This window comes from Huintestinicola sp. (assembly GCF_050874005.1).
GTDB lineage: Bacteria > Bacillota > Clostridia > Oscillospirales > Ruminococcaceae > Huintestinicola.
In genome coordinates, this window is the sequence record NZ_JBNMJV010000022.1 from 1 (window position 1) to 47,258 (window position 47,258).

Genomic DNA, 47,258 nt, shown 5'->3' on the forward strand with positions numbered 1-47,258 from the left:
AGTTTCTCCAGCGGATCGCCTAATTCTGTTAATTTCTTGTATCGGTTCTCCTCATCAAAGAACCCTATCTGTCTTATTTTCATATCTCTATTTTACCACTTTTTTTCTTTTTTGTACAGGGGTTTTTAGATGTTACCTTTTCTTTATTCTTTAAAATCAAATCGGACATACTCCGACATATTGCCGCAAAACCTTGTAGCAGACGGGTCTCCCGTCCACTACAAGGTTTTTTGAAACAATTACACATATTACTATCGTTACCGAGCCGTCTGCCTGCGACCAAACAAACTATAGAACGAGCGCACGCAGGCTCAGCCTGCCTCATCAGCCTGCAAAAAATCCTTCCCCCGACCAAATGGGAGAAGGATTTTGTATTGGTAATATTAGTTAATAGTCAGTCCCCTGCAAAGCTTCGGTAAAACAGCTATATATCCCTGCCGTTACCGAGCCGTCTGCCTGACGTCCAAAACAAACTACAGAACGAGCGCACGCAGGCTCAGCCTGCCTCAGCCTGCCTCAGCCTGCTTCCTTGCCGCATTCCTCGAAGAGTCTGTCCACATATTCCGTATCCTTCACCTTGGTAAAGGAGCTTACAAGAGGAACAACGATAAGACCCACTATCATAGCAATAGCGCCTGCATTGATAGGCGAAGCCATATTGAGCTTTAAGGAAGCCGCAGCCTTTGTAGCCTCGGGGAAAAATCCCAGGCTGAAAATAAACATATGGATAACGGTAATGCCAACGCCCGTAATAAAGCTTGTCCATACAGCCGCCTTTGTTATCTTCTTTGAGAAAAGACCGTACATAAAGGGAGCCAGGAATGCGCCTGCAAGTGCGCCCCAGGAAATAGACATCAGGGTGGTTATGTAAGTGTTGGGGTTAAGAGCAATTACAACGGAGAGAACAAGGAAAGCAGCGATAAGTATACGCATTGTAAGCACCTGTTTCTTTTCGTCCATACCGCCCTTTACCGCAGGCTTGATAAGGTCAATAGTGAGAGTAGAGCTTGATGTGAGCACCAGCGAGGAAAGGGTGGACATAGAAGCGGAAAGCACCAGCACCACAACGATTCCGATAAGCACCTCCGGGAGAGCGTCGTGGAGCATTGCGGGAACGATGGAGTCATAAATAAGCTTGCCGTTTGCGCCCCTTTCAATGAACGTCCTGCCCGTCTGGGCAGCCACAGCCTCATCGGCAGAGCCGTACAGCCTGCCGAAGCCGCCCATCAGATAAGAGCCGCCTGCAACCACCACAGCAAAAATGGTGGAGATTATGGTTCCTCTCTTGATAGCCTGATCGTCCTTGATAGCGTAGAATTTCTGCACCATCTGAGGCAGACCCCAGGTTCCGAGAGATGTGAGGATAACAACGCCGATAAGGTTTATTGGGTCGGGACCGAAAAGGGAATTAAGGGTATTTTCGGGAACTCCCGTATCGGAAATAGCACCCAGCTGTCCGAGAGCCGAGGACAATCCGCCCTTTTTGGAAATAACACAGAATACAACCGCCGAAATGCCCGCCAGCATAATGATACCCTGAATAAAGTCATTGATTGCCGTAGCCTTGTAGCCGCCGAGAATTACATAAACCGCCGTAAGCACCGCCATACCGATAATGCAGGCGGAATAGGGAATGTTGAATGCCATTCCGAAAAGCCTCGAAAGACCGTTGTACACCGAAGCGGTGTAGGGAATAAGGAAGAGGAAAACTATTACAGCAGAGACAACCTTCAGACCCTTTGAATTATATCTCTTCTCGAAATATTCGGGCATAGTCGAAGCACCCATCTGCTTTGTCATAATACGTGTCCGCCTGCCCAGTATCATCCAGGCGAGCATTGAGCCGATAACAGCGTTTCCGATACCTATCCACGCCGCCGAAACGCCGTAGCTCCAGCCGAACTGACCTGCATAGCCGATGAAGACCACCGCAGAAAAATAAGATGTGCCGTATGCGAAAGCGGTTATCCAGCCGCCCACGCTTCTGCCTCCAAGCACGAAATCCGATACCGAGGAGGTTTTTTTGTGGCAGTAAACGCCTATGCCTATCATAACCGCAAGGTATACCGCCAGAATAACGTATAACACTAAAAAATACCCCTTTCACATTTTGTTTATTTATCACTTTATCAATCAAAAGCGCATAAGCGTTAAAGCAATAAATTCCATATAATTATATCAGAAAGAGGCAGTTTTGTCAATTAGACAATATAATCAATTTAGTGCCTGTCCTTTGGCAATATCCGATAAAAGCTTTTAAAAGGCGGCAAAGATTATGTGAGATATGCTTAAAATTTTACAAAATTATTGTATATTATGCAAAAAGCTGTAAAAAAGGCTTGTAATTGACGGCGAAAAATATTACAATATAAGGAGTATCATTTTAATTACATTGCAGGGGTTTAAAGCATAAAACCCCCGAAGTTTTCTCTTAAAACGTGAAAATTTCCGAAAGGTGGAAAAAACATAATGCCCATTACAGAATTACTCGAAGAAAACGCACGCAAATACGGCAATGACGTATGCCTCGTGGAAATAAATCCTCAGATACAGGAGACCAGACGTATGCTGTGGAAGGACTTTGACCTTATCCAGCCCACCTCCGACCTCTCCTACCGCCGTGAGATAACCTGGCACGTGTTCAACGAAAAGGCAAACCGCTTTGCCCAGCTGCTTCTGAGCCGTGGAGTGAAAAAGGGCGACAAGGTGGCGATACTCCTTATGAACTGCCTTGAGTGGCTGCCAATTTACTTCGGCATACTGAAAATAGGCGCACTTGCCGTTCCTATGAATTTCCGCTACAGCTCCGAGGAGATAAAATACTGTCTCGACCTTGCGGAAGCAGACGTTCTTGTGTTCGGTCCCGAGTTTATCGGCAGGGTGGAGACCATTGCCGAGGACATCAGCAAAAACCGCATACTTTTCTATGTAGGCGGCGACTGCCCCTCCTTTGCCGAGGATTATGACAAGCTCACCTCAAACTGTGCCAGCGTTTCCCCGGGAATTACCCTCTCCGACGACGATGACGCAGCGATATACTTCTCCTCGGGAACTACAGGCTTTCCCAAGGCAATACTCCACACCCACCGCAGCCTTATGCACTCCTGCATAGTGGAGCAGCAGCACCATCATCAGACAAAGGACGATGTATTTCTCTGCATACCCCCTCTCTATCATACGGGTGCGAAAATGCACTGGTTCGGCAGCCTTATTTCGGGCAGCAAGGCAGTTTTACTAAAGGGAGTAAGCCCCGAGACAATTCTCGATACCGTTTCAAAGGAGAAATGCACCATTGTGTGGCTCCTTGTGCCCTGGGCTTTGGATATTCTTGAGGCAATTGATACGGGCAAGGTAAACCCCGCAGACTACGAGCTTTCACAATGGAGACTTATGCACATAGGCGCACAGCCCGTTCCTCAGAGCCTTATCAACCGCTGGAAGCACTATTTCCCCAATCATCAGTATGACACGAATTACGGTCTCAGCGAGTCAATAGGACCCGGCTGTGTTCATCTGGGAATTGAGAATATACATAAGGTGGGAGCCATCGGCATTCCCGGCTACGGCTGGCAGGTAAAGATAATCGACGAGCAGGGCAATGAGGTCAAGCAGGGCGAGGTTGGCGAGCTTGCAGTCAAAGGCCCCGGCGTTATGAAATGCTACTACAATAACCCCCAGGCGACCGCAGAAGTGCTTCACGACGGCTGGCTGTGGACAGGCGATATGGCAAGGCAGGACGAGGACGGCTTCTACTTCCTTGTTGACCGCAAAAAGGACGTGGTAATAAGCGGCGGCGAAAACCTCTACCCCGTTGAGATAGAGAATTTTATGAGCAGGTTCGACAAGATAAAGGACGTTGCTGTCATAGGACTTCCCGACAAGCGCCTGGGCGAGATAGCGGCGGCGATCGTGGAGCTTAAAGACGGCGCAGAATGTACCGAGGAGGAGATAAATGAGTTCTGTCTCGGTATGCCAAGATACAAGCGTCCCAAGAAGATAATCTTCGCCCCCGTTCCCCGAAACGCCACAGGCAAGATAGAAAAGCCCAAGCTCAGAAAAATGTACTGCGGCGACAATATGATCGAAAAGGAAAATCAGAGCTGATAAAATTATCAGGGTCTGCCCCGTTTTTGGGACAGACCCTGTTTTTTCTGTGACAAAATATTGACTTATTTCCCGATAACCGCAATGTCCCCGGACATCGTTCCCTCAATAGTAAAGCTTTCGGGATATTCACCCTCATCCTTTTCCTTGTCATAATTCGCCGCAGGAATAACAGCCACGGGCTTTACTGCAAAGGTGTATTTTTTCCCGCTTTTGAGAGTTGTAAACTTGCAGGCAGTCGCTTTCGTAGTTTTCAGCAGCTTGTATTCGCCGCTGTTTAGCTTCTGATATATTTCATAATAAGTCGCATTCGCTACCTTATCCCATGAAACAGTATTTCCCTTAGATTTGGGCGAAACGGTCACACTGCTTTTGAGCAAGGGATTGGTCAATTCGGTCTCACGAACGCTGAATGCCCCTCTGTCGATTTTTACATTGAAATCGTAAAAGTTTACAAGTGTAAGATTAGAATCAAAAAGAAAAGCTGATTTCCTTATCTCTGTCACCGAATCGGGTATTGTTACGGTACACAGATATGGACAACTCCACATTGCGTTGCGGTCTATGATCTCCGTTCCCTCCGGGACAGTGTATTCACGGCGTCTGTCGTCTTGTGCATAAGCTATCAGTCGTTTACCGTCCTTGCTGAAAACAACATTGTCAATACATTTCAGATACTTATTTTCGCTGTTTACATCGAACTCCTTAAAATCACAGCTGCCGTCTATATCCACAACATCAACGCCGTTAATACTGTCGGGTATCTTAATAGTCGCATAGAGATATTCTTGACCATCGCCTACCCATTCTATGGTATAGCCGCTTTTTTTGCTGCCCGACCACCACCAGCTTCGGATATTGGGTATACTAAACTCTTCAATGTCCTCATAATAAAGGTCATAGCCCGTGTATTTGCCGTCCCCCACCTCCGATTCAGAGCCTTGTTCATAGAAATATATGGGCGTATGATCTATGAGTATGTCGCCTGATTCCAAGTCATAGATCACACTGTAATGACAGCCTCTCTCCGGATCATACTCAAAATCACGAATTACTTCCGCCGAAGCACTGACTGTGCTTAGTGACATACCGAGCAATATTGATATTATCACTGCTTTTTTTAATTTTTTCATTTTTATCATACTCCTTTCTATTTTTCTATGCAATAGTTATTTCCGTAATATCGGTAAAAATATTTGTTCCCATTTGCATCCTTGCACAATTCAATCACATGATTTAATTATTCAGAAAAAAGCTCTGTCAGTCAAACGCCCTCTCCGCTCTGTCCTTCGGCACACCAAGACCGATAAGAAGCGTTGTTCCGAAATCCACAAGAAGCTTATGAGCCTCGTCTCTTTCGCATTTAACGGCTCCCGAGGAAATGAGGGTAACAAGTCCCTGAGTATAAATTGCCGCCGACTGCATAAAGCTTCGTGCAGTCAGAACATCTATGCCGAATTTCTCCGCCAGCCTTTCGGCAAGCAGTACATTTTTCTTATCCTCAAAAACAAATCCAATTCCTTCCGATGAACGTCTCCCTGCCTCGTCAAGCTGTAAAAAACGTACAAGCTTAGGCTCATCAAACGCCATATCAACATACACTCTGCCGATATTAAGGAAATCTGCCAGCGGGTCGCCCGAGTCCAGCACCATTTTTCCGTTAACGTAGTCAAGTGCATACTCCGCAAGCTCGCTGCGGAAACTTTCCATATTTCCGAAATGCCACGCCACAGGCTGAGTGGAGCAGCCTGCCTCCCTTGCAAGAGTAGTTATGTTAATGGAAGAATAACCGTCCTTTATAAGCATTTTAAGACCGGTCTGCAAAAGCTTTTCCTTTGGTATACGCACGTTTCTCCCCATCAGGGCATCTCATTTCATAAATATTTTCACATCTATTATACTATTATACCATATTGGGATAATTTGTCAAGCAGGAGCGAAAGGGATATCAAACCGCAGCCCGTTATTATTTTAATCTGATTTTAACCTAAATATAATCATAAATATAATGAACATACCGCCCATTGCTATTGACAATTTCCTCCTTTTGGAGTATAATTCAAAATAAGCGCATATCGGCACTATTCCCGAAATGCGAAAAGTCAGAATAAGAAAGGACGCTTTGTATGCAAGTTAAAGAAAAGCCTTTGAGCACCGTCCCCAAGGGACTGACTCAGAGCGAAGCAGAGGAAAGCCGTAAGAAAAACGGCGCCAACACCCTGACCCAGATACCCCCCGACCCCCTCTGGAAAAAAATTCTTGAGGGATTTAAAGACCCGATGATAATGATACTGCTTGTGGCCCTTGTGGTGCAGGTAGTTCTCTTCTTCCTCGGACAAGCAGAATGGTTCGAGCCTGCGGGAATACTCGTTGCCATTATGATAGCAAACGGCGTTTCCGCAGTCAGCGAAAGCAAGCAGGAGGGCAAGGCGTCAGCCCTCAAGGCAGAGGAAGAAGCCAAAGAGACCGCCAAGGTCATTCGTGACGGAAAGCTTACCGAGATACACGTAAGCGACGTTGTTGTAGGCGATATCGTATATCTCCAGGCAGGCGACAAGCTTCCTGCCGACGGCGAGCTTGTAATGGGCGCTATAAAGGTCGATCAGGCTGCCCTTAACGGTGAGACCGAAGAAGCCGAAAAGCTCCCCGATGAAAGCGGCGAGGGCTATGATACCAAGGATCTTCTGAATAAGCACTACGCATACCGAGGCACAGTTGTCTGCGGCGGCGAGGGCTATATGGAGATCAAGGTGGTAGGCGACAAGACCCTCTTCGGTGAGCTTGCTCTTGAGGTCCAGGAGGACACAAGAGAAACTCCTCTCCAGGTAAAGCTCAGCCACCTTGCAAAGCAGATATCCACCTTCGGCTATGTGGGCGCTATATGCATCGTTGTGGGCATTATGGCAAAGACACTTATCACAGGCGAGATACCTCAGGACTTCTTCGGCTGGGTACGCCTTATTATGGACGCAGTTACCGTAGCCGTAACAATTATCGTATGTGCAGTTCCCGAGGGACTTCCTATGCTCACCTCCATTCTCCTCTCCTTCCAGAGCCTCAGAATGGCAAAGGATAACGTCCTTGTAAGAAAGATAAACGGTCTTGAGACCGCAGGAAGCCTCAGCATTCTTTTCAGCGACAAGACAGGCACCATCACCGAAGGCAAGCTTTCCGTAGTTGAGCTTTCCTCGGGAGACGGCAGCCTTTATGACAGCTTTGACAAGATACCCGCTCCCCTTGCAAATGACATCATCATCGGCGCAGGCGTGAACAACAGCGCATCTGCCGCTGACGGCAAGGTAATAGGCGGAAACAGCACCGACCGTGCCCTTATGACCTATCTTATGGAGGCAGGAAAGGCTGAGAGCATTACCAAGGACAATGTTTTAAGTTTCAGCGCATTCGACTCCAACAAGAAATGTTCCAGCGTAACAGTTTCCGAAAACGGAAATGCAGTTACATACATCAAGGGCGCACCCGAGAGACTTCTTGAAAGATGTGACTCCTACGTTGACGAAAAGGGCGAGGTAAAGCCCCTTTCGGACAAGAAAGCCCTTATGGACTATATCGACACACAGGCATCAAGGTCAATGAGACTTTTGGGCGTTGCAAAGAAAAACGGCGAGTCCGACGAGGGAACCGTAACACTCGTATGTCTCCTCAGCATTCGTGACAACGTGCGTAAGGAAGCCGTTGACGCTATCAAGGAAGTACAGAACGCAGGCATTCAGGTGGTTATGGTAACAGGCGACAGAAAGGAAACCGCCGTAGCCATTGCCAAGGAAGCGGGACTTCTTACCTCCGACACCGACATTGCTCTCACCAGCGCAGAGCTTGCCGAAAAGACCGATGACGAGCTGAAGGCACTTCTTCCTAACCTGAGAGTAGTTTCCAGAGCGCTCCCCACCGACAAGAGCCGCCTTGTAAGAGCCGCACAGGAGCTTAACCTTGTTGTAGGTATGACAGGCGACGGCGTAAACGACTCCCCTGCCCTAAAGAAAGCAGACGTTGGCTTTGCAATGGGCAGCGGTACAGAAGTGGCAAAGGAAGCGGGAGACATCACTATCCTCGACGACAACTTCTCCTCCATTGAAAAGGCTATCCTTTACGGCAGAACAATGTTCAAGAGCATACGCAAGTTCCTTATCTTCCAGCTCACCGTAAACGTGGCAGCCGTTCTCACCTGCTTCATAGGTCCTCTTATGGGTGAAAACGTGATGATGACCGTAATCCAGCTGCTTCTCGTAAACCTTGCAATGGACACCCTTGCGGCTATTGCATTCGGCAGCGAGCCTGCGCTCAAGGAATATATGAAGGAGCAGCCCGTTCCCCGTTCCGCAAGCATCGTAAGCAAAAATATGATGATAGAGATCATCATTTCCGCACTTTACATCACAGCAGTATGTCTCAGCATAAGATTTGTTCCCGCATTCCGTACCCTCTTCGGCGGCGTGGACGACACCTACCTCAAGTCCGCAGTATTCGCAACCTTTATGATGGCAATAACCTTCAACGGCTTCAATGCACGTACCTCTCATATGAACCCCTTTGAGGGACTTGGCAGAAACAAGAATTTCATCTATGTAATGCTGTCTATCTTCCTCCTCCAGTTCATCTTTGTCACCTTCGGCGGCGAAGTGCTGAGCGTTGAGGCTCTTAACCCCCTCACATGGCTCGTATGCATCGCACTTGCATTTATGGTAATTCCCATCAATATGATACGCAAGGCTGTAACAAAGGGCGAATGAGTTTGACAGAACATTAAATTATCCCCTGCTTTTCCTGTTTGGAGAAGCAGGGGATTTTTTATGTTATATTTTCGTTCAGAACTGCAAATGACAAACCTTTTCTCTTTCCCATATACCTCTTATCGTGACAATAAATGTAAAACACAGCCTCAAGCGGCTCGGAAAAGACCTTGTCACGTATCTCAAAGCCTGCCCGCTTGCCGTATTTCCTGTTTTTGTAAAGCCAGCCCTCGTGGTGGAGCACGATATTTTCCTCGCTGCGGTAAAACCGCCACTCCCCCGCACCCGTTGTAATGCTCACAACCTTTTTGCCTGCCCTGCAGCCGAAACCCAGCCTTTCGCACAGGCTTTCAATGGCGCTTGTGTCCCAGCCGCAGTCACCTCGCTGCTTTTCCCTCTGAGGAGCGCAGCAGTTGCAGGGCGTCATACCCATCATTCGCCCCTCATCGTAATCAAACAGCCCCACCAGTTCGTTTGCAGATTTGTCGGAAATAAATCTGCACCCGGGGCGGTGAAAAACCGCTCTGTTTTTTACCGCATAGAATGAATACTTTTCGGAGACTTCCCTTTGTAAATTTTTTTGTTCGTCCATAGCATTTTTCTCCTCTCCAAAATCATACCCCGCACTTTTTCCTCATAAATTTCTTGTCGTGACAATAAATGTAATATATCGCTTCCTTTGGGTCGGTAAATCTCTTCTCCTGCACGTGAAAACCGTCCTCCCATTTGGCGTAATTTTTCTTGCGAAGCCAGTTTTCGTGGTGGAGAACTATCTTGTCCGAGTTTCGCTTGAAATACCACTCCGCCGCACCCGTAAATATGTAAATTATCTTATCATATACCTGACATTTAAGTTCAAGGCTCTCGCAGTACTGCCTGATATTGTCCGTATCCCATTTATCGGGCTTTAACTGAGCCTGAGGGGACTTGGGCTTAGACTGAGAATACTTTGGCTTTTCCTTTTCGGGACGGCAGCATTTGCAGGGAGTAAGCCCCGACATTTTTGCGTGGAGATGATCGTAATAGCCCGTAAGCTCATCGGCAGCTCGTCCCGCAACAAATCTGCATTCGGGGCGGTGAAAAACAGTCCTGCCCTTTACCGCAAGAAATGCGCTGTCCTCTACAGACGCTTTGATTTTCTCACGTTTGACATATTTGAGACGGGGCGCCTCATTCTGCACCTTGTCCGCTGTCTTTTTCGTCTGATGCAGCCGTCCGATCATTTTCCTTATGTATTCACAGTCGTTCATTGAGTGATGAAGGGGCTTGCCGAGCTGTATGCCAAGCTTTTCGCAGGTCTTTTTGAATGAGGAATTTCCCACATCTTCCCTGCCCTGAAGAACGATGATGCTCACCTCATATCCGGGACAGAAGCGGTCTTTCAGTCTGTAAAGAAGCTCCTTTGACTCCTCTCCCCACACATACACCTGCCTGCATTTACCTATGAATTTGAAAAATTCCTTTACCGCCGCCGCAATAGGTACCGCACCCCGAAGCTCATCTTCCGATATCCCCATAAATTCTATGTCTCTCCACTCCGTCCCCGAGGGCGGACGTATGACACGATAAAGCCTTGAAAGCTCCCTGCCTTCGTCGTCGAGAAGAATTGCCCCAAGCTGAACAGGCTTTTTGCTTTAGCCCGCCCATTCCACATCTGCTGCCGCATAGTACATAAAACCGCTCCTTCCTAAAAAAATATTCCTTTTATAATATCATTATAAACTATGACCTGTATAAATATCGTTACAGCAAAGCTGCTTACAAAAAAATTTAAAAATCCCTTGACAAATGTTAATTATCGTGATATACTTAAATAAATCAAATACCCCAAACCGCAGAAGCGGAGATAACGGCAGGTATGACCTTACAGAGAGCTCGGGAGGCTGGGAACCGGGCAGGATACAGCTTGTCAAATGGACCGCCGAGGGCTTCGAGGAAATGGCAGGAAAATGTCAGAGTATTCGCAGACGTGTGGGCATACGTTAGTTGCCGGGGATATGTCAGTATCCTGCTAAGAGCGCAGCAAGGCTGCGAATCAAGGTGGCACCACGGATAAACCGGATTTATTCGTCCTTGACAGAAAGTAATTTTCTGTCAGGGGCGTTTTTGTTTTCTGACGGAAAATCAGGCTCACAACAAAAAACATCAAACGGAGGAAAAAGCTATGAACTTCAACGGAACAGAATTCGACACCTACTTCAAGAACTACCCCGACAGCAAGGGCTATTTCGGCAAATACGGCGGAGCATATATCCCCGACGAGCTGAAAAAAGCTATGGACGAGATCACCGAAGCCTATTTCACCATCTGCAAATCCAGCAAATTCATCGGCGAGCTTCGCAGGATAAGAAAGGAATTTCAGGGCAGACCTACCCCCGTTTCCTACCTTGAGCGCCTTTCAAACAGTCTGGGAAATGTTCAGCTTTATGTAAAGCGTGAGGACCTTAACCACACAGGCGCTCACAAGCTGAACCATTGTATGGGCGAAGCTCTCCTTGCAAAATATATGGGCAAGAAAAAGGTCATTGCCGAAACAGGCGCAGGTCAGCACGGCGTTGCACTTGCCACCGCCGCCGCATATTTCGGACTTGAGTGCGACATCTATATGGGCGCTGTGGACATCAAGAAGCAGGCTCCAAATGTTGCAAGAATGAAAATTCTCGGCGCTAACGTTATTGAAGTCACAGACGGTCTTGCCACCCTCAAGGAAGCCGTTGACGCAGCATTTGCCGCATATTCAAAGGAATACAAGGACTGCATTTACTGCATAGGCTCAGTTGTAGGTCCTCACCCCTTCCCTATGATGGTAAGGGATTTCCAGAGCGTGGTTGGAATTGAAGCGAGAGAGCAGTTTATTGAAATGACGGGAGAACTGCCCGACGCTGTCGTTGCCTGCGTAGGCGGCGGCTCAAATGCAATGGGAATGTTCTCGGGCTTTTTAAATGACCCTGTTGAAATTTACGGCGTTGAACCTCTGGGCAGAGGCACCGCTCTTGGCGACCACGCCGCAAGCCTTACCTACGGCGAAGAGGGCGTAATGCACGGCTTTAACAGCATTATGCTCAAGGACGAGAACGGCGAGCCTGCTCCCGTTTACTCCGTTGCCAGCGGACTTGACTATCCTTCTTCGGGTCCCGAGCACGCATTCCTCCACGATCTCGGCAGAGTAAAGTATGATGTGGTAAACGACGAGGAGACCATTGACGCATTCTTCACCCTTTCGAGAATGGAGGGAATTATCCCTGCCATTGAAAGCTCCCACGCCGTTGCATATGCAATGAAGCTTGCAAAGAAGATGGAAAAGGGTTCTATCCTCATCAACCTCTCGGGCAGAGGCGACAAGGATATGGATTATATCATTGAAAAATACGGCATAAGATAAGAACAGTTCCCCACTCAGAAAGCCGCTCCGGTATAATGCCGGAAGCGGCTTTGCTTTTTTCGGTGCAGGATTTGAGTAAGGACAGCGCCCTATTCACTTCGAAAATATTATAAGGCAAATTGATCTGCCGCACGATACTCGCTGTCCGCAGAATATACGGCTATAGATCAGATTGTATCCCAGCCTATGAAAATATCGTTTTCAGGATTACAATATGATGATTTTTATGTTATCATTTATTGTAGAAAATTGATATGAAGATACGCTGCTTTGAGAACTGTCTTGCCTGCAAAATTCATCTTGATACGGGTTTTGTGTCTATGACATAAACAGCCGTGACGGTTGGAGGATATTGCTCTTGCGTAGCTTGATCGTGCCGATGTTGAGGAAAGATTAGTTAATGAAAATTGTGACCAATAATATAAAGGGAAATAACAACTATGAAAATATTCATCTGTGATGACGAGCCTAAAATATTGTCGGACATATCATCAAAAGTCAACTTATTTTTTCCCGAAGCGGCTGTTTCGGAATATACAAACGGAAAAGCTTTGCTTGAAGCAATTGCGGAAAATAACTGCGACATTCTCCTGCTGGATATTGATATGCCTGAGATCAGCGGACCGGATATTGCGGCACGGCTCACCGCACTTGCCAATAGACCCCTGCTTGTATTTGTAACGAGCCACGATGAGCTTGTTTACGACAGCCTCCGCCGAAAATATACAAAAGCAGGACGATGAGATACGCACTCTCCACGAAAATGTCCGCCGAATAAAGCACGATATGAAAAATCATCTTACAAATATTTATGATATATGTAATGCCATTTGCTTTTGTGAATTATTTTCCTGCCCGGTATCTCCTCAGAAAGGACGATATGACGGGATACCCCCAGATATTTATGTATCTGACTCCTGCTGTGGGAATTGTGATGTACCTGACTGCGTATCTGTTCTGGCGGTACAGCATAAGGTTTTATAAGAGTTCGGGAAATTGATCTCTGATATGTCAGCATTAAGCAATGTATAATTTTTTACTTTTTTATCCTAATCAAAATCAAAATGGTTCTGAAACATTTTCTGTAAGCCTATCCGCCTGCTCCTTAGTGATATAATCCGCTCTGACCATATTTTCAAGCACTTTTTCGGTACGCTCCCTTGCAAGCTCGGGAGGAGCGTCGGGAGAATATGCGCTTGGAGCATTTGGCAGCCCTGCCAGCATTGCACATTCATACTCAGAAAGCTCCGGGATATCCTTTCCGAAATATCCCTGTGCTGCCGAGTCAAGACCGTAATATCCGCTTCCGAAATAAATGCTGTTTATGTACAGCTCAAAAATTTCTTCCTTGGAAAGCTCATCTTCCATCTTAAACGCCATAAACATTTCCGCAAATTTCCGCTCAAGTCTTTTTTCCTGAGTAAAGTATTCGTTTTTGGCAAGCTGCTGGGTAATGGTGCTGCCGCCCTGCTCGGGAGCCTTGACCTTTATATCGTGCAGAACTGCCCTGCATATGGCAAAAACATCAATACCCTTATGCTCGAAAAAATTTTTATCCTCCGAAGCAATGACCGCATTTACATAGAATGTGGGCAGCTCTTTGTATTCTGCGAAACGGCAGCGGCTTTTTATGTCCGCCGCCATTTCGGAAATGCTCTTTTCTTCCAAGGCGCTGCTGTACATCTCATATCCGAGATAAGCATAATATCCCGATGCCGCAAGTGCAGCAAACAGCACAGCCGATACAGTTACAAACAGCAGCCGTTTTATTCCTTTGAACATTTTCTTCATTTATTCCTCCGATATATTTTTTCGGAAATACTGTCCGAAATGTCAAATATAAATCTGATAGCCGAAATAAGCATTGCCGCAGGTATCATCAAAGCTGCGATCAGTCCCAGACCGACAAAGCGAATAATATCGCATAAAAATCTTTCCATAGCCTTATTCCCTGCCGCTTACTATCTTGTAATAGCTGCCCGATGTGATAAGATAAACTGCTGTGTACAAAATTCCGAACAGCATAAAGCAGCATAAGGTCACGACTGCAAAAAGTCCTGCGTCTGTCAGTCCGAACAGCGTGAGCAGCCTTGAGATTATACCGAAGGCAAACGCCATATGAACGCCTGCTGCGGCAAGGGGAGCAAAGAATATTGTCAGCACCTGAGAATTTATGCTCTTTCGTATCTCGGTCTTTGTCATTCCCACCTTCTGGAGTATCTCAAATTTTGCCTTGTCCTCAAAGCCCTCGGATATCTGCTTGTAATACATTATCAGCACAGCTGCGGCAATAAATACCGAGCCAAGCAGGATACCAAGGAAGAACAGTCCGCCGTACATAGCGTAAAACTCTGCTTTATCATTTGCGGCACAGTCAAGGGAAACGCCGTTCCAGTCATCTGGGTGTTCATCTGTAAGCTGCAGGATATTCTGAAGCATTTCCGAATTTATCTCGATCTGCTTATCCTCGTCACAGTCAAGGTCAAAGGCGTAATAATCGTGCATACCCGAATGAGCAGCGCCGTAGATACCAAGCTGAAGCTCATACAGCTCCTCTATCACCGCTTCGTCCTTTACAAAAAGGAATACCGAGGGAACTACATTAACTGCGGCTGCTCCGTTTGTTACAAAATCCTCTGCCTTTGCTTTTATCTCAAATGTACCGAACTCGTCAAGAGTGATAGAGTTATAGTTATAATCGCCGTTTACCGTATAAATTATAGTCTCGCCGTCAGACAGGGTCTCATTCTTACCCATAATGCTGTTGTAATCCGAAAGGCTCACGAAATATATCTGACGGATATCGGCATTAAGCGAATTTGAAAGCTCGTTTGCCCTGTCGGGGTCACAGATAACTCTGTCGCCCTCAAAGCCTCCCGTAATATTAAGAAAACTAAAGTGAAGAACGTTTTCGGGTGTTTCGCCGAATTCCTCAAGGACGTCCTCCGCCGCCTTATGAGTGAGAGAGGTCATTTCTTCCTCCACAGAATATGTGTCGAGAATGAAATTTCTCGGGTAACGAAGTCTCAGCACGTCCTCCTCGCCAATATAAAGGCATATGGTGGAGGACAGCGTTACAAGCACCATTGTGGACAAAATGCAGATAGAAGCAAGACCTGCGCCGTTTCGCTTCATTCTGTACGCCATCTGTGAAACGGAAATGAAATGGTTTGTCTTATAGTAATACTTCTTGTTTTTCTGAAGAGTCCTGCAAACCGCCACCGAACCCGATATAAAAAGCAGATATGTCGCAGCAATGACCATAAGAACAGCAATGAAAAATACAAAAACAGCGCTGAGCGGTTCTTTGATATATACAGCCAAAAAGTATGCCACACCAAGCAGAAGCGCACCCAGAACCGCTAAAACATAATTTGCCTTCGGGGGCTTTTCACCGGAATTTTCGCTTTTCATAAGCTCTATCGGATTTGCAAGGCGGATCTGCCACAAGTCGCTTATCAGTATCAGCAGAAAGATCCCGGCATAGCAAATGAGAACTTGTACTATGGATCTCGGCTCAACATTAAAGGCATATGAAGCCGCTCCCTCCAGCATTTTTGTAAGTGCAAGCTCAGCAAGCTTTGAAAAAAGTATTCCGCAGGAAATTCCCACAACAGTAGATATCACGTATATAATTAAGGTCTCCCACAAAAGTATCCTCGAGATATTCCGCTTATCCATTCCGAGAATGTTGTAAAGTCCGAACTCGGTCTTTCTGCGGCGGATAATAAAGGAGTTGGTATAAAAAAGAAATATTGCGGAAAATTGCACCATTACGCCGCAGCCTAAAAAGAGAAGCATCTGCATTATATCTCCGCCCTTGATATCGGCTACAAAGCTGCTCATAGAAAGAAACGAGGTGATGTAATACATCATTATCATTCCCGAGCAGGTAAGGATATAGGGCAGATATATGCGGCGGTTCTTCTTTATGCCGTTTACCGCAAGCTTTGGATATAACAGCATTTTGTTCATTATACCGCACCTCCCGAAGCGATAAGAGTGAGGGTGTCGGATATTTTTTTGTAAAGCTCCTCGTTTCCGCAGTTACCTCTGTATATCTGGTGGAACACTTCGCCGTCCTTGATGAAAAGCACCCTGTTTGCGTGGCTTGCCGCCTTGACGGAATGTGTTACCATAAGGATAGTCTGTCCCTCGGCGTTCAGCTTTGAAAATACCGCCAGAAGCTCGTCGGAGGCTTTGGAATCAAGTGCGCCGGTAGGCTCGTCCGCAAGGAGAAGCTTAGGCTCGGTTATCATTGCTCTTGCGGCTGCTGTGCGCTGCTTCTGTCCGCCGGATATCTCATAGGGGTATTTGTCAAGAAGCTCCGAAATACCCAGCTTTGCTGCGGCAGGCAGCAGCTTTTTCTCCATTTCGGGGTAACTCATTCCCATAAGCACCAGCGGCAGAAGGATATTATCTCTGACGGTAAATGTATCAAGGAGATTGAATTCCTGAAAAACAAATCCAAGATTATCACGTCTGAACTTTGCCGCTTCTCGTTCCTTTACCTTTGAAAGCTCTGCGCCGTCAAGCACCACCTTTCCGCCGGTGGGTTTGTCAAGAGCAGCAAGAATGTTGAGAAGAGTGGTCTTTCCCGAGCCGCTTTCTCCCATTATTGCAATATATTCTCCCTTTTCAGCGGTGAAGGTCACATTTTTCAGAGCCTCCACCTTTGCTGCTCCGATTCGTGCGGTGTATGTCTTTTTTACGTTTGTTACCTCAAGAATAGGCATTGTCATCATTCCTTTCTGATTATCATTATATCAGAAAGGGAAAATGTCCGCCATTGATATGGCTTACATTTTCCCGGAAAATCTTACATTTTTGTAAGGTTATTCAATTTCAATCTTCTGTGTTTCAAGAGATATCTTTATTATGGTTCCCGTTGTGCTGCTTTCTGCACTTATCTTATGTCCAAGCCTGCCGCAGATGCGCCTGCAAAGGTAAAGACCAATTCCGCTTGCTTTTTTATCAAGTCTGCCATTACAGCCCGTGTAGCCTTTTTCAAAGACTCGGGGCAGATCTTCGGGAGCTATGCCAATGCCCGTATCTCTTATGCACAGGGTCAGCGGCTCTTGGCAGTATATCTCAATTTCCCCGGAGGGAGTATATTTCACAGCATTGGAAATTATCTGCTCGATAACGAAAAGAAGCCATTTTTCATCGGTGAGAACTGTTTTCTCAATGGGTTCATAAATAAGCTTTAGCCGTCTGCGTATAAACTGAGAGGAAAATTTCCGAACAGCCTGTCTCACGATTCCGTCCAGGTCAAATTCTCTTATCACAAGGTCGCTGCTGTCGCTGTCAAGCCTTAGATAGCACAGCACCATATCCGCATACTGCTCTATCCTCTGTAAATTTTCCGACAGCTCGCTGTATTCGGGGCTGTCGCCGCCCTGCAGAATAAGTCCCATAGCAGCAATGGGCGTTTTTATCTGATGCACCCACATTGTGTAATAATCCGTCATATCCGAAAGCCTTTCGGCGGCTTCATTTTCCGAAGCTTTGAGCGCATCGTAAAGGTTCTGAACAAGCCTTGTATAATCCTCCTCAATGCCGTTTCGGGGCAGCGGGATATTATCGGCTGAAAGGGTAATTTCCTCCGCAAGCCTTTGCAGGATAATGCGTATGCGGCGGTAGGAAAAAAAGTCAATAATAAGAAAAACGATCCCGAAAAATCCGCTTAGCAATGCGCCGTAAAGCACAGGTGAAAGGGGCAGTCCGTACAGCGAAAATACCAGCGCAAACAAAGCGCAGATGATAAGCCATACTATAATATTTTTCTTATGAGCTTTTATGTATTCACCAAACATTTTCCATTACTCCACAATATAACCCATACCCGATCTTGTTTCAATAAGATCCGAAAGTCCCGATCTTTCCAGCTTCTTTCTGAGCCTCGATACATTAACTGTAAGAGTGTTTTCGTCAACATAGCTGTCGGTCTCCCAGAGCTTGTTCATAAGGAAATCCCTGCTCACTACCTTGCCCTTGTTTTCAAGCAGGGTGAGCAGAATGCGGTACTCGTTTTTGGTAAGGTCGATCTTTTCGCCGTTAAAGGTGAGTGTCGCATCGGAAATATTGAGCATTGCACCCTTATGGGTAATGACATTAGTCTCGGAGCCAAAGTCGTATGTTCGCCGCAGAATTGCCTGAATTTTTGCCATAAGCACAGTCAGGTCAAAGGGCTTGGCAATAAAGTCGTCGCCCCCCATATTCATCGCCATTACGATATTCATATTGTCCGAAGCAGAGGAAAGAAAAACAACGGGCACCTTTGATATCCTGCGTATTTCCGAGCAATGGTAAAAGCCGTTGTAAAAGGGCAGACCGATATCCATAAGCACAAGATGCGGCGAATACTCGGTAAACTCGCTCATTATATCCTTAAAATTTTCGGCACATTTAGCTTCAAAGCCCCATTTTTCAAGATGATTTTTTACAGCGTTCGCAATGGTGCGGTCGTCCTCTATTATAAGAATTCTGTACATTGTCGGTCTCCTTTTGAAGCATAGTTTTTCTCAGTTGAACAAGGCGGCGAGAGGACGGTACATATTTATTAGAGCGTTTTTGTAAACTTGAACATTACCGTACCACAGCTGTTATCCCTGTCCCCCGAACTTATTCAGCGCCGAAGGAATGTAAAGCGAACCTCCTATAAGGAGCATTCCCCCGTTCTCCGCATAGGAATAAGCACGCCTGTACACCTCGGAAATGGGCGCAGTTTCGCCGTCCTTGAAGCACTCAGCCAGCTTCGGAGCGAAAACCGTTTTCGGACAGAAGCCGTCAATGCAGTAAGCCTTGTCGATGTAGGGAGAAATGTAGGAAAGAGCGGTTTTCCAGTCCTTGTCCGCACTCATTCCGCATATCATCACCTTGGGGTACTGGGGCAGAGACGCAACAAATTCCGTCAGCGCCCTCATTCCCTCGGGATTATGCGCTCCGTCAATGATTATCATCGGGTCCTTCTTCCTTACTATCTGACACCTTGAGGGCATAACTGCCGTACTGATACCGTCAAATATCTTGCTGTCCGTAAGCTTTTTGAATTTCTTTCTTATGACCCCTGCCGCCTCGATAGCAGTCAGAGCATTATATATCTGATGATTTCCGGGCATTGCGGTGGCGTAATCTCTCATCTTATAGGTAAATGCCGCACCATCGGGCTTGCTTCGCAAAATATTCAGCTTAGACAGGTCGGGGCGAATTACCTTTGAACCGTGAATGGCGGCGTATTTGTCGATGACCATATTCGCCTCAAAAGGATTTTGAGGATATACCACCACAGTACACTCGTCCTTGATAATACCCGCCTTCTGAAATGCAATGTCCGTTATCTTGTCCCCGAGAATAGCCGTGTGGTCAAAAGATATGGACATTATCACCGAGCATATATTGTCCCTTATGATATTTGTGCTGTCGTAAAGTCCGCCTACGCCTGTCTCAAGCACCACGATATCGCAGTCCTGCTCCGCAAAATACAAAAACGCAATGGCATTGGTTATCTCAAACTGAGAATACCCTGCCCCGTCGCTTTCCACAACAGGTCTTACGATTGAAATGATACGGGACAGTTCCTCATCGGGTATCTCTATGCCGTTTATCTTAATGCGGTCGTTGTATCTGTAGATAAAGGGAGAGGTAAATTCACCCGTTCTGTAGCCTGCCAGAGTGAGAGAATTTGCAAGCATCCTCACCACCGAGCCTTTGCCGTTGGTGCCTGCCACGTGAACAAATTTAAGCCTGTCCTGAGGATTTCCCAGCCTGTCCATAAGGGAGGCAAACCTTGACAGGTCGTGAACGGGGGCGCCGGATTTGGTATATCCCCCGAGAAAATTTATTATCTCACCGTTCAAAATTATGACCGTCCTTTCCCGAAAGCTTTATGCTCTCTGAGCCATAGCCTCACGTATTTTTGCCGAAAGCTTGTTTGCCCTTTCCGTCTCCGCAGGGCTTGCAGACAGCATAGGTCCGCCGATATCAAGATATTTCGCCGCATTTGAGGTATCTCCGCAGAGATAGAAAAGTTCCGCAGTCTCCATAAATACCGAACCCCTTAAAAATCTGCTCAGAGGAGTTCCCTGCTGTGAAGCGCCCTCAGACGAATTGAAAAGATTTTCATACTCATTTTTGATAAGCCGCAGGTCAAGAGCCTTGCGGTAATTCCCCCGTGCCTTTTCCACGTTTATCATTATCCCAAAAGCGGTCACGCAGCAGTTGTAATTTCTCTCCGCCGCCATTTCAATAAACCGCTCCCCGTCCGCATATGCTCTGAGGACGCTGTCATAATCGCCCACATTGCTGTATGTCTCGATTATTTCGCCGTAAAAGGTCATTCCCACATCGGGATACTTGTCAAAGCCGCTCCTGTCAACGGAATACAAAAGCTGCAAAGCCTCGTTTATATTGCCCCTTACAGCCTGAGTATTGGCAAGGAGCAGGGTGAGCCTTACCTTTTCGGGATATTTAACCGCCTGCCCGACAGAGCTGTAAAGCATACTTACCGTGCTTTCCGAAGTAAAATCCTGCTGAAGCACTCTGAAAACCTTTCGGACAAGCCTGCCGTTTCCCGCAGGGATAAGCTTTTTCGTGATATACCCAACGTAGATAAATGGCAGGATATCAATAATCAGAATAATGAGATTTATTGTTCCCCTGTCAGAATAATATTCATACAGCTGCCTTCGTGCCGCCTCGCTTATGCAGAGCACCGTCAAAGTGATTATCCACGAAGATGAAAGCATAGCCTTCTGCTTTTTGTAAAGCCTGTCAAGATTTTCTTTTGTAAGGTTTATCATTAAATGTCACCCCATATCACTTGCGGCTCCCCCCGAAAAAAGCCCCGGGAGAGAGCCGCCGAACCGATATAATTACTTACTAACGTTACCGATCCACATTTGAGGAGATCCCCTCAAAACTTACTTACGAGGTGGCTGCGGCGACACGCCGCCACGCCGCCTTATTTGGAGAAAGCAGCAATGGACTGTTCTATCTTTTCCATCTTCTCGAGAGCCTTTGCAAGCTTTGCCTTTTCAGCCTCTATCTGCTTTTCGGGAGCCTTTGACATAAAGCCGGGGTTATTAAGCTTGCCCTGAGAGAAATCAATGTCCTTCTGAACTGTCGCCTTTTCCTTGTTAAGACGTGCAAGCTCCTTTTCCTTGTCCACAAGCTCGCTCATAGGAATGAAAATTCTTGCGGAATGAGTTACAACGGTAACGGAGTCGGGAATGTCAAAGCTGTCGCCTATCTCAACGGAAGAAGCGTAGGCAAGTCTCTCAAAGAACATAACGCCTGCCGCAAATACATCCTTGTCCGCAGTCTCGATAAAGAGCTGAGCCTTTACTGAGGGAACAACGTTCATCTCGGAGCGGATATTTCTTACTGCCTTGATAGCGTCGATTATCTTGCCGAAGTCCTCCTCTTCCTGCTTGTAAACAAGCTTCTCGTCAAATACGGGGAACTGGGAAAGCATAATGGGAGTGTCGCTGTCGGAAACCGCAGACCAAATCTCCTCGGTGATAAAGGGCATAAAGGGGTGCAGGAGCTTTAGCATTCCCTCCATTACCCATACGAGAACGGTCTGAGCAGTCTTTGCAGTCTCGCCGCCTGCCTGGATACGGGGCTTTGTAAGCTCAATGTACCAGTCGCAGTAAACGTCCCATATGAAATCGTAAAGCTTCTGGCAGGCAACGCCCAGCTCAAATGCCTCAAGGTTCTGATTAACTTCGCCTGCAAGGGTGTTGAACTTGCTGATGACCCACTTGTCCTCGGTTGCAAGATTTTCGGGGAGACCCGTAAGCTTAAAGTCCTCGGGCAGATTCATAAGAACAAATCTGGAAGCGTTCCACAGCTTATTTGCGAAGTTTCTCGAAGCCTTTACCTTGTCCTCGATAAAGCGCATATCATTTCCGGGAGCATTGCCCGTTGCAAGCATAAAGCGAAGTGCGTCTGCACCATACTGGTCAATTACCTCAAGGGGGTCAATGCCGTTTCCGAGAGATTTGGACATCTTTCTGCCCTGAGAATCCCTCACAAGACCGTGGATAAGAACGGTGTCAAAGGGAGGCTTGCCCATATTCTCAATTCCCGAGAACATCATTCTGATTACCCAGAAGAAGATAATGTCATAGCCCGTAACAAGAGTGTTTGTGGGATAGAAATACTCAAGGTCCTCGGTCTTTTCGGGCCAGCCCAGAGTGGAGAAGGGCCACAGAGCGGAGCTGAACCAGGTGTCAAGGGTGTCGGGGTCCTGTCTCATAGGCTTGCCGCACTTGGGACAAACAGCGGAGCTTTCCTTTGTAACCACCATTTCGCCGCAGTCGTCGCAGTAGAATGCGGGTATCTGATGACCCCACCATATCTGACGGGAAATGCACCAGTCACGGATATTTTCCAGCCAATGGAAATATGTCTTTTCAAAGCGCTCGGGAACAAACTTGGTCTCGCCGTTCTTAACAGCATCAATAGCAGGCTGTGCAAGGGGCTTCATCTTAACGAACCACTGAGTTGATACCTTAGGCTCAACGGTAGTGCCACAGCGGTAGCAGGTGCCTACATTGTGGCTGTAGTCCTCAACTCTTACAAGATATCCGCCCTTGTCAAGGTCTTCAACTATCTTCTTTCTTGCCTCATATCTGTCCATACCTGCATATGCGGGATAATCGTCTGTTATCTTAGCGTCGTCGGTCATAACGTTGATAACGGGCAGATCGTGGCGCTTACCTACCTCAAAGTCGTTGGGGTCGTGAGCGGGAGTTATCTTAACAACGCCTGTTCCGAAGTCCATCTCAACGTATTCATCCGCAACAACGGGAATTTCTCTGCCAACAAGAGGAAGAATAAGCATTTTGCCAACTATATCCTTGTAACGCTCATCGTTGGGATTAACAGCAACCGCAGTATCGCCCAGAAGAGTTTCGGGACGTGTGGTAGCAAGCTCAACATAACCGCTGCCGTCCTTGAGAGGATATCTTAGGTGCCAGAAATGACCTGCCTGATCTTCATAGTTTACCTCGGCGTCGGAAAGAGTAGTCTTACAATGAGGACACCAGTTAACTATCCTCTCGCCTCTGTAAATAAGACCCTTTTCGTAATATTTTACGAAAACCTCCTTAACAGCCTTGGAGCAGCCCTCGTCCATAGTAAAGCGCTCTCTGGACCAGTCGCAGGAAGAACCTAACTTCTTGAGCTGTTCAACGATACGTCCGCCATATTGCTCCTTCCATTTCCAGGCACGCTCCATAAAGCCCTCTCTGCCCAGGTCTTCCTTGGTAATGCCCTCCTTGCGCATAGCCTCAACTATCTTAGCCTCGGTTGCAATAGCGGCGTGGTCGGTTCCGGGGAGCCAAAGTGCGCTGTAGCCCGACATTCTCTTCCAGCGGATAAGGATATCCTGGAGCGTCTCGTCAAGAGCGTGACCCATATGGAGCTGACCCGTAATGTTTGGAGGGGGGATAACGATGGTGTAGGGCTTCTTTTTGGAGTCCACCTCCGCACGGAAGCAGTTGTTATCCATCCAATATTTGTAAATTTTGTCCTCAACCTCTTTTGGTTCGTAAACCTTTGACAGTTCTTTTTTCATAAAACCTTTTTCCTTTCCATATCAATTTCGGCATAGAGCAAATAAAAACGCCCCGAAGCCGATAAACAGCTTCAGGGCGGAAAAATTCCGTGGTACCACCTGAATTCGCAGATGATTTATTATCATATCTGCGCACTCATTATTCCGTAACGGGGAATACCGTCAGCGACTACATAAAATCAAGCGTTCACCGCCGAAGCTCCGAGGCTACCTTCCGCACATTCCCTGCAAAGACTTGCACCAACCGTCTTTTCTCTGAGCATAGGAAAAAGAGCGTACTCCTCCTCATCATCGCCTTTTATATTATGTATTATAACAGGTAAAAGGCATTTTGTCAAGAGTGAAATTGATATTGAGCATATAAGCACTTACATTTCGATTATTTTCGGCAAAAATTATTGACATTAAATAGTCGTTGTGTTATAATAATTTTATAAAAGATCAACCGGGTGATGAAATGGAATTTCTAAAAAAAATGGCAGATAGCTTTGACAGAGATTTTTATATAATTGTCTTTGCTGTTATTGCGGCAGGAGCACTTATTTTATCAAATGCTTTTGTAAAAGATGTTGAACGGCATTTTGACTCCTCCAAAGGCAAATTAAAAGACAGTGTTTATTATAAGCTGGATATCAGCTATACATTATTTATTACTCTTACTTCAATTTTCCCGCTTTTAGGAATGTTCGGAACAGTAAAAGCATTGTTAGAAATTGACATGACACAGGATATCAATGTGACCCAGGAAGGCTTTTTTTCAGCACTAACTTCAACTGCTTGGGGCATCATTTTTGCGGCTTTTTTTAAAATAATTAACGCTTTTGTTCAGCCTAAGATTGAAAATATGATTACAAAAGCAAAATCCGAACTACACTTATAAGGTAACAATATTATGAATAAGCGTCAGATAATCCTCGACTTCACATCATTACTTGATGTGATAATGATAATATTGTTTTTCTTTATTATGTTTGCCAGCCTCAAAACAAATGAAGCATTGGAAACTCAGGAAGCATTAGAAGCACAGCAAGAACAATTGCAAGCTGAATATGAAGCCTTGAAAAAAGAAGCCGAAGAAAAATCAACCGAAGCAGATAAGGCACTTGCCGAATATCAAGAAGCTTTATCACGCCTTGAAAACTCAGGTGAATCTGCAGCTCAGAATATTGCAGCAATGCATAAATTCGACCAAAGTATGAATCTGAAGATATATATGAAAATGGATAGCCAAAACACCAATTTCTGTCAGTTGGATATTTTTTCAGGCACAGACAAGGAAGACAAGCTGGGAGAGATAAAAATAGATAATATATCTTCTGCCGATAAAGATATGGACAGTATGGTACAGGCTTTATCAGAATTGCTGAACAAAGCAGGATATACCGAAGAAAGCACAATTTTATGTGAATTTTTCTATAATGGCAAAGAAAATAATACATCTAAAGCCTATCCCATTGCCGAAGATCTGTTTAAGCGCATAAAATTTTCTTACAGAAACTTCAAGGTTTCCGTAACAAATACATCAATTTTTACACAAGCCAATACCACCGAGGAGGACATTACAAATGAATAAAAGTGAAAAAGAAAAAGGATCAGCATTATCAACAGTTATCATCATAATTTTACTGATTTTGATCGCCATCGCTGTATTTTTATTCCTGAAAGGCAGCTTTGGATTTGGAAATGGAAGCGGAAACGGAAACAGCGAAGCAGCTGTCCCCGCAAATGCCGAGGCTGTGACAGAAGCCGACAGCGAACCATCTGCAACCACGACCATTCAAACCGAAGAAACAAAATACTTTGAAATAACCGTTTCAGGCAACAGTTACAATTTCCAGAACAAAACCTATGAAAGCATAGATGAACTGATGAACGTAATTGATTCAACGGGTGACAAATTGGACGCAAAAATCACAAATGAAGAAGCCTCCAAAAACGCATATGACAACCTTATTGATGCGCTGAAAGAAAACGGCTTTGCCATCATTGAAGAAAACTAAGAAATGCTGCTGTACCGGTTACTTGACCGATACAGCAGCATTATTATTTACAGGCTTCTATCTCAAACCCAAACTCCTCCGCAAATCTCCGACATATCTCCATCGTCTCCTCATCAGCCCCCATATCGCAGATAACGCACCTGCAGGGCATATCCGACCGCTCCGCCATAGCCGCCGCCTGTCTCAGAACATATTCGATATCCTCCATATTTTCAAAAGCGGGGATAAGTATCACCGTCCGCTCACAATTTCCCGAAAGAGCCGCACGAATAGACGCAAAGCCGCAAAAGCACTCAATAAGAGCCGCCAGAGCAAATACCGCAATTATGAGAACAAGACCCGTTTCCATAAAAAATCCCTCCCAAGCATTTTATGCAGTCGGGAGGGATATTGCTATTATGCTTTTTTTCTGATAATAGAACGGGGCGGAAAATCAATTCCCACAGTATTCGGCATTGAAAATTTCATAGCAGCGTGGCAGGTGTTTTCCACAAGCTCACCGTCAGCATTTTGTATCTCCGTCACCCTATATTTAACAGGTCTCTGTGATGGCGCAAGTATCTCAAGCTCGTCGCCCACAAGGAACTTGTTTCTCTGCTCGGCATATATCCGTCCGTTTTCACATTTGTCCACAACGGCGCATACATCGTATGACCTGATATATCCGCTGTCCTCATAATACTGACGGCATTCGGAAGGGTGTCCGAAGAAAAATCCCGTGCAGTAATCCCTGTGGCTCACCTTGAAGACCTCGTCACGCACATAATCGGGAAGCGCATAGTTTTCGGGATCCTTTTTAAGTATATCTACCGCCATTCTGTAAGCGTTGGTGATAACGGAAACATAGTAAGCGGATTTCGCCCGTCCCTCAATTTTCAGACTTGTGACCCCCGCCTTTGCCAGCTTGTCAAGGTGGTCTATCATACACATATCCTTGGAATTAAGGATATACGTGCCCTTCTCGTCCTCGAAAACGGGAAAGAACTGCCCGTCACGCTTCTCCTCCATAAGATGATAACCCCAGCGGCAGGGCTGAGCGCACTGTCCCCTGTTGGCGTCACGGTTCACCAGATATGAGGAAAGCAGGCACCGTCCCGAAAATGAAACGCACATCGCCCCGTGAACGAAAACCTCAATATCAAGGTCATGAGGAGTTTTTGCACGTATCTCCGCCACTTCCTCAAGACTAAGCTCTCTTGCCAGCACAACTCTCTTTGCACCCATATCATAAAGCTCACGTGCCGTCACATAGTTCACAATTCCCGTCTGAGTGGACATATGGATCTCCATATCGGGAGTAAATTTCTTGATAAGTGACATAAGCCCCAGATCGGCAACAATAGCAGCGTCAATGCCGCACCGGACAGCGTATTTTATAAACTCCTCAAAATAAGGTATCTCATTATTTCGTGGAAGAGTGTTGCAGGTAAGGTAGACCTTAACACCCCTCTCGTGAGACTTCTCCACCGCCGCTTTAAGTGCTTCGGCATCAAAATTCTTCGGACCCGCTCTCATTCCGAAAGCCGTTCCTCCAAGATAAACAGCGTCTGCGCCGAAATCCAGCGCCGCATCAAGGCGCTCTGTATCTCCCGCAGGAGCCAGCACCTCAAGATCATCGTATGCCATCAGAAAATATTATCCTTTCTCTGCGGCATATCACCTCAGGTGCGCCGCCACAAGATTTTCCTCGTGCTCCTCAAGAGTTTCCGCATAGAAAAACTCACCGGTTTCAAGGTCGGAGCAGAAATAATAGTAATTTGTCTCTCTCGGATACAAAACAGCCTCAATTGCGTCAAGACCGGGACTGCATATGGGACCGGGGGGCAGACCGCCGCCACGGTATGTATCATAAGCCTCGCAAATGGACTCGGAGTATATCTCCAGATTGGGGATAACGACCTCCTCCACATAATTAGTGGTGGGGTCTGACTGGAGAAGTGGGAAGGTGTCGGGGTCATTCAGCCTGTTGTGGAAAACGGAAGCTACCATTTTCATATTGTAGCTGTCCCCTGCCTCCCGCTGAACAATTGAAGCCAGCGTCAGAGTTTCCTCAAGGGTCATTCCCATATCCTCCATACGGCCGTAAAGGTCGGGAGTTATCTTGTACTCAAAGTTCTTGCAGACCTTTTTCGCCACATTTACGGGGTCTTCCTCAAGATAGAACTGATAAGTGTCGGGGAAGAAATAGCCCTCCATCTTGTAAAGCTTCTTGGGGCTTACGACCACCTTTTCTTCAAAATCAAAGCCAAAGGTCTTTGAGTTAAACACACGAATAAATTCCTCAGCGCTGCAAACGCCCTCTTCCTCAAGCTTTGCCGCAGCGTCCACAAGGCGAATACCCTCGGGGAAAGTGATATTAACAAACTCTCTGGGATTGATAGCCTCTTCCTGTAAGGTCTTTATAATGTCGCTGTAGGTCATATTGGGACTAAGCTTGTGACTTCCTGCGATGTATGTACCGTCAGCGCCCTTTAGCTTTGAAACGACTCTGAACAGAGTAGGATTGTCAATAATGCCCTCCTGCTGAAGGATATTGGCAATAGCCTCCGTACCCGAATTCTGAGGTATCTCAACGGAAAACTCGGAATTTGAACGGTTAAGACCCAGGACCTCCGAGCCTAAAGTGATAAAGCCCAGCGCACCCAGCACCGCCACGGAAATGACCAGCGTGACCATAATAAGAGCAAAAGCAAGTCTGCCGTGAGTTTTCTTTTTCCGCTTTTTAGTCTTTCGCTTTTCCTTGAGCCGCAGACGTTCCTGCTCTCTTTGTTCCTCAAGCTCCTCATCATCAGGCTCATCATCGTCTTCCTCGGGGTCGTCCTCTTCAGGCGTATCCTCGGACACATCTTCCTCCGTTTCCTCCGCTTCAAAAATGACCACTTCTTCTGAAACAGCTTCATTTTCCCCGGAAATATCTTCGGGCACATCTGCGTCCGGAGTTTCTTCCTGTCCGGAAACCTCTTCCGCATTTTCTTTATCGGCAGGAACGGTATCATCACCGTTTTTGCGGTTTGTCAGATCGTCAAGCAGGGAGTCAAACTCCTTATCGTCCATCGCCATTCCTCCTTTCTTTCGTTATCCTGCGCATATATTTTTCCGTAACAAGGCAGTCTGCGCCGATGTCGTATCTGCCGTGGATAAGCTCGTTGCAGGTGCAGGAGCAGTAGCAGATGCCCATTTTAAAAAGCCTCGGGTGAGCGGAAAGGAAGCGGTCGTAATATCCTTTACCGTAGCCCAGCCTGTAGCCCTGCATATCAAAAGCAAGCCCGGGGATAATGCATAAAGCGGTCTCGAAAGCATATGCTTTCACGCATTTCGACGGAACAGGCTCAAGCACGCCGAAGGAACCTTTTTCCAGGTCGTCCTCGCCCTTTATGAAATAAAAATCCATATCTCTCGTTCCGTCAATGCATCTTGGAACAGCCACACGCTTTTTGTCCTCAAGAGCCTTGTGTATAAGCTTCATAGTGTCCACCTCTATCTCGGTGGATACATAGGTAAGTATTATCGAGGACTGTTTGTAAGCGGAGCTTGCGGTTATTCTCTCAAATATACCGCTGTCACGCTTTTCCTTCTCCTCGGGAGACATACCGTTTCGCACAGCCCTGCACTGAGTTCTAAGGTCTTTCTTGTACTCTCTGATGTCGGTCACATTTTCCGACGGCATAGGGATTATTTTGTCCATACTATATTTCCTGCCAGCTTCTCCGCAGCAGCATTGTCAATAAGAGCGCTTATAAGCTCATAGGAAAATTCCAGAGCAGCGCCTGCGCCTCTTGCGGTAATAATGTTGCCGTCTCTTACGGCGGGGACGGAAAGCACCTCTGCACCTCTGAGAGCGTCCTCAAATCCGGGATAGCAAACCGCCTTCTTACCATCAAGAAGTCCCATTTCACCGAGCACCGAGGGAGCAGCGCAGATAGCGCCTATAAGGATATTCCTGTCGCTGCAGAAACGGATAAGTTCAGCTACACGTGAATTTGCGGCAAGATTTTTCGTTCCGGGCATACCTCCGGGGAGAACTATCATCTCAAGCCCATCAGTAACCGTCTCGTCAATTGTGATATCGCAGGCAACAGGGATATTGTGAGAACCTGTTACCACCTTTCCCGTAACGCCTACGGTAATTACCTTCTTGCCGCAGCGGCGGAGCATATCAATGGGAGTGATGGCTTCCGTTTCCTCAAAGCCGTTTGCGAGAAAAACGTATATCATAAAATTTCAATTCCTTTCTATAATAAAACATAAAACGTTATTTAAACCTCACCGTATGCTTTTCTATCATAAACGCAGGGTGATAGGAGCGTTTTGCCTTCCGAAGCCCCTCAATGCCAAGATCTTCCTCACGGTTGATGTAGGAAAATCCCTTCCCTGCCGAAGCGGAAAACATCTGATTTATGGCAGGATATGCGCCGTCTATGTCAGCCTCCGCCTTTTCGATGTGAACGCCTAAGGTGTCGCTGTTTATCCGTTCGCCAATGGTGAAAGCGGCAATTTTTCCGCCCACCCTGAGAACACCTCCGGTAAGCCCCAGAGCCTCAAAATTCTCAAAGTAAGTGTTAATGGCAAACTGCTCGCATACCTTTGACTTATCATCATATGCGCTGTCCCTGTTGTAGGTCTGCACCGCATAGGAAATGCAGTCGTCAAAATCCTTTTCGGCAAGCGGCTCGTAGGAATAGTCCATAGCAAGGAGCTTTTTCAGATGATTTCGCTTTCCGTGATATTTTTTCCCTTTAAGCTCCGCAAGGTCTGACACGTTGTAAACATAGTCCCAGCCGTCCTCGTCAGCTTCAATGGTATAGCTGTCCTTCGGAAAAAGCTCCTCGAAAAGCCCGAATTTATCGGGAGTTACAGAGCCTATCACAAGGGGATATCCCCTGCTTTCGGAGTATTTTTTCATCTCCCCGAAAACCTCTCTGTAATCTCCTCCCCCCGCAGGAAAGGTGAAATACAAGTCCTCGCCTTCGGAGCAGGAAATATAAAAATCCTTGTACCTTGTAATTTTCGTGTTGTACATTCTCCGCCAAGCCATATTGTTGGCAAAGCAGTATTCGCAGCCCCTAAAATCGGAAATTTGCAAAAGCTTATCGACCCAGGGCTTGTCGGAAAGCTCAATGACCTTAAAATCCAGCATCAGATGACCTCGTTAATTTCGGAAAGAAGCATACCCGTGATCTCCTCGGGAGAGTATTCCCTGCCATCATCGGAGCAAACGCTCACCACGCTCCAGCCACGGTGCTTTGCGGCATACAGAGCGCACTTGCGGCACATTTCCATATAAGGGATATTTCCCTCGTGAATATCCTTTTTGCTCTCGTCGCCATTGTAGCGCATTGACAGCCTTTTCTGCGAAAGGCTCACGGGTATGTCAAGGATAATAGTCTTGTCGGGACGTGGAAGCCCCAGCTTATCATATTCGTAATCCTCAAGCCATATGAGAAAATCGTCCCATTCATTTTCGGGAAGCTTTGACATCTGGTGGATAGCGTTTGAGCAGACATATCTGCTTGCAAGGATCACACCGCCCTTATTATATGCGTCCTCCCAGTAAAGCTTGAAGCTGGCATATCTGTCGGCGGCGTAGAAAGTAGAAGCCGCATAAGCGTTCACATCGGCGGCATTTTTAGAAAACTCGCCGTTTAGATACATTTTGACAAGCGTCGCAGAGGGCTTGTCGTATTCGGGAAAGCTGATACCCGTCACATCGTGGTTTTCGGCGAGGATATTTTTCAGTCTTTCAAACTGAGTGGATTTTCCGCTGCCGTCAAGACCGTCAATGACGATAAGCCTGCCCCTGCCTGAATTGTTCATTTAAAAAAGTCCTTTGCAAAGATTTTGCGCCGCAGACAGCGCAGTAATTTTCATATTATATTATATCACATTTTTTCCGTCAGTACAACAGGTTTTGCTCTTTTTTGTGTAATTTTGCATAAAATAAAAAAAACGCCCTTCCGAATACGCCTCAGCCCTACGATATGCATATTATAGCACAAATTTTCTGTTTTGTCAATACATTTCAGAACAAAAGTTGCACACGAACACATTTTCGTATGATCTCACAAAATCCCATACGCAAACTTGGCAAATCAGCACATATATTTTCAAGCAATTGACAATCCTCCCAATAAAAGCTATAATATAAATACAATAAAATAAATCCAAGGAGGAACACCAAAATGCAGGAATGGGAAAAAATAATGGACGAACGCTTCGGCTATGACAATATAATCGCCCTTGCCACTTCGGAAAACGACCGTCCCTACGTCAGATCGGTCAACGCATATTACGAAAACGGCTCATTTTACATAATCACCTACTCCCTCTCGGACAAAATGAAGCAGCTTGAAAAAAATCCCACCGCCGCCATATCGGGAGAATGGTTCACAGCCCACGGGATCCCCGAAAATATGGGATTTATCGGCAAAGAAGAAAACCGCTCCACAGCAGATAAGCTGAGAGCGGTATTTGCAGAATGGATAGATAACGGTCACGTGGATTTTAGTGCCGAGACCACCATAATTCTTCGGATAAAGCTCACCGACGGAATTCTTTTCTCAAACGGAAAAAGATTTGACATTGATTTTACCGAGGTGTTCGGCTGATATCAGCCCCTTGCCTCCCAGATGTATTCCTGAGGGAAAGTAAAATGCTCTCCCTTTTTAAGTGATCTCATCTCGGCAGAACAAATATGGACGCACCGTCTTATGACCTCCTCGGCATTTTCCGCCGAGAAATATTTCTCGTTCCCGAAATATTCGTCTTTGAGGTCATTTGCCATATCGATCAGAAAATCCTCCGTCTCAAAAGGATATATCCGGTTTATCTCCTCTCTGTCCAAGCCCTCGGGAGCCTTTGGCAGGGAGGAGATGTTATATTTTTTCACAATATATCCGTTAACGCTGTGGTAATCTTTGTAAAGACGTGGCAGGAAGCCATCTCTGCCCCTCATCTCAATCAGTCCCAGACCGTAGTAAATATATTTCCGAAAAATGCAGTCCTCGATAAGATGAAGATAGTAGCCCAGGTACAGTTCATCGCTTTGTATCCTCTCCTCAAACTCCGAGTAAAAGAGAGAAAAATCCATCACCTTGTGAGACTCGTCCGTCATACGGTCATAATGAGTGCCTGCGACCTTTTTGTCTCCCCTGATAATTGCGTCGGGGAGCAGCATCCCCACAAGGAAACGGTCTCTGTCATTTATTTCCGAAGCCCTGCAAAGCTCTATTCCCATTGCAAGGTGCATTATTCTTGAAGCCATATTTATAACCATTCTTTCATGAGAACCTGATGAAGCAGGCTGAACCTGCGTGCGCTCGTTCTATAATTTATCGGGCAGCTTAGTTACATCGTTACCGAGCCGTCCGCCTGCCGCCCAAATAAACTATAAAACGTCTCGCTGCGGGTCGTCACCCGCCCCTGAAAGCGGTGGGCGGCATACCCGCATACCGCTTGAAAACGTGGCCGAAATAGCTCTTGTCCTCATAGCCCACCCGTCTGCCAATTTCCGCAACGGGCAGCTCGGTGTAGGCAAGAAGCTTTTTCGCCTCTCTTATGCGGATTGCGGCAATGTATTCAAAGGGGCGCATACCGGTTTTCCGTTTAAAGAGAGTGCAGAAATATTCACGTCCCACTCCCGAAAGCTGAGCCAGCTCCTCAAGAGTGATATCCGATGAATAATTCTTGTCGATATGCTCCATTGCAGGAGTGAGGATATCCTTGTTTTCATCATTTTCCTCTCTGTCACCCGAAGCGGAGAAGTAAAGCTCGTTTATCATCTCGCACAGAAGTGACGAGGCACGATGAATGCAAAGCTTATCCTTTGTCCTGATGACTCCCGAACAGCGGTGAAAGATATCCTCAAGCAGAATGAGAGAGGAAAGCTTTACGGGCGCAGAGCCGTCAAAGCCGTAGTAATCGAGGACCCCGTCTATCCCCTCCCCCGAGAAAATGACCCAGCTAAGTCCCCAGTCGCTGCCGTCTGCGGAGAAATATTCGTGAGGAATGTCTCTCGGAAGAATGACCGCCGTTCCCACAGGAAGTGAGTATTCCCTGTCCCGACAGCGTATGATGCCGCAGCCCGAAACCGTGAACATAAGCTGATGGACGCACATTCCCTGCTCTCTTATCATATGCTCCTGACTGTCGGTCGTACCGATGCCGCAGACCACGTAGGGAAGGCGCACTTCCTCGGTATTGTATGGATATTCCGCAAAATTCATCTATCTCACCCCTATCTTGTATTTACTAAAACGGCTTCGGCAGAATGCGCCGAAGCCGTTTAAATTATATCCGGTAAATCAAAGCTTGATAATTACCTTGCCGCTTGCTGTAGGATTAACAGTTACAGCCTCGCCGCCTGCAACCTTAACAGAGAAGCTCTTGTCGGTATTGGTGTAGGAGACCTCAACGCTGTCGCCGTGACGTACAGCGGATATCTCAAATACCTCGTTTGCATCGGTGTCATAAACCTTTGCAGAGGTCATAACGCCCTCCTCGGGAGCATAGATAACAAACTCTGTGCCGTCAAGATAATCATACTCGAAATCTCTCTCGAACTTGCCGAAGCCGATAATGCTGTTGGGCTTTGCAAGGCAGGGCAGACCGAAGTAATCGTACTTCTGAGTGTAGAACTTGCCGCCCTCATAAACCTGACCGCTGATGATATCAGTCCAGGTTCCCTGGGGAACGTAGAATTCAACAGTACCCTGATCGTTCAGGATAGGAGCAACGAGAATATTCTCGCCGAACATATACTGCTTGTCAAGAGTAAGGCAGGCAGGCTCATTTGCAAAATCAATGACCATAGCTCTCATCATAGGAACGCCTGTGATATGAGTCTTAACAGCCTGTGACCAGATGTAAGGCATCAGCTTGCCCTTGAGCTTTGTAAAGAAGCGGAGAACGTCAACGCACTCGGTAGAACCGTCCTTATCGAAGAGCCAGGGCACACGATAGGAGGAATTTCCGTGGAGACGGGAATGAGTGGAGAAGAGACCGAATGCAGCCCATCTCTTGTAGATATCCGCAGGAGCGGTAGCCTCAAAGCCCGACATATCGTGGCTGAAGAAGCCGAAGCCCGACATACAGAGGGAAAGTCCGCCTCTGATAGTCTCAGCCATAGAGGTGTACTCTGCGGAGCAGTCGCCGCCCCAGTGAACGGGGAACTTCTGACCGCCAACGGTTGCGGAACGTGCGAAAAGGCAAGCCTTGTTCTCGCCGTAGTATTCCTTGAGAACGTTGAATACAGTCTTGTTGTAGAGATATGTATAATAGTTGTGCATTGCAATGGGGTCGGAGCCGTCGTAATACTTAACCTTTGTGGGAATTCTCTCGCCGAAGTCGGTCTTGAAGCAGTTAACGCCCATCTCGCAGAGAACTCTCAGCTTGGAAGCATACCACTCGCAGGCAGCGGGATTTGTAAAGTCAACGATAGCCATACCGGGCTGCCAAAGCTCTGCCTGGAAAACGCTGCCGTCAAGGTTCTTGATGAAATAGCCTTCCTTAACGCCCTCGTCAAAGAGTGCGGAGCGCTGTGCGATATAGGGATTTATCCATACGCATATCTCAAGGTTCTTGTCGGTCTTGAGTCTGTTAAGCATAGCGGCAGGGTCGGGGAACTGTCTCTTGTCCCACTCAAAATCGCACCACTGGAACTCTTTCATCCAGAAGCAGTCGAAGTGGAACACCTGGAGAGGGATATCTCTCTCAGCCATACCGTCAATAAAGGAAGTAACAGTCTCCTCGTCGTAATTGGTGGTAAAGGAAGTTGTGAGCCAGAGACCGAAGGTGTATGCGGGAGGAAGAGCAGGCTTGCCTGCAAGGGTGGTATAGTTGGAAAGGACTTCGGGGATATCAGCACCGCCGATAACGAAATACTCAAGTCTCTCTCCGGGAACGGTGAAGGAAACCTTGGAAACGGTATCCGAGCATACCTCGAAGGAAACCTTGTCCGAAGAATTTACGAGAACGCCATAGCCTGTAGATGAAACATAGAAGGGAATACACTTGTATGACTGCTCGGAGCAGGTGCCGCCGTCGGAGTTCCAGGTCTCAACATTCTGACCGTTCTTAACAAAGGGAGTGAACTTCTCGCCGAAGCCGTAGAAATATTCTCCCACGTTCATAGTGAACTGCTCACGGATAAAGGTTCCTCTCTCGTCCTGAGGATAGCTCCAGAAGGTGTCGTCCTGCATAGAGTCAAGACGTGCGGAGGTCTTGAACTTGCTCTCGTTGATGACCGAAGCGCTTCTCCAGGCACCGCCTGTAAGTCTCTTGTCCTTGTAGTAATACTGAACCGACCAGCTGAACTTGCCGATAACCACTCTTGTGTCGCCGCTCTGCAGCTCCCAGCAGTCCTCCTTTTCGGTAATAGTGGGGGTGTAGCCCTGATCTTCTTCAAGCTCGAATTTGGGAGCATTGTCCAGAGCGCCCTTGAAATGGTCAATGGAGACCTTGATAACGTCCTTCTGAGTAGATGTGAAGGTGATGTCCAGGCAGGGACCGCCCAGGGTCATACCTCTGTTCTGAATGTACTGAGTGGTGGCATAAACGTTGAGACCGTTCTTAACGGGAGTGATCTCGTAAGCCTGAGAAGCGTAGTTTACCTCATAGCCACGCTGATTGAGCCAGAAGCCGTCTGCAAATTTCATAATGAAAGTCCTCCTTAAAAATTGTTTATATGTACCTTGAAAAATTGCCGTTTTTTCCTGCGGATATGCCGCAATGCCATTTGACGCACGAACAAAAACATCATCAAATGTTATCGTTTACATTGTACAACATCAACAAGGCTTTGTCAAGGGCTTTTTGAAATTTTACAACTTATTAACATAAAAAGCTCACCCCTATTTCAGCATCTCGTCCTCGGGAGGATAAACCGCCGTCATACCGCAAATTTCGATGGATACCTTAAATTCAAAATAGTCAAAATCCGTATTTGTGACCTTGATCTGCACTCTTTCGAGAGCCACCCTATCATCATTGCTCAGAAGCCCCTCAAAAGCGTGAGGATCAATAGTGCTGCTTTCGGGATCCCAGCCCTCAAAGCCCGAATCAAAATCATAACCCATAACCTCCTGCTTTGTGATGTATGTGGCAGTATGGGTGTAGTACCTCTTGGCTATCTGGCTGAAATGGATAAAGATATCGTCAAGAACGCTTTCAAATTTTTTGCTGTCTGCATTCACAGTCTCAATATTTTCCTCCGCAAGGGAGACAGCCTTGCCGTATTCGCCCAGAGCGATATGCCGTTCTATTTCTTTTTTCAGCTCATTGGAAGAGACCTTCCCCTCCTCTTCGCTGTCGGGAATAACGTCCGTTTCCATAGTATCTCCGTCCTGAATAAGCCCCTGTGCTTCATCAGCACCCGTACAGCCTGCACAAAGTGCAAATACTGCGGCAAGCGACAATATGGCAATAATTTTTTTCATAACCCCACCTCATAATTTTAATATATTTATATCATAACACATTTTACCGATATTTTCAACTATTTTTTAAACATTTTATGCAGATACACGAAATTGATATTTCAAACGTTTAAGACATTCTTTTGAAATAATCTTCAAAATCTTTTAATTGACAATCAGCTTACTCTATGGTATATTTTATACAAAAGTCCGTTCACTTTTTTGTATCATATATGAACGAGCAAAAATATTAACATTAAGAAGGTCGTGGATAAAATGAGCATAAGATCAGTCATTAAGAAAATCATTTCCGCAGCAGGTGCGGCAGTCCTCACATTTTCCCTTTCCGCAGGAGTAAGCGCAGCAGTAAAGAATTACGATTTCGATGTGTCAAACGCCCCCGTCCTCGAGCCCTGGGCAAGCTACGCTATCGGAATGGATCATTACGATCCTACAAAAATAAACGCCGATTCACAGGTCATCGTTTCCTATTCCTATGAGAAGCTTACCGATGAGAAGAACGAGGCGCCTGTGGAGCTTATCGTACAGAGCTGGTCATACCCCGACACCCCTATGGCAAATGCAACAGGCAGCGTCTGGGCAAAGGTAGCTCCCGCCGAATATGATGACAATCACGCAGTATTCAACTACAACGATATGGTCACTGCCTACGGAACAGCGGATTTTTCAAAAGTCGATGCTCTCTGCATAGGCGCAACAAACGATGTTAACCTCACAATAACCAGCTGCACCATCACAAACTGCGATGATGATATGTACGTTGAGCTGACCGATGCACAGCGTGCCGAGCAGTACAAGAACCTGCTTATAATCGTCCTTGCCTCCGCTCTTGCCATTATCGTCATAATCATCGTGGTATTTATGATAATCCTCAAGAGAAAAACAAGCTACGCCTATGACCCCACCCTGGGCAAATACGTTAAAATGGAAAAGGGAGACAAGAAGTAATTTTACGCTCTCAAAACGCCTTCCGCAGACGGTATGCGGAGGGCGTTTTTCTTTTCAAAAATTTCTGCACCATTTCTCCGCCGCAGCATAATATGAACTATGAAGGCAAGACAAAGCGGAAAAGACCTGACAGCGAAAACCGTTGTCTGGCAAAAGCCTTCTGAGCAGCCCGAAGGGCAAGGCTCAAATACATTTTATAAAGGAGCGTTTTTTTATGAACTGCAACTGTGGATTTGGCGGAGGCAACTGCTGCTGGATTATCATCATCCTTCTCGTTCTCTTCTTCTGCTGCGGCAACGGCAGCGGTATCTGCAACCCCGGCTGCTGATTTAATATCAGCCAAGGCTTGACAGCCAAATAAAAACGCCCCTGCGGGCATATGTCCGCAGGGGCTTGTTTTTTTATGGAAATAAATCCATCAGCCCATTACAGCAACGACTTCGTGAACGCCGCCTGTAATATCGGTGATGATGTTGCCGTCAACAGCCTTTCCGTCAACGGTAAGAGACTTGATGCCCTTGGAAATGTGGTCGGGGTTCTCGACCTTAATGTTAAAGGTTGCACCTCTGAACTGACGGGTAACGGTGTAGCCGTCCCACGCCTTGGGAATGGAGGGGTCGATCTTCAGACCGCTGTAATCGGGAATGACACCGAGGATATACTGGGAAATAGCCACAAAGTTCCAGGCAGCAGTACCTGTGAGCCAGCTGTTCTTAGCCTCTCCGAAACGCTTTGCGTCCTTACCTGCGATCATCTGAGCGTATACATAAGGCTCGGTGCGGTGGAGCTTCTCGTCCTCCTGATATGCGGGAGCAATTCTTGTGTAGTAGTCAAATGCCACGTCGCCCATACCTGCGTATGCGGCAGCGCACATTATCCAAGCATTGTTGTGGCAGAAGATACCTGCGTTCTCCTTGTATCCGCCGGGATATGTGGAGATCTCGCCGTACTCAACGATATATTTTGTAAATGCGGGGTTGTTGAGAACAAGACCGTGCTCTGTGCCGAGATACTTCTCGATGCTTGCCATAGTCTTTTCTGTAAACTCCTTGCCGCCGATATCGGACATAATGCAGAAGCCCTGGGGTTCGATGAAGATCTTGCCCTCTTCGTTCTCGTGAGAGCCCACCTTCTTGCCGTATGCGTCATATGCACGGAGGAACCACTCGCCGTCCCAGCCGTAGTCGATGATAGCCTGCTTCATCTTGTCTATCTCAGCCTGAGCCTTGTCAGCCTCGGCATTGTCGCCCATTCTGCGGCAAAGCTCAACATACTCGGGTCCGATGTAGGTAAACATACCTGCGATCATTACGGACTCGGCAGTCTGCTCGTTGAGAGGTGCGCCTGTCTCGGGGTCAACTTCCTTGGCAATGTTGCTTGCGGTGTTCTGGAAGCTCTCGCCGGGAACACGTGAGAAGCAGTTAAGGTTAAGACAGTCGTTCCAGTCGGCACGTCCGATAAGAGGCAGACCGTGAGAACCCTTGTTGTTTACAACGTGATAGAAGCTTCTCTTCAGGTGGTCAAGCAGGGGCTGTGCAAGAGCGGGGTCGTTCTTGTAGTCCACCATTTCGTTAAGTATGCCGTAATCGCCTGTCTCCTTGATGTATGCGGCTGTGGAAAGTATCATCCACAGAGGATCGTCGTTGAAGTTTGTGCCTGCGGCGTCGTTGCCCTTCTTGGTAAGGGGCTGATACTGATGATAGTTTCCGCCGTCCTCAAGCTGAGTAGCGGCAATATCGAGAATTCTCTCTCTTGCTCTCTCGGGTATCTGATGAACAAAGCCCAGAATATCCTGGTTGGAGTCACGGAAGCCCATACCACGTCCGATACCGCTCTCAAAGTAAGATGCGGAACGGGAAAGGTTGAATGTTACCATACACTGGTACTGGTTCCAGATATTTACCTGTCTGTTGAGCTTCTCGTCTGGAGAAGAAATGGTGTACTTGGAAAGGAGAGCGTCCCAGGTCTCTTTCAGCTCTGCAAGAGCAGCGTCAGCCTTTTCTGCTGTGTCGAACTTCTTCATCATCTCATACGCTCTTGACTTGTTCATAGAGCCGTCGGCGTTGAACTTCTCCTCATAGGGATTTTCAACATAGCCCAGAACATAAACGAGAGTCTTTGTCTCGCCTGCCTCGAGGGTGATTTTCTTGAAGTGGGAAGCAACGGGAGACCAGCCGTCTGCAACGGAGTTCTTAGGCTCGCCGGAGAAAACGGTCTCGGGGTCGGCAAAATCGTTGTAAATGCTGCCCATAAAGGTCTCTCTGTCGGTATCGAAGCCGTCGATAGGCTCGTTTACGGTGTAGAAAGCAAAGTGGTTTCTTCTTTCCTTGTACTCGGTCTTGTGGTATATGGTGCTGCCCTCTATCTCCACCTCGCCTGTGTTAAAGTTTCTCTGGAAGTTAGAGCAGTCGTCCTGAGCGTCCCAGAGGCACCACTCAACAAAGGAGAAGAGCTTGAAGGACTTCTTTTCATTGCTCTCGTTTTTGAGAACTACCTTCTGTACCTCGCCTGTGAAATTCTGAGGAACGAAGAATGTTACCTCTGCGGAAAGGCCGTTCTTTTTGCCCTTGATGACAGTATATCCCATACCGTGGCGGCATACATACTCATCAAGCTCGGTCTTTACGGGAGACCAGCCGGGATTCCACACGGTGCCGTTGTCGTTTATGTAGAAATAGCGTCCGCCTGCGTCTGCGGGAACGTTGTTGTAGCGGTAACGGGTAATTCTTGCAAGACGGGCGTCCTTATAGAAGCTGTAGCCGCCTGCTGTGTTGGAGATAAGGCTGAAAAAGTCCTGTGTGCCGAGATAGTTTATCCAGGGATAAGGGGTCTTTGGAGATGTAATGACATACTCCTTGTTAGCGTCATCAAAGAAACCGAATTTCATTGAACATACCTCATTTTCTTAATTTTTGAAGCCCACCCGTTTTCGGGGTGTATTATGCCGATTTCGCCGCAAAAAAGCTTCCTCTCCGATAAAATTCCTATGTTTTCTGCAGCGCTGTGCATATTGCTTATATTATTTTACCATATTAAACGTTTTAATTCAACTGTAATGTGTCATTTGTGCATAACAAATTATTTAAACGTTTTTTGTGCATTTGGTACAAAATGAAAAAGCGGCATATCGGGAAAAACAAATCCCCGATATGCCGCACATATAACACACGCAGATACGTATTATTCCGCTTTTCTGTCCCTGAAATATTTCTTGAAGGAAAGCACCGCCAGCACCACCGAAAGCGCCGCCGCAAGATAATCCGTCACAGGCTGAGCAAACGCAAGGGAACGTGCCGTGCCGAAAACGGCGTTGAATGTAAACAGCACAGGCATAAAAAGCAGTCCCTGACGGCTTATGGAAAGGATAAGTGAGGGAACAGCCGCTCCCATTGCCTGAATGGTGTTTATCATAACGAAAAGCACACCTAAAATGGGTCCCGAGATGATATAGATACGGGCAAACTGCATTCCATAGTCATATGCGCTTGGCTCATCGAGGAATGCGCTTACCATAGGACCTGCAAATACGTAGCATATGACCGTCATCACCACGCTGAGGGAGACCGCAAAAACAAGTGAAAATTTCAGTATGCTCTTGAACCTTTCTCTGTTTCCCGCACCGAAATTATAGCCGAGCAGAGGCTGTACACCCGTACCCAGACCGATAAGGAGCATTACGGCTATCATATTTACCTTCATCGCCACGCCGAGACCTGCCACAGCCATATCCCCGTGATTTGTCATAAGGTTGTTTATGACAACATTCGAGATGCTCATAAGCATACTGTTGAGAGACGCAGGCACGCCGATAGCAAGCACTCCCGACGCTATCCCCTCCCCTGCCTTGTAAAGCTTAGGGTCAATGGTGAGCATTGATCTTCCGCTAACAAAGTGGAATATGTAAAACAATGCGCTGAGGACGTTTCCTATGGTGGTGGCAGCCGCCGCTCCGCCCACGTTCATATGAAGTCCAAGTATCATTATGGGGTCGAGAATGATGTTGGCAAGATTTCCGATTATCATTCCTGCCATAGCCGTGCCTGCCTTGCCCTCCGCACGGATAATTGAGCTGAATGCATTGCCGATAACAAGAAAAGGTATGCCGTAGGAAACTATTTTAAGGTACTCCACCACATAATCAAAGGTGTCCGAGCTTGCTCCCACTATCCTTGCCACAGGCTCTGCCGCAAGGTTTATAAGGAGCATTCCGAAAACTCCCGCAGCCGCCGATGTCCAGAAACAGAAGGAGCAGGCGTGCATAGCCTTTTCCTTCTTGCCCTCGCCCAAAAGTCTTGAGATAAGGGACGTTCCGCCTATGCCGAATAACATTCCCACCGCCATAAAAAGCAGGAACGCAGGTGTGGCAAGGGAAACTGCCGCCACCATATAAGCATTCTTGGTCTGACCGATGAAAAAGGTGTCCGCAAGATTATAGACAAGCACCATAAGCATACTGATTATGGACGGGATAACATTCAGCATTACCGCCTTGGGAACGGGTGCATTTTCAAAAATATCTGCCGCTTTGCTGTTCAAAGTGATAACCTCCGTATATAGATAGTCATATAAATTTTATTTTACCACATTTTCATTAAGTAAATATTATATTTATGTGTCTTTATATTAAACGACATTATGACTTAATGCAGGGTATAAAAATTACCGCCGATGAAAAAATATTATTCAAAACATTACGGGCAGATTAAAAAGCTGAGCCTGCGGTGACAGTTAAATGAAAATTAGGTTAAAATCATTGACGGCAAACCGGGAATATGCTACAATAAAGCAAGAGAAAAATTTACCGGTTTAATATACTTTTTAAGGTTAAGGATGGAATAAGGATTATGAGCGATCCCTATAAGGTGCTTGGAATAGAGCGAGGAGCAAGCGAGGACGAGATCAAGAAGAAATACCGCAGCCTTGTAAAGCAGTATCACCCCGACCTGCACCCCAACGACCCCGAAGCTGCCCGCAAAATGAGCGAGATAAATGAAGCCTACGAGATGATAAAGTCGGGTGAGGCTGACGCATACCGTGGCGGACAGTCCTATTCGGGCGGTCAGTCCTACTCATCCGGGGGCTACAGCACGGGCGGGACCACATACACCTACGGTGATATGGACGATTTTCTCAATTCGTTCTTCGGCGCATTCGGCTTCGGCACGGCGGCTTCACAGATGAACGAAGGCGAGATATACGAAAAGGTGAGCCGCTATATTGCGGAAGGCGACCTTTCCGCCGCCGCTTCCCTGCTCAACAGGATAGTTATGAGGGGCGGAAAATGGTATTACTATGCAGCTCAGGTTAGCAGCGCCTCGGGAGAGTATGCGGACGCTGTGCGCTATGCCGATGAAGCAAGGCGCTCAGACCCCTCCGACCCCGATTATGCGGAGCTTTCCGCCGAATATCACAGGCGGTATGACAAGGCTCTTAAACGTCAAAGAATACTCCCCTCCATTCTTTCGGCGGTCACTATGCTGCTTGTGCTTACATTTATTGTAAGAATGGTCCTTTCTATTTTCGGCTTTCTGTTTTTAATGTAACTTAATTTTTGAACCGAGGTCTTTATTATGGAAAAATTCAGGAACAAATTCATAGCCTTTATGTACGGCAGAAACGGTCCCGACAAGCTTTACAGGGCGTCCGTTGCCGTATTTATGGTGCTTGCGGTCATAAATATTTTTGTACATTCCGTTATTCTCAGCGTGATAAGCTGGGCGCTGTTCATATGGACGATGTTCCGCTGTTTTTCAAAGAACGTATATAAGCGGAGTCAGGAAAATCAGGCATATCTGCGGCTTGAGGAAAAGGTCGTAAAGAAATTCGGTATGACAAAGACAATGCTCACCGACAAGGAGCACTGCTATAAAAAATGCAGACACTGCAAGGCATATCTGAGACTGCCGAAACGTTCGGGCACACACACAGCCGTATGCCCCAAATGCGGCGAAAAAATCACGGTAAAGATCAGGTGAACCTTTAAATGCTTACAACAATTATCGTCTGTCTCCTTGCAGGTCTGGGAGCAGGTCTGGGAACAGGCTTTGCGGGAATGAGCGCAGCGGCGGTCATAACGCCTATGCTGGTCACATTCCTTGATATCCCAGCCTATGAGGCGGTAGGCGTGGCTCTGGCTTCTGACGTGCTTGCAAGCGCAGTTTCAGCATACACCTATGGCAAAAACAAAAATCTTGACATAAGAAACGGCATTATTATGATGGGTGCCGTACTTGTGTTCACTATGGTGGGAAGTTATGTTGCAAAGCTTGTTCCGAACAGGACGATGGGCAGCTTTTCGGTGTTTATGACATTTCTTCTCGGAATAAAATTTATCGTTAAGCCCGTTATGACCACAAAAGAAACTATGAACAGCGTTTCTGGGAAAAAGCGTGTGATACAGTCCCTTGTGTGCGGCAGTATGATAGGCTTTATCTGCGGATTTATCGGCGCAGGCGGCGGAATGATGATGCTCCTTATCCTCACAAGCGTGCTTGGCTACGAGCTTAAAACTGCTGTGGGTACCAGTGTTTTCATAATGGCGTTCACCGCTTTTACAGGTGCCGCCGCACATATGGTCATAGGCGGTATGCCCGATATGACGGTGCTTGTCCTTTGCGTGGTGTTTACGCTTATATGGGCACGTATCGCCGCCAAATTCGCTAACAAGGCTTCTCCCGAGGTACTTAACCGTGTTACGGGAGTGGTGCTTGCGGTGCTGGGTCTTTCCATAATGGCAGTCAATATTTTTATAAAATAATTTTTGGCTCTCTCCGAAATGGAGGGAGCTTTTTGTATATATAAGACAAATATTATTCACTTGGATTGTACACTTCTACAAAATATAAATTTACTTGAAAAATTTTCCTTTTCAAAATTGTATATCATACAGAACGTTCAAATACATCACAGAAAGGATAATGCATATGAAAAAGAAGATCTCGGCAATACTTGCAGCGGCAATGGCAATAAGCTGCGCAGGAGCATTTCCCGCAGAAGCACGTTCACAGATCGACACAGACGATCTCCCCACCCTTTTCTCAAGCAAAAATGACGAAAGCGCAATACTCAAATTCAAGAAAACCAGACCCAAGCTCACCGCAGAGAGCAGAGAGGACTATTACTATTCCTCTGTGGAGAGCCGCACCCTTAAATGGGAGCCTGTGGACAACGCTCTTCTCTACTACGTTTACGCAAAGCCCTCAGACAAGAAAAGCTATGAAAAGATAGGTGCGACCTATGACACGGAGTTTTTCACCACCTATTCCATAACCACTTCCTACTGTATAAGAGCCGTTTCCTACGACGATACCGACCAAAAGATAGTCAGCAGGACGTCAAACAAGATAACCCTGAAATACCGTGCAAATCGTCCCACTCCCTATTATGCCGCTGATGCGGGAGAGGGTGTTGATTATGAATACGAGGAAGAAGTGCTTGAGGAAGCAGAATATGACTATGCCCTCGAGCCTGCCGCTCCTGCAGTAAGCACATCGGTGAAGGGAGGCTATTATCCGACGGCAGACTACAACACCGAAGAATATTCCCACTCCGAGGAATGCGGATTTAAAAATGCCTCCACCGACCCCGTCTCCACCTTTGCCGCAGACGTGGACACCGCCTCCTATGCAAATATCCGCAGACTCATAAACGACAGAAGCACAATTCCCGAGGACGCTGTGCGTATCGAGGAAATGATAAACTATTTCGATTACGGATACGATACGGACACGAAATACACCCGCAAGCTTGACACATTTTCCGTTTATTCCGAGATAGCAGACTGTCCCTGGAACAAGGACGCAAAGCTTCTTCAGCTGGGCATCGAAGCTTATGCTCCCGAGGAAACGCCAAATTCAAATCTTGTATTTCTTGTAGACGTTAGCGGCTCGATGGATAACAAGGATAAGCTGCCGCTGGTAAAGGAGTCCATTGAAATGCTTACCGAAAATATGAGCGCAGATGATACCATATCCATTGTAACCTATTCGGGCGAGGAAAAGGTGGTGCTTGCAGGAGCAAACGCAGGCTGTATCAATGCAATAACCGACCTTTCCTCCTGTATGGAAGCGGGCGGCTGCACCAACGGCGAAAGTGGTATAAATGCGGCATATGAAATAGCCGAGAAATACTTTATCGAGGGCGGCAACAACCGCATTATCCTCTGCACCGACGGCGATCTTAACGTGGGCATTTCCGACGAGGGAGAGCTTAAAAAGCTTATTGAGAAAAAACGTGAAAGCGGCGTATTCTTTACCGTTTTAGGCTACGGCAAGGGAAACATCAAGGACAACAAGATGGAAACTCTTGCAGACAACGGCAACGGCAGCTATCACTACATCGACTGCTCCGACGAAGCTGCGAAGGTGCTCATCGAAGAGCGCACCGAGAATATCATCACAGCCGCAAAGGACGTTAAAATTCAAGCTGAGTTCAATCCCGAAAAAGTAAAGTCTTATCGTCTTATAGGATATGACAACAGGCGCCTTGGCAACGAGGATTTTGACAATGACGTCAAGGACGGCGGCGAGGTCGGCGCAGGTCAGAGCATAACGGTGCTTTACGAGATTATCCCTGCGGACACGGGAGCTGAGAGCAGCCTTAAATATCAGAAGTCCACAGGCTCAAAGGAATGGTGCACCGTAAAAATACGCTATAAGGAGCCTGACGGCAGCAAGTCAAAGCTTGTTTCCGCAGCAGTTGACGACAGCTTTGTACACTACACTCCAAGCAGCAGAATGAAGCTTGCAGGTGCTGCAGCGATGTTCGGAATGTACCTCAAAGACAGTGAATACAAGGGCAGTTCGCATCCCGACAATGCAAGAAAGCTTTTATCCGGACTGAAAAGCTCCGGCGCACAGAGCTTTGATACGCTGATAGAACACTATATACAGTACTATTCTGAACTTGAATGATAATATAAGATAAAAACTGAGCCGCTGCAATGTTCAGCGGCTCAGTTCAGCTTGTCGATAAAGTGCTATTATAAAAAAAATTGCACAAACAAGGTCATAGTAAAAGTTTCGTCCACCTTTTCAAAGGTGGCAGGGGTCAAGGGGGCGG

Annotated in this window: 43 protein-coding genes and 1 other annotated feature; of the genes, 15 read left to right on the top strand and 28 right to left on the bottom strand. The window is 46.7% G+C overall.

The window, feature by feature from the left end; all coding sequences use genetic code 11:
- Nucleotides 1-516: 516 nt before the first annotated feature.
- Nucleotides 517-2,052, bottom strand: a complete 1,536-nt coding sequence (locus ACR0QN_RS08480) for a sodium:solute symporter family protein (protein ID WP_432650815.1) — start codon at nucleotides 2,050-2,052, stop codon at nucleotides 517-519.
- 417 nt (nucleotides 2,053-2,469) lie between these two features.
- Between ACR0QN_RS08480 and ACR0QN_RS08485 the strand changes: the two genes are divergently transcribed.
- Entirely contained in the window at nucleotides 2,470-4,104 is a 1,635-nt protein-coding gene (locus ACR0QN_RS08485; RefSeq protein WP_432650774.1) for a class I adenylate-forming enzyme family protein, read from the top strand.
- A gap of 65 nt (nucleotides 4,105-4,169) precedes the next feature.
- Here the strand turns inward: ACR0QN_RS08485 and ACR0QN_RS08490 are convergent, their stop codons facing one another.
- Both ACR0QN_RS08490 and ACR0QN_RS08495 read right to left on the bottom strand, forming a co-directional pair.
- Nucleotides 4,170-5,237: a leucine-rich repeat protein gene (locus ACR0QN_RS08490; protein ID WP_432650775.1), complete on the bottom strand. Its 1,068-nt coding sequence runs from the start codon at nucleotides 5,235-5,237 to the stop codon at nucleotides 4,170-4,172.
- A 127-nt stretch (nucleotides 5,238-5,364) separates the two neighbouring features.
- Complete coding sequence (locus ACR0QN_RS08495) at nucleotides 5,365-5,964, bottom strand: TetR/AcrR family transcriptional regulator (protein WP_432650776.1); 600 nt, start codon at nucleotides 5,962-5,964, stop codon at nucleotides 5,365-5,367.
- Between the two features lie 266 nt (nucleotides 5,965-6,230).
- Here ACR0QN_RS08495 and ACR0QN_RS08500 point away from each other — a divergent pair, with 266 nt between their 5' ends.
- Nucleotides 6,231-8,852 (top strand): calcium-translocating P-type ATPase, PMCA-type, encoded by a 2,622-nt coding sequence (locus ACR0QN_RS08500; protein ID WP_432650777.1) that lies wholly within the window; start codon nucleotides 6,231-6,233, stop codon nucleotides 8,850-8,852.
- A gap of 58 nt (nucleotides 8,853-8,910) precedes the next feature.
- On the opposite strand, the gene ACR0QN_RS08505 is transcribed toward ACR0QN_RS08500, so the two are convergent.
- Both ACR0QN_RS08505 and ACR0QN_RS08510 read right to left on the bottom strand, forming a co-directional pair.
- Complete coding sequence (locus tag ACR0QN_RS08505; RefSeq protein WP_432650778.1) at nucleotides 8,911-9,444, bottom strand: hypothetical protein; 534 nt, start codon at nucleotides 9,442-9,444, stop codon at nucleotides 8,911-8,913.
- Nucleotides 9,445-9,466: 22 nt separating this feature from the next.
- Nucleotides 9,467-10,369, bottom strand: a complete 903-nt coding sequence (locus ACR0QN_RS08510) for a hypothetical protein (protein ID WP_432650779.1) — start codon at nucleotides 10,367-10,369, stop codon at nucleotides 9,467-9,469.
- Nucleotides 10,370-10,640: 271 nt separating this feature from the next.
- Here ACR0QN_RS08510 and ACR0QN_RS08515 point away from each other — a divergent pair, with 271 nt between their 5' ends.
- The 4 genes from ACR0QN_RS08515 (at nucleotide 10,641) to ACR0QN_RS08530 (ending at nucleotide 13,234) form a co-directional block, all read left to right on the top strand.
- Nucleotides 10,641-10,838 carry a hypothetical protein gene (locus ACR0QN_RS08515; protein ID WP_432650780.1) on the top strand — a complete coding sequence of 66 codons (198 nt, stop codon included), beginning with the start codon at nucleotides 10,641-10,643 and terminating at the stop codon, nucleotides 10,836-10,838.
- 178 nt (nucleotides 10,839-11,016) lie between these two features.
- On the top strand, nucleotides 11,017-12,234 hold the full coding sequence (gene trpB / locus ACR0QN_RS08520; RefSeq protein ID WP_432650781.1) for a tryptophan synthase subunit beta: 1,218 nt from the start codon (nucleotides 11,017-11,019) through the stop codon (nucleotides 12,232-12,234).
- A gap of 440 nt (nucleotides 12,235-12,674) precedes the next feature.
- Nucleotides 12,675-12,977, top strand: a complete 303-nt coding sequence (locus tag ACR0QN_RS08525) for a LytR/AlgR family response regulator transcription factor (RefSeq protein ID WP_432650782.1) — start codon at nucleotides 12,675-12,677, stop codon at nucleotides 12,975-12,977.
- Nucleotides 12,978-13,039: 62 nt separating this feature from the next.
- Nucleotides 13,040-13,234, top strand: a complete 195-nt coding sequence (locus ACR0QN_RS08530) for an ABC-2 family transporter protein (protein WP_432650816.1) — start codon at nucleotides 13,040-13,042, stop codon at nucleotides 13,232-13,234.
- Between the two features lie 59 nt (nucleotides 13,235-13,293).
- Here the strand turns inward: ACR0QN_RS08530 and ACR0QN_RS08535 are convergent, their stop codons facing one another.
- From ACR0QN_RS08535 to ACR0QN_RS08575, 9 genes are all read right to left on the bottom strand, one after another.
- A complete protein-coding gene (locus tag ACR0QN_RS08535; protein ID WP_432650783.1) occupies nucleotides 13,294-14,025 on the bottom strand; it encodes a transglycosylase domain-containing protein in 732 nt (243 codons plus the stop codon).
- Nucleotides 14,022-14,174 carry a hypothetical protein gene (locus tag ACR0QN_RS08540; protein WP_432650784.1) on the bottom strand — a complete coding sequence of 51 codons (153 nt, stop codon included), beginning with the start codon at nucleotides 14,172-14,174 and terminating at the stop codon, nucleotides 14,022-14,024. The genes ACR0QN_RS08535 and ACR0QN_RS08540 overlap by 4 nt, the downstream gene beginning before the upstream one ends.
- Nucleotides 14,175-14,178: 4 nt before the next feature.
- Nucleotides 14,179-16,209 carry an ABC transporter permease gene (locus ACR0QN_RS08545; RefSeq protein ID WP_432650785.1) on the bottom strand — a complete coding sequence of 677 codons (2,031 nt, stop codon included), beginning with the start codon at nucleotides 16,207-16,209 and terminating at the stop codon, nucleotides 14,179-14,181.
- The gene (locus ACR0QN_RS08550; protein WP_432650786.1) at nucleotides 16,209-16,970 is read right to left on the bottom strand and encodes an ABC transporter ATP-binding protein; all 762 of its coding nucleotides are present in this window, start codon (nucleotides 16,968-16,970) and stop codon (nucleotides 16,209-16,211) included. The genes ACR0QN_RS08545 and ACR0QN_RS08550 overlap by 1 nt, the downstream gene beginning before the upstream one ends.
- A 99-nt stretch (nucleotides 16,971-17,069) precedes the next feature.
- On the bottom strand, nucleotides 17,070-18,050 hold the full coding sequence (locus ACR0QN_RS08555) for a sensor histidine kinase (RefSeq protein ID WP_432650787.1): 981 nt from the start codon (nucleotides 18,048-18,050) through the stop codon (nucleotides 17,070-17,072).
- 6 nt (nucleotides 18,051-18,056) lie between these two features.
- Nucleotides 18,057-18,728, bottom strand: coding sequence for a response regulator transcription factor (locus ACR0QN_RS08560; protein ID WP_432650788.1), 672 nt, complete (start codon nucleotides 18,726-18,728; stop codon nucleotides 18,057-18,059).
- A 111-nt stretch (nucleotides 18,729-18,839) separates the two neighbouring features.
- Entirely contained in the window at nucleotides 18,840-20,093 is a 1,254-nt protein-coding gene (locus ACR0QN_RS08565) for a bifunctional folylpolyglutamate synthase/dihydrofolate synthase (protein WP_432650789.1), read from the bottom strand.
- A gap of 27 nt (nucleotides 20,094-20,120) precedes the next feature.
- A complete protein-coding gene (locus ACR0QN_RS08570; RefSeq protein WP_432650790.1) occupies nucleotides 20,121-21,035 on the bottom strand; it encodes a hypothetical protein in 915 nt (304 codons plus the stop codon).
- A 161-nt stretch (nucleotides 21,036-21,196) separates the two neighbouring features.
- Complete coding sequence (locus ACR0QN_RS08575) at nucleotides 21,197-23,818, bottom strand: valine--tRNA ligase (protein ID WP_432650791.1); 2,622 nt, start codon at nucleotides 23,816-23,818, stop codon at nucleotides 21,197-21,199.
- A 69-nt stretch (nucleotides 23,819-23,887) separates the two neighbouring features.
- Nucleotides 23,888-24,119 (bottom strand) — a binding site (T-box leader).
- A gap of 174 nt (nucleotides 24,120-24,293) precedes the next feature.
- Here ACR0QN_RS08575 and ACR0QN_RS08580 point away from each other — a divergent pair.
- From ACR0QN_RS08580 to ACR0QN_RS08590, 3 genes are read left to right on the top strand one after another with little or no spacing between them, the layout of a single operon-like run.
- Nucleotides 24,294-24,698, top strand: a complete 405-nt coding sequence (locus ACR0QN_RS08580) for a MotA/TolQ/ExbB proton channel family protein (RefSeq protein WP_432650792.1) — start codon at nucleotides 24,294-24,296, stop codon at nucleotides 24,696-24,698.
- A 12-nt stretch (nucleotides 24,699-24,710) separates the two neighbouring features.
- Entirely contained in the window at nucleotides 24,711-25,391 is a 681-nt protein-coding gene (locus ACR0QN_RS08585) for a hypothetical protein (protein WP_432650793.1), read from the top strand.
- Nucleotides 25,384-25,818 (top strand): hypothetical protein, encoded by a 435-nt coding sequence (locus ACR0QN_RS08590; protein ID WP_432650794.1) that lies wholly within the window; start codon nucleotides 25,384-25,386, stop codon nucleotides 25,816-25,818. The genes ACR0QN_RS08585 and ACR0QN_RS08590 overlap by 8 nt, the downstream gene beginning before the upstream one ends.
- A gap of 43 nt (nucleotides 25,819-25,861) precedes the next feature.
- Here ACR0QN_RS08590 and ACR0QN_RS08595 read toward each other — a convergent pair whose 3' ends face one another.
- The 7 genes from ACR0QN_RS08595 to ACR0QN_RS08625 are packed head-to-tail and all read right to left on the bottom strand — an operon-like array spanning nucleotide 25,862 to nucleotide 31,632.
- Nucleotides 25,862-26,167, bottom strand: a complete 306-nt coding sequence (locus tag ACR0QN_RS08595) for a hypothetical protein (protein WP_432650795.1) — start codon at nucleotides 26,165-26,167, stop codon at nucleotides 25,862-25,864.
- Nucleotides 26,168-26,214: 47 nt separating this feature from the next.
- Complete coding sequence (locus ACR0QN_RS08600; protein ID WP_432650796.1) at nucleotides 26,215-27,444, bottom strand: peptidase U32 family protein; 1,230 nt, start codon at nucleotides 27,442-27,444, stop codon at nucleotides 26,215-26,217.
- Between the two features lie 30 nt (nucleotides 27,445-27,474).
- Nucleotides 27,475-28,872, bottom strand: coding sequence for an endolytic transglycosylase MltG (gene mltG / locus ACR0QN_RS08605; RefSeq protein ID WP_432650797.1), 1,398 nt, complete (start codon nucleotides 28,870-28,872; stop codon nucleotides 27,475-27,477).
- Entirely contained in the window at nucleotides 28,862-29,503 is a 642-nt protein-coding gene (locus ACR0QN_RS08610) for a 5-formyltetrahydrofolate cyclo-ligase (RefSeq protein ID WP_432650798.1), read from the bottom strand. Before ACR0QN_RS08610 ends, mltG begins: the two co-directional genes overlap by 11 nt.
- Nucleotides 29,491-30,033, bottom strand: coding sequence for a DJ-1 family glyoxalase III (locus ACR0QN_RS08615; protein ID WP_432650799.1), 543 nt, complete (start codon nucleotides 30,031-30,033; stop codon nucleotides 29,491-29,493). The genes ACR0QN_RS08610 and ACR0QN_RS08615 overlap by 13 nt, the downstream gene beginning before the upstream one ends.
- A gap of 37 nt (nucleotides 30,034-30,070) precedes the next feature.
- Complete coding sequence (locus ACR0QN_RS08620; protein ID WP_432650800.1) at nucleotides 30,071-30,955, bottom strand: DUF2156 domain-containing protein; 885 nt, start codon at nucleotides 30,953-30,955, stop codon at nucleotides 30,071-30,073.
- The gene (locus tag ACR0QN_RS08625; protein WP_432650801.1) at nucleotides 30,955-31,632 is read right to left on the bottom strand and encodes a dTMP kinase; all 678 of its coding nucleotides are present in this window, start codon (nucleotides 31,630-31,632) and stop codon (nucleotides 30,955-30,957) included. Before ACR0QN_RS08625 ends, ACR0QN_RS08620 begins: the two co-directional genes overlap by 1 nt.
- Nucleotides 31,633-31,997: 365 nt before the next feature.
- Here ACR0QN_RS08625 and ACR0QN_RS08630 point away from each other — a divergent pair, with 365 nt between their 5' ends.
- Entirely contained in the window at nucleotides 31,998-32,423 is a 426-nt protein-coding gene (locus ACR0QN_RS08630; protein WP_432650802.1) for a pyridoxamine 5'-phosphate oxidase family protein, read from the top strand.
- Between the two features lie 2 nt (nucleotides 32,424-32,425).
- Here ACR0QN_RS08630 and ACR0QN_RS08635 read toward each other — a convergent pair whose 3' ends face one another.
- From ACR0QN_RS08635 to ACR0QN_RS08650, 4 genes are all read right to left on the bottom strand, one after another.
- A complete protein-coding gene (locus ACR0QN_RS08635; protein WP_432650803.1) occupies nucleotides 32,426-33,079 on the bottom strand; it encodes a hypothetical protein in 654 nt (217 codons plus the stop codon).
- A gap of 148 nt (nucleotides 33,080-33,227) precedes the next feature.
- The gene (locus ACR0QN_RS08640) at nucleotides 33,228-34,040 is read right to left on the bottom strand and encodes an AraC family transcriptional regulator (RefSeq protein ID WP_432650804.1); all 813 of its coding nucleotides are present in this window, start codon (nucleotides 34,038-34,040) and stop codon (nucleotides 33,228-33,230) included.
- Between the two features lie 78 nt (nucleotides 34,041-34,118).
- On the bottom strand, nucleotides 34,119-36,470 hold the full coding sequence (gene yicI, locus ACR0QN_RS08645; RefSeq protein WP_432650805.1) for an alpha-xylosidase: 2,352 nt from the start codon (nucleotides 36,468-36,470) through the stop codon (nucleotides 34,119-34,121).
- Nucleotides 36,471-36,665: 195 nt separating this feature from the next.
- The gene (locus tag ACR0QN_RS08650) at nucleotides 36,666-37,250 is read right to left on the bottom strand and encodes a hypothetical protein (RefSeq protein ID WP_432650806.1); all 585 of its coding nucleotides are present in this window, start codon (nucleotides 37,248-37,250) and stop codon (nucleotides 36,666-36,668) included.
- A 255-nt stretch (nucleotides 37,251-37,505) separates the two neighbouring features.
- Here ACR0QN_RS08650 and ACR0QN_RS08655 point away from each other — a divergent pair, with 255 nt between their 5' ends.
- Entirely contained in the window at nucleotides 37,506-38,198 is a 693-nt protein-coding gene (locus ACR0QN_RS08655; protein ID WP_432650807.1) for a hypothetical protein, read from the top strand.
- Between the two features lie 97 nt (nucleotides 38,199-38,295).
- Here the strand turns inward: ACR0QN_RS08655 and ACR0QN_RS08660 are convergent, their stop codons facing one another.
- The 3 genes from ACR0QN_RS08660 to ACR0QN_RS08670 form a co-directional block, all read right to left on the bottom strand.
- Nucleotides 38,296-38,577, bottom strand: a complete 282-nt coding sequence (locus tag ACR0QN_RS08660; RefSeq protein WP_432650808.1) for a hypothetical protein — start codon at nucleotides 38,575-38,577, stop codon at nucleotides 38,296-38,298.
- Between the two features lie 39 nt (nucleotides 38,578-38,616).
- Nucleotides 38,617-41,085 carry a GH36-type glycosyl hydrolase domain-containing protein gene (locus tag ACR0QN_RS08665; RefSeq protein WP_432650809.1) on the bottom strand — a complete coding sequence of 823 codons (2,469 nt, stop codon included), beginning with the start codon at nucleotides 41,083-41,085 and terminating at the stop codon, nucleotides 38,617-38,619.
- A gap of 293 nt (nucleotides 41,086-41,378) precedes the next feature.
- Nucleotides 41,379-42,734 (bottom strand): MATE family efflux transporter, encoded by a 1,356-nt coding sequence (locus ACR0QN_RS08670; RefSeq protein ID WP_432650810.1) that lies wholly within the window; start codon nucleotides 42,732-42,734, stop codon nucleotides 41,379-41,381.
- Between the two features lie 308 nt (nucleotides 42,735-43,042).
- Between ACR0QN_RS08670 and ACR0QN_RS08675 the strand changes: the two genes are divergently transcribed.
- The 4 genes from ACR0QN_RS08675 (at nucleotide 43,043) to ACR0QN_RS08690 (ending at nucleotide 47,110) form a co-directional block, all read left to right on the top strand.
- Nucleotides 43,043-43,741 carry a DnaJ domain-containing protein gene (locus ACR0QN_RS08675; protein WP_432650811.1) on the top strand — a complete coding sequence of 233 codons (699 nt, stop codon included), beginning with the start codon at nucleotides 43,043-43,045 and terminating at the stop codon, nucleotides 43,739-43,741.
- Nucleotides 43,742-43,768: 27 nt separating this feature from the next.
- Entirely contained in the window at nucleotides 43,769-44,173 is a 405-nt protein-coding gene (locus ACR0QN_RS08680) for a hypothetical protein (RefSeq protein ID WP_432650812.1), read from the top strand.
- An 8-nt stretch (nucleotides 44,174-44,181) separates the two neighbouring features.
- Complete coding sequence (locus ACR0QN_RS08685; RefSeq protein ID WP_432650813.1) at nucleotides 44,182-44,955, top strand: sulfite exporter TauE/SafE family protein; 774 nt, start codon at nucleotides 44,182-44,184, stop codon at nucleotides 44,953-44,955.
- Between the two features lie 166 nt (nucleotides 44,956-45,121).
- The gene (locus tag ACR0QN_RS08690) at nucleotides 45,122-47,110 is read left to right on the top strand and encodes a vWA domain-containing protein (protein WP_432650814.1); all 1,989 of its coding nucleotides are present in this window, start codon (nucleotides 45,122-45,124) and stop codon (nucleotides 47,108-47,110) included.
- The last annotated feature ends 148 nt before the right edge of the window (nucleotides 47,111-47,258 follow it).

Coding starts and splice junctions, on each gene's coding strand:
- ACR0QN_RS08540 (WP_432650784.1), bottom strand. CDS start 14,174: ATGGAAAGATTTTTATGCGATATTATTCGCTTTGTCGGTCTGGGACTG.
- ACR0QN_RS08555 (WP_432650787.1), bottom strand. CDS start 18,050: ATGTTTGGTGAATACATAAAAGCTCATAAGAAAAATATTATAGTATGG.
- ACR0QN_RS08580 (WP_432650792.1), top strand. CDS start 24,294: ATGGCAGATAGCTTTGACAGAGATTTTTATATAATTGTCTTTGCTGTT.
- ACR0QN_RS08625 (WP_432650801.1), bottom strand. CDS start 31,632: ATGAACAATTCAGGCAGGGGCAGGCTTATCGTCATTGACGGTCTTGAC.
- ACR0QN_RS08515 (WP_432650780.1), top strand. CDS start 10,641: ATGTTAATTATCGTGATATACTTAAATAAATCAAATACCCCAAACCGC.
- ACR0QN_RS08590 (WP_432650794.1), top strand. CDS start 25,384: ATGAATAAAAGTGAAAAAGAAAAAGGATCAGCATTATCAACAGTTATC.
- ACR0QN_RS08650 (WP_432650806.1), bottom strand. CDS start 37,250: ATGAAAAAAATTATTGCCATATTGTCGCTTGCCGCAGTATTTGCACTT.
- ACR0QN_RS08570 (WP_432650790.1), bottom strand. CDS start 21,035: ATGATAAACCTTACAAAAGAAAATCTTGACAGGCTTTACAAAAAGCAG.
- ACR0QN_RS08690 (WP_432650814.1), top strand. CDS start 45,122: ATGAAAAAGAAGATCTCGGCAATACTTGCAGCGGCAATGGCAATAAGC.
- ACR0QN_RS08675 (WP_432650811.1), top strand. CDS start 43,043: ATGAGCGATCCCTATAAGGTGCTTGGAATAGAGCGAGGAGCAAGCGAG.
- ACR0QN_RS08575 (WP_432650791.1), bottom strand. CDS start 23,818: ATGAAAAAAGAACTGTCAAAGGTTTACGAACCAAAAGAGGTTGAGGAC.
- ACR0QN_RS08640 (WP_432650804.1), bottom strand. CDS start 34,040: ATGAATTTTGCGGAATATCCATACAATACCGAGGAAGTGCGCCTTCCC.
- ACR0QN_RS08500 (WP_432650777.1), top strand. CDS start 6,231: ATGCAAGTTAAAGAAAAGCCTTTGAGCACCGTCCCCAAGGGACTGACT.
- ACR0QN_RS08535 (WP_432650783.1), bottom strand. CDS start 14,025: ATGAAGAAAATGTTCAAAGGAATAAAACGGCTGCTGTTTGTAACTGTA.
- ACR0QN_RS08490 (WP_432650775.1), bottom strand. CDS start 5,237: ATGAAAAAATTAAAAAAAGCAGTGATAATATCAATATTGCTCGGTATG.
- ACR0QN_RS08685 (WP_432650813.1), top strand. CDS start 44,182: ATGCTTACAACAATTATCGTCTGTCTCCTTGCAGGTCTGGGAGCAGGT.
- ACR0QN_RS08680 (WP_432650812.1), top strand. CDS start 43,769: ATGGAAAAATTCAGGAACAAATTCATAGCCTTTATGTACGGCAGAAAC.
- ACR0QN_RS08600 (WP_432650796.1), bottom strand. CDS start 27,444: ATGGCATACGATGATCTTGAGGTGCTGGCTCCTGCGGGAGATACAGAG.
- ACR0QN_RS08545 (WP_432650785.1), bottom strand. CDS start 16,209: ATGAACAAAATGCTGTTATATCCAAAGCTTGCGGTAAACGGCATAAAG.
- mltG (WP_432650797.1), bottom strand. CDS start 28,872: ATGGACGATAAGGAGTTTGACTCCCTGCTTGACGATCTGACAAACCGC.
- ACR0QN_RS08525 (WP_432650782.1), top strand. CDS start 12,675: ATGAAAATATTCATCTGTGATGACGAGCCTAAAATATTGTCGGACATA.
- ACR0QN_RS08655 (WP_432650807.1), top strand. CDS start 37,506: ATGAGCATAAGATCAGTCATTAAGAAAATCATTTCCGCAGCAGGTGCG.
- ACR0QN_RS08615 (WP_432650799.1), bottom strand. CDS start 30,033: ATGATATACGTTTTTCTCGCAAACGGCTTTGAGGAAACGGAAGCCATC.
- ACR0QN_RS08595 (WP_432650795.1), bottom strand. CDS start 26,167: ATGGAAACGGGTCTTGTTCTCATAATTGCGGTATTTGCTCTGGCGGCT.
- ACR0QN_RS08495 (WP_432650776.1), bottom strand. CDS start 5,964: ATGGGGAGAAACGTGCGTATACCAAAGGAAAAGCTTTTGCAGACCGGT.
- ACR0QN_RS08610 (WP_432650798.1), bottom strand. CDS start 29,503: ATGGACAAAATAATCCCTATGCCGTCGGAAAATGTGACCGACATCAGA.
- yicI (WP_432650805.1), bottom strand. CDS start 36,470: ATGAAATTTGCAGACGGCTTCTGGCTCAATCAGCGTGGCTATGAGGTA.
- ACR0QN_RS08505 (WP_432650778.1), bottom strand. CDS start 9,444: ATGGACGAACAAAAAAATTTACAAAGGGAAGTCTCCGAAAAGTATTCA.
- ACR0QN_RS08665 (WP_432650809.1), bottom strand. CDS start 41,085: ATGAAATTCGGTTTCTTTGATGACGCTAACAAGGAGTATGTCATTACA.
- ACR0QN_RS08560 (WP_432650788.1), bottom strand. CDS start 18,728: ATGTACAGAATTCTTATAATAGAGGACGACCGCACCATTGCGAACGCT.
- trpB (WP_432650781.1), top strand. CDS start 11,017: ATGAACTTCAACGGAACAGAATTCGACACCTACTTCAAGAACTACCCC.
- ACR0QN_RS08635 (WP_432650803.1), bottom strand. CDS start 33,079: ATGGCTTCAAGAATAATGCACCTTGCAATGGGAATAGAGCTTTGCAGG.
- ACR0QN_RS08630 (WP_432650802.1), top strand. CDS start 31,998: ATGCAGGAATGGGAAAAAATAATGGACGAACGCTTCGGCTATGACAAT.
- ACR0QN_RS08485 (WP_432650774.1), top strand. CDS start 2,470: ATGCCCATTACAGAATTACTCGAAGAAAACGCACGCAAATACGGCAAT.
- ACR0QN_RS08585 (WP_432650793.1), top strand. CDS start 24,711: ATGAATAAGCGTCAGATAATCCTCGACTTCACATCATTACTTGATGTG.
- ACR0QN_RS08480 (WP_432650815.1), bottom strand. CDS start 2,052: ATGATAGGCATAGGCGTTTACTGCCACAAAAAAACCTCCTCGGTATCG.
- ACR0QN_RS08510 (WP_432650779.1), bottom strand. CDS start 10,369: ATGGGGATATCGGAAGATGAGCTTCGGGGTGCGGTACCTATTGCGGCG.
- ACR0QN_RS08620 (WP_432650800.1), bottom strand. CDS start 30,955: ATGCTGGATTTTAAGGTCATTGAGCTTTCCGACAAGCCCTGGGTCGAT.
- ACR0QN_RS08550 (WP_432650786.1), bottom strand. CDS start 16,970: ATGCCTATTCTTGAGGTAACAAACGTAAAAAAGACATACACCGCACGA.
- ACR0QN_RS08660 (WP_432650808.1), bottom strand. CDS start 38,577: ATGCCCGCAGGGGCGTTTTTATTTGGCTGTCAAGCCTTGGCTGATATT.